At 53.6% G+C, this 57,671-nt stretch carries 51 protein-coding genes and 3 tRNA genes (1 of these 54 running past the window's edge); 33 read left to right on the top strand and 21 right to left on the bottom strand.

Annotation, left to right across the window (positions count from 1 at the left end):
- Nucleotides 1-494: part of a recombinase family protein coding region (locus JRI89_04200; GenBank protein MBW2070436.1), annotated on the top strand (this coding region is incomplete at its 5' end). The annotated region extends 862 nt beyond the left edge of the window; the window shows 494 of its 1,356 annotated nt.
- 2 nt (nucleotides 495-496) lie between these two features.
- Here the strand turns inward: JRI89_04200 and JRI89_04195 are convergent.
- The 12 genes from JRI89_04195 to pyrF all read right to left on the bottom strand — a co-directional run bounded on the left by JRI89_04195 (nucleotide 497) and on the right by pyrF (nucleotide 8,442).
- A tRNA-Asn gene (locus tag JRI89_04195) sits at nucleotides 497-572 on the bottom strand.
- Nucleotides 573-627: 55 nt separating this feature from the next.
- The gene (locus JRI89_04190) at nucleotides 628-1,608 is read right to left on the bottom strand and encodes a pyruvate synthase subunit beta (protein MBW2070435.1); all 981 of its coding nucleotides are present in this window, start codon (nucleotides 1,606-1,608) and stop codon (nucleotides 628-630) included.
- Nucleotides 1,608-2,783 carry a pyruvate ferredoxin oxidoreductase gene (gene porA, locus JRI89_04185; GenBank protein ID MBW2070434.1) on the bottom strand — a complete coding sequence of 392 codons (1,176 nt, stop codon included), beginning with the start codon at nucleotides 2,781-2,783 and terminating at the stop codon, nucleotides 1,608-1,610. The genes JRI89_04190 and porA overlap by 1 nt, the downstream gene beginning before the upstream one ends.
- Before the next feature lie 2 nt (nucleotides 2,784-2,785).
- The gene (locus JRI89_04180) at nucleotides 2,786-3,061 is read right to left on the bottom strand and encodes a 4Fe-4S binding protein (GenBank protein MBW2070433.1); all 276 of its coding nucleotides are present in this window, start codon (nucleotides 3,059-3,061) and stop codon (nucleotides 2,786-2,788) included.
- A gap of 21 nt (nucleotides 3,062-3,082) precedes the next feature.
- Nucleotides 3,083-3,631: a 2-oxoacid:acceptor oxidoreductase family protein gene (locus tag JRI89_04175; GenBank protein MBW2070432.1), complete on the bottom strand. Its 549-nt coding sequence runs from the start codon at nucleotides 3,629-3,631 to the stop codon at nucleotides 3,083-3,085.
- 155 nt (nucleotides 3,632-3,786) lie between these two features.
- A complete protein-coding gene (gene recR / locus JRI89_04170; protein ID MBW2070431.1) occupies nucleotides 3,787-4,389 on the bottom strand; it encodes a recombination protein RecR in 603 nt (200 codons plus the stop codon).
- A 99-nt stretch (nucleotides 4,390-4,488) separates the two neighbouring features.
- A complete protein-coding gene (locus JRI89_04165) occupies nucleotides 4,489-4,821 on the bottom strand; it encodes a YbaB/EbfC family nucleoid-associated protein (GenBank protein ID MBW2070430.1) in 333 nt (110 codons plus the stop codon).
- Nucleotides 4,822-4,940: 119 nt separating this feature from the next.
- Nucleotides 4,941-6,596 carry a DNA polymerase III subunit gamma/tau gene (gene dnaX / locus JRI89_04160; protein MBW2070429.1) on the bottom strand — a complete coding sequence of 552 codons (1,656 nt, stop codon included), beginning with the start codon at nucleotides 6,594-6,596 and terminating at the stop codon, nucleotides 4,941-4,943.
- Between the two features lie 200 nt (nucleotides 6,597-6,796).
- Nucleotides 6,797-6,890 (bottom strand) — tRNA-Ser (locus tag JRI89_04155).
- Nucleotides 6,891-7,014: 124 nt separating this feature from the next.
- A tRNA-Ser gene (locus JRI89_04150) sits at nucleotides 7,015-7,110 on the bottom strand.
- Between the two features lie 45 nt (nucleotides 7,111-7,155).
- Nucleotides 7,156-7,605 carry a nucleoside deaminase gene (locus tag JRI89_04145; protein MBW2070428.1) on the bottom strand — a complete coding sequence of 150 codons (450 nt, stop codon included), beginning with the start codon at nucleotides 7,603-7,605 and terminating at the stop codon, nucleotides 7,156-7,158.
- 108 nt (nucleotides 7,606-7,713) lie between these two features.
- On the bottom strand, nucleotides 7,714-8,442 hold the full coding sequence (gene pyrF / locus JRI89_04140; protein MBW2070427.1) for an orotidine-5'-phosphate decarboxylase: 729 nt from the start codon (nucleotides 8,440-8,442) through the stop codon (nucleotides 7,714-7,716).
- A 333-nt stretch (nucleotides 8,443-8,775) separates the two neighbouring features.
- Here pyrF and pyrE point away from each other — a divergent pair, with 333 nt between their 5' ends.
- A complete protein-coding gene (gene pyrE, locus JRI89_04135) occupies nucleotides 8,776-9,351 on the top strand; it encodes an orotate phosphoribosyltransferase (protein ID MBW2070426.1) in 576 nt (191 codons plus the stop codon).
- A gap of 169 nt (nucleotides 9,352-9,520) precedes the next feature.
- Here the strand turns inward: pyrE and JRI89_04130 are convergent, their stop codons facing one another.
- Nucleotides 9,521-10,681, bottom strand: a complete 1,161-nt coding sequence (locus tag JRI89_04130) for an MFS transporter (GenBank protein ID MBW2070425.1) — start codon at nucleotides 10,679-10,681, stop codon at nucleotides 9,521-9,523.
- 419 nt (nucleotides 10,682-11,100) lie between these two features.
- Between JRI89_04130 and JRI89_04125 the strand changes: the two genes are divergently transcribed.
- A complete protein-coding gene (locus JRI89_04125) occupies nucleotides 11,101-12,492 on the top strand; it encodes a dipeptidase (protein ID MBW2070424.1) in 1,392 nt (463 codons plus the stop codon).
- Between the two features lie 205 nt (nucleotides 12,493-12,697).
- On the opposite strand, the gene JRI89_04120 is transcribed toward JRI89_04125, so the two are convergent.
- Both JRI89_04120 and JRI89_04115 read right to left on the bottom strand, forming a co-directional pair.
- Nucleotides 12,698-14,851: an LUD domain-containing protein gene (locus JRI89_04120; protein MBW2070423.1), complete on the bottom strand. Its 2,154-nt coding sequence runs from the start codon at nucleotides 14,849-14,851 to the stop codon at nucleotides 12,698-12,700.
- A gap of 4 nt (nucleotides 14,852-14,855) precedes the next feature.
- Nucleotides 14,856-15,398 carry a lactate utilization protein gene (locus JRI89_04115; GenBank protein ID MBW2070422.1) on the bottom strand — a complete coding sequence of 181 codons (543 nt, stop codon included), beginning with the start codon at nucleotides 15,396-15,398 and terminating at the stop codon, nucleotides 14,856-14,858.
- A gap of 405 nt (nucleotides 15,399-15,803) precedes the next feature.
- Here JRI89_04115 and JRI89_04110 point away from each other — a divergent pair, with 405 nt between their 5' ends.
- Nucleotides 15,804-16,160, top strand: a complete 357-nt coding sequence (locus tag JRI89_04110) for a sulfite exporter TauE/SafE family protein (protein MBW2070421.1) — start codon at nucleotides 15,804-15,806, stop codon at nucleotides 16,158-16,160.
- 15 nt (nucleotides 16,161-16,175) lie between these two features.
- On the opposite strand, the gene priA is transcribed toward JRI89_04110, so the two are convergent.
- Nucleotides 16,176-18,620: a primosomal protein N' gene (priA, locus tag JRI89_04105; protein MBW2070420.1), complete on the bottom strand. Its 2,445-nt coding sequence runs from the start codon at nucleotides 18,618-18,620 to the stop codon at nucleotides 16,176-16,178.
- A gap of 179 nt (nucleotides 18,621-18,799) precedes the next feature.
- Nucleotides 18,800-19,645, bottom strand: coding sequence for a hypothetical protein (locus tag JRI89_04100; protein MBW2070419.1), 846 nt, complete (start codon nucleotides 19,643-19,645; stop codon nucleotides 18,800-18,802).
- A 224-nt stretch (nucleotides 19,646-19,869) separates the two neighbouring features.
- On the opposite strand from JRI89_04100, the gene JRI89_04095 reads away from it, so the two are divergent.
- From JRI89_04095 to JRI89_04070, 6 genes are all read left to right on the top strand, one after another.
- Nucleotides 19,870-20,457, top strand: a complete 588-nt coding sequence (locus JRI89_04095; GenBank protein MBW2070418.1) for a CoA pyrophosphatase — start codon at nucleotides 19,870-19,872, stop codon at nucleotides 20,455-20,457.
- Nucleotides 20,458-20,757: 300 nt separating this feature from the next.
- On the top strand, nucleotides 20,758-21,030 hold the full coding sequence (locus JRI89_04090) for an HU family DNA-binding protein (protein MBW2070417.1): 273 nt from the start codon (nucleotides 20,758-20,760) through the stop codon (nucleotides 21,028-21,030).
- Between the two features lie 218 nt (nucleotides 21,031-21,248).
- The gene (locus tag JRI89_04085) at nucleotides 21,249-21,932 is read left to right on the top strand and encodes a nucleoside phosphorylase (GenBank protein MBW2070416.1); all 684 of its coding nucleotides are present in this window, start codon (nucleotides 21,249-21,251) and stop codon (nucleotides 21,930-21,932) included.
- 275 nt (nucleotides 21,933-22,207) lie between these two features.
- Nucleotides 22,208-23,275: a DUF1786 domain-containing protein gene (locus JRI89_04080; GenBank protein MBW2070415.1), complete on the top strand. Its 1,068-nt coding sequence runs from the start codon at nucleotides 22,208-22,210 to the stop codon at nucleotides 23,273-23,275.
- 62 nt (nucleotides 23,276-23,337) lie between these two features.
- Nucleotides 23,338-25,368, top strand: coding sequence for an NAD-dependent DNA ligase LigA (ligA, locus tag JRI89_04075; protein MBW2070414.1), 2,031 nt, complete (start codon nucleotides 23,338-23,340; stop codon nucleotides 25,366-25,368).
- Nucleotides 25,369-25,463: 95 nt separating this feature from the next.
- On the top strand, nucleotides 25,464-25,745 hold the full coding sequence (locus tag JRI89_04070; protein ID MBW2070413.1) for an acylphosphatase: 282 nt from the start codon (nucleotides 25,464-25,466) through the stop codon (nucleotides 25,743-25,745).
- A 38-nt stretch (nucleotides 25,746-25,783) separates the two neighbouring features.
- On the opposite strand, the gene recN is transcribed toward JRI89_04070, so the two are convergent.
- Nucleotides 25,784-27,454, bottom strand: a complete 1,671-nt coding sequence (gene recN / locus JRI89_04065; GenBank protein ID MBW2070412.1) for a DNA repair protein RecN — start codon at nucleotides 27,452-27,454, stop codon at nucleotides 25,784-25,786.
- Nucleotides 27,455-27,776: 322 nt separating this feature from the next.
- Between recN and JRI89_04060 the strand changes: the two genes are divergently transcribed.
- The 6 genes from JRI89_04060 to JRI89_04035 all read left to right on the top strand — a co-directional run bounded on the left by JRI89_04060 (nucleotide 27,777) and on the right by JRI89_04035 (nucleotide 34,156).
- Nucleotides 27,777-28,361 carry a type II secretion system protein gene (locus JRI89_04060; protein ID MBW2070411.1) on the top strand — a complete coding sequence of 195 codons (585 nt, stop codon included), beginning with the start codon at nucleotides 27,777-27,779 and terminating at the stop codon, nucleotides 28,359-28,361.
- Nucleotides 28,362-28,844: 483 nt separating this feature from the next.
- A complete protein-coding gene (locus tag JRI89_04055; protein ID MBW2070410.1) occupies nucleotides 28,845-29,369 on the top strand; it encodes a GspH/FimT family pseudopilin in 525 nt (174 codons plus the stop codon).
- Nucleotides 29,370-29,407: 38 nt separating this feature from the next.
- The gene (locus tag JRI89_04050) at nucleotides 29,408-29,791 is read left to right on the top strand and encodes a prepilin-type N-terminal cleavage/methylation domain-containing protein (GenBank protein MBW2070409.1); all 384 of its coding nucleotides are present in this window, start codon (nucleotides 29,408-29,410) and stop codon (nucleotides 29,789-29,791) included.
- On the top strand, nucleotides 29,788-30,438 hold the full coding sequence (locus JRI89_04045) for a prepilin-type N-terminal cleavage/methylation domain-containing protein (protein ID MBW2070408.1): 651 nt from the start codon (nucleotides 29,788-29,790) through the stop codon (nucleotides 30,436-30,438). Before JRI89_04050 ends, JRI89_04045 begins: the two co-directional genes overlap by 4 nt.
- Nucleotides 30,435-30,965 (top strand): hypothetical protein, encoded by a 531-nt coding sequence (locus JRI89_04040; GenBank protein MBW2070407.1) that lies wholly within the window; start codon nucleotides 30,435-30,437, stop codon nucleotides 30,963-30,965. Before JRI89_04045 ends, JRI89_04040 begins: the two co-directional genes overlap by 4 nt.
- A 59-nt stretch (nucleotides 30,966-31,024) precedes the next feature.
- The gene (locus JRI89_04035; protein MBW2070406.1) at nucleotides 31,025-34,156 is read left to right on the top strand and encodes a hypothetical protein; all 3,132 of its coding nucleotides are present in this window, start codon (nucleotides 31,025-31,027) and stop codon (nucleotides 34,154-34,156) included.
- A 90-nt stretch (nucleotides 34,157-34,246) separates the two neighbouring features.
- On the opposite strand, the gene JRI89_04030 is transcribed toward JRI89_04035, so the two are convergent.
- A complete protein-coding gene (locus JRI89_04030; protein MBW2070405.1) occupies nucleotides 34,247-35,626 on the bottom strand; it encodes a sigma-54-dependent Fis family transcriptional regulator in 1,380 nt (459 codons plus the stop codon).
- 120 nt (nucleotides 35,627-35,746) lie between these two features.
- Nucleotides 35,747-37,459: a HAMP domain-containing protein gene (locus JRI89_04025; protein ID MBW2070404.1), complete on the bottom strand. Its 1,713-nt coding sequence runs from the start codon at nucleotides 37,457-37,459 to the stop codon at nucleotides 35,747-35,749.
- Between the two features lie 496 nt (nucleotides 37,460-37,955).
- On the opposite strand from JRI89_04025, the gene JRI89_04020 reads away from it, so the two are divergent.
- The 17 genes from JRI89_04020 (at nucleotide 37,956) to JRI89_03940 (ending at nucleotide 56,356) form a co-directional block, all read left to right on the top strand.
- On the top strand, nucleotides 37,956-39,308 hold the full coding sequence (locus JRI89_04020; GenBank protein ID MBW2070403.1) for an RnfABCDGE type electron transport complex subunit C: 1,353 nt from the start codon (nucleotides 37,956-37,958) through the stop codon (nucleotides 39,306-39,308).
- Nucleotides 39,301-40,278: an RnfABCDGE type electron transport complex subunit D gene (locus JRI89_04015; protein ID MBW2070402.1), complete on the top strand. Its 978-nt coding sequence runs from the start codon at nucleotides 39,301-39,303 to the stop codon at nucleotides 40,276-40,278. The genes JRI89_04020 and JRI89_04015 overlap by 8 nt, the downstream gene beginning before the upstream one ends.
- On the top strand, nucleotides 40,271-40,861 hold the full coding sequence (locus tag JRI89_04010) for an RnfABCDGE type electron transport complex subunit G (protein MBW2070401.1): 591 nt from the start codon (nucleotides 40,271-40,273) through the stop codon (nucleotides 40,859-40,861). Before JRI89_04015 ends, JRI89_04010 begins: the two co-directional genes overlap by 8 nt.
- Nucleotides 40,858-41,454, top strand: coding sequence for an electron transport complex subunit E (locus tag JRI89_04005; protein MBW2070400.1), 597 nt, complete (start codon nucleotides 40,858-40,860; stop codon nucleotides 41,452-41,454). The genes JRI89_04010 and JRI89_04005 overlap by 4 nt, the downstream gene beginning before the upstream one ends.
- 74 nt (nucleotides 41,455-41,528) lie before the next feature.
- Nucleotides 41,529-42,107, top strand: coding sequence for an electron transport complex subunit RsxA (gene rsxA, locus JRI89_04000; GenBank protein ID MBW2070399.1), 579 nt, complete (start codon nucleotides 41,529-41,531; stop codon nucleotides 42,105-42,107).
- A 26-nt stretch (nucleotides 42,108-42,133) separates the two neighbouring features.
- Nucleotides 42,134-44,188: an FAD-dependent oxidoreductase gene (locus tag JRI89_03995; protein MBW2070398.1), complete on the top strand. Its 2,055-nt coding sequence runs from the start codon at nucleotides 42,134-42,136 to the stop codon at nucleotides 44,186-44,188.
- Between the two features lie 132 nt (nucleotides 44,189-44,320).
- The gene (locus tag JRI89_03990) at nucleotides 44,321-44,779 is read left to right on the top strand and encodes a flavin reductase (GenBank protein MBW2070397.1); all 459 of its coding nucleotides are present in this window, start codon (nucleotides 44,321-44,323) and stop codon (nucleotides 44,777-44,779) included.
- A 12-nt stretch (nucleotides 44,780-44,791) separates the two neighbouring features.
- On the top strand, nucleotides 44,792-45,229 hold the full coding sequence (locus JRI89_03985; GenBank protein ID MBW2070396.1) for a SoxR reducing system RseC family protein: 438 nt from the start codon (nucleotides 44,792-44,794) through the stop codon (nucleotides 45,227-45,229).
- The gene (locus tag JRI89_03980; GenBank protein MBW2070395.1) at nucleotides 45,229-46,041 is read left to right on the top strand and encodes a 4Fe-4S binding protein; all 813 of its coding nucleotides are present in this window, start codon (nucleotides 45,229-45,231) and stop codon (nucleotides 46,039-46,041) included. Before JRI89_03985 ends, JRI89_03980 begins: the two co-directional genes overlap by 1 nt.
- Nucleotides 46,042-46,052: 11 nt before the next feature.
- Nucleotides 46,053-47,096: an FAD:protein FMN transferase gene (locus JRI89_03975; protein MBW2070394.1), complete on the top strand. Its 1,044-nt coding sequence runs from the start codon at nucleotides 46,053-46,055 to the stop codon at nucleotides 47,094-47,096.
- 12 nt (nucleotides 47,097-47,108) lie between these two features.
- Nucleotides 47,109-49,145, top strand: a complete 2,037-nt coding sequence (gene fdhF, locus JRI89_03970; protein ID MBW2070393.1) for a formate dehydrogenase subunit alpha — start codon at nucleotides 47,109-47,111, stop codon at nucleotides 49,143-49,145.
- 76 nt (nucleotides 49,146-49,221) lie between these two features.
- Nucleotides 49,222-49,419 (top strand): ferredoxin, encoded by a 198-nt coding sequence (locus JRI89_03965; GenBank protein ID MBW2070392.1) that lies wholly within the window; start codon nucleotides 49,222-49,224, stop codon nucleotides 49,417-49,419.
- Nucleotides 49,420-49,677: 258 nt separating this feature from the next.
- Nucleotides 49,678-52,374, top strand: a complete 2,697-nt coding sequence (locus JRI89_03960; protein MBW2070391.1) for a 1-acyl-sn-glycerol-3-phosphate acyltransferase — start codon at nucleotides 49,678-49,680, stop codon at nucleotides 52,372-52,374.
- Between the two features lie 197 nt (nucleotides 52,375-52,571).
- Nucleotides 52,572-53,765, top strand: coding sequence for a nickel pincer cofactor biosynthesis protein LarC (gene larC / locus JRI89_03955; protein ID MBW2070390.1), 1,194 nt, complete (start codon nucleotides 52,572-52,574; stop codon nucleotides 53,763-53,765).
- A gap of 128 nt (nucleotides 53,766-53,893) precedes the next feature.
- Nucleotides 53,894-54,376: a phosphatidylglycerophosphatase A gene (locus JRI89_03950; protein MBW2070389.1), complete on the top strand. Its 483-nt coding sequence runs from the start codon at nucleotides 53,894-53,896 to the stop codon at nucleotides 54,374-54,376.
- A gap of 26 nt (nucleotides 54,377-54,402) precedes the next feature.
- Nucleotides 54,403-55,674: a CinA family nicotinamide mononucleotide deamidase-related protein gene (locus tag JRI89_03945; protein MBW2070388.1), complete on the top strand. Its 1,272-nt coding sequence runs from the start codon at nucleotides 54,403-54,405 to the stop codon at nucleotides 55,672-55,674.
- The gene (locus JRI89_03940) at nucleotides 55,643-56,356 is read left to right on the top strand and encodes a nicotinate-nicotinamide nucleotide adenylyltransferase (GenBank protein MBW2070387.1); all 714 of its coding nucleotides are present in this window, start codon (nucleotides 55,643-55,645) and stop codon (nucleotides 56,354-56,356) included. The genes JRI89_03945 and JRI89_03940 overlap by 32 nt, the downstream gene beginning before the upstream one ends.
- Nucleotides 56,357-56,382: 26 nt before the next feature.
- Here the strand turns inward: JRI89_03940 and rfbB are convergent, their stop codons facing one another.
- Nucleotides 56,383-57,447 carry a dTDP-glucose 4,6-dehydratase gene (gene rfbB, locus JRI89_03935; protein ID MBW2070386.1) on the bottom strand — a complete coding sequence of 355 codons (1,065 nt, stop codon included), beginning with the start codon at nucleotides 57,445-57,447 and terminating at the stop codon, nucleotides 56,383-56,385.
- Nucleotides 57,448-57,671 lie beyond the last annotated feature (224 nt).

The following is a 57,671-nucleotide window of genomic DNA, read 5'->3' as shown; positions in this document are numbered from 1 at the left end:
GGCTCGAGGCCCAAGTGGTAGACAAGCTCAAAGAAATATCGGCCCAAGAGGACCTGTTTGCCAACATAGTCCAACAGGTCAACCTCAATCTAGCCCAAGCCACCCGTCCCTATGAAGAGGAAATCAAACAAATTGACAAAAGGATTAAGGCCATACAGAAAGAGATTGACAATTTTTTAGAAGCGGTCGGCCAAGGCGGCGGCAACGTGGTCACTCTCTTTAAGAAAAAGGTTGAGCAACTGCAAGCCGAGCAAGCAGAACTAACTAATAGAAAAGGCGAACTGGCTATGCTGATAGCCAACTCGCCCTCTCAAGTAAATGCCGAGATTGTCCTTGAAGCCCTCAAGGACTTCTCTCATTTATTTGAGACTTTTCTCCCCAAGGAAAGGGCCGAATACCTGCAACGCATTATCCGCGATATTATAGTCCAAGACAGTGGAATCACTATCAATATCTACGGCTTTGCGTGTAAACCACCCTCCCTTGGTTCGTAATTTGGCTCCCCGGGACGGACTCGAACCGCCGACTAAGTGGTTAACAGCCACCCGCTCTACCAACTGAGCTACCGGGGATCACATGTTTCATGTTGTTCAGACTGAGTCTGTTTATCGAAGTGGCTTGTTTATGTCAAGTGCCAATTTTGCCGGGTACTTCCTTTCCTTCCTGCAGGCCGCACCTGGCGAGCAATTCTTCATACTCCTTGTCCACCCTGGCCTGAATGAAGGCTATGTCCTTTTCCGTCAGGTGCCGGAAGCGCTGCTGCAGCTTCAGGTATTTGCTCACCGGCTTTGGCTTCGAGATTTTGCGCGACAGTTTCCAGCGGCCTTCAATCACCTCATAAAGTGGGAAAATTCGCGTCTGCACCACCAGGCGCGCCGTCTGAATGGAGTCGTGAGGGGCGCAGCGCCAGCCAGTGGGACAGGGAGAAAATATGTGCAGGTATGCGGGTCCCTCGATGAGGGACGCCTTCTTCACTTTGTTCATGAGATCTACATAGTATGCTGGTGAAGCTGTGGCCACGTACGGTATGTCATGGGCTGCGGCAATGGCAGCCATGTTCTTCTTCCAGGTGTGTTGGCCAATGCTTTTCTTGCCGGGCGGCGAGGTGGTGGTCATTGCCCCATATGGGGTAGAGCTGGAACGCTGGATACCGGTATTCATGTAAGCCTCGTTGTCAAGGCACACGTAGATGAAGTCATGGCCGCGCTCCAGCGCTCCGGATAGAGACTGGAGACCGATATCTGCAGTGCCGCCGTCTCCGGCTATGGCCAGAAAAGTAACCTTCTTTTTGGGAATCTTGCCCTTGCGCACCATTACTTTATAGGCCGACTCCACACCGCTGGCCACTGCTGCTGCATTTTCAAAGGCCACGTGCAGCCAGGGCACTCGCCAGGCGCTCTGTGGATAGGCAGAGGAAATGATCTCCATGCAACCTGTGGCACTCACCACGATCACTTCATTTCCCAGTGCTTTCATCACCTGGCGCAGGGCCAGAACCTCACCGCACCCCTGGCAGGCACGGTGTCCAGGCGCCAGTGGTTCCTCGAGGGGCAGCTTCTTGGGGCTGAACGTCTTGAATTTTTTCAGCTGTTCGGTTGCACTGCTCATCACTCCCTCACATTGATGATGGTATAGTCGGACTTTAGATTGTCTGCGGCAGCAGCCTCCACTCCATCAGCCATCTCAACGAAATTTTCCACTGTCACATCACGGCCCGCGAGTCCAGCCACATAGTTCCAGATATAGGGACGTTCTTCCTCGTCGTAAAGAGCTGCCTTTATTTCCGTGGCCAGAGGACCTCCCGCACCGTTGAGACCCAGGGCCCGGTCCACCACTGCCAGGTATTTCACTCCCTTGACCGCCTCCAGGAATTCCGTAAAAGGAAAGGGGCGCCACAGGCGCAAGCGCACCAGACCCACCTTTTTCCCCTGACTGCGCATGGCATCCACTGCACTCATGGCAGTCTCGCCGATGCTTCCCATGGTAATCAACAGTGTCTCAGCCCCTTCCGTGCAATAAGTTTCAACTGGCTTGTAGTAGCGGCCAAAATGCTTGCCGAATTCTTCCCAGGCTTCCAGTATCACCGGCCTGGCAGCCTTGAGTGCTTCGTCCTGAGCCTTTTTGGCCTCGGTGTAGACTTCCGGCACACCAACTGGTCCCATGGTCACCGGTTTGGCGGTATCCAGTCGCATCCTGGCGCTGTATGGGGGCAAGTAGCGGGCAACTTCTTCCTGGCTAAGGATCTCGATGGGTTCGATCACATGAGTCAGAGTAAAGCCGTCCATATTAACGATGACCGGCAACAAGACCCGATGATCTTCCGCAACCCGAAAGGCGTGCAGGATGAGATCAAAAGCCTCCTGACCGTTTTCAGCCACGGTTTGAATCCAGCCGGTGTCTCTACTGGCCATCAGATCACTGTGGTCATTCCAGATACTTATTGGTGCCGAGAGCGACCGGTTTGCCACTGCCATGACAATGGGCAGTCGCAGGGCCGGGGCGATGTAACAAATCTCCAGCATGAGCGCCAGCCCCTGGGAGCTGGTGGCCGTAAAGGTGCGGGCCCCGGCAGCCGCCGAACCGCAGCAGGTGCTCATGGCTGAGTGTTCGGATTCAACTGGTATGAACTCTGCGTCCAGCTCACCGTCAGCCACTAGCTCAGAGAGATGTTCGACAATATGAGTCTGGGGCGTAATGGGATAGGCGGCAATCACATCTACATCCGCCAGCTTCACCGCTTCACTGACTGCCAGCGACACCTCTATGCCGATTCGTTTTGCCATGGCTAGACTTTCTCCTCCACCATAGTTATAGCCTCAGCTGGACACTCCCTGGCACAAATCCCACATCCTTTGCAATAATAGTAGTCAGCTTGAAAAAATCCCATCTTATTTGGTTTGTACACCATATCAGGACAAAAAATATAGCACATGCCGCACTTTACACATTTCTCATAGTCAGTAACCGGCCGCTGCGACCGCCAATCTCCAGTCTTCAACTTGCTGGAGCTTCCTGGTTCCACAATCGTGCACCCGAGCTCCAGCTCTTTCCAGCTCACCATGCCAGTCTCTTTGGCCACCGCTCACTCCTCGACAACTGTTTCTTCGAATGCCCGCTGAAGGGCCACAAGATTTTTTGCCGCAATGCGGCCGAAGCGCTCCTTGAGCGGCCCTTCCAGGGCCTCCACAGGCATCAATCCCGTGGCCTTCAACATGGCGCCAAGCATGGTGGTATTGGTGATGGGAATTCCCATACTCTCCACCGCTATACGGGTAGCATCCACCAACGCCAGCCTTGCTGTTATCCCCGATGCTTCCCTGATTTCTGCGGCACTTTTTGTGGTGTTCAGCACCACTATGCCTTCTTGCTTCAGACCAGCGGCCACGTCTACGATGGTGAGCAGGCTAGGGTCCAGAACCACCACTATATCAGGTTCATAAATTTTCTCCCGACTGCGGATCGTCTCATCGCTGACCCGAACAAATGCCATTACTGGTGCGCCTCTACGTTCAGGACCGAAACTCGGAAAAGCCTGGGCATGCTTGCCATGCTCGATGGCTGCCAGAGCAGTCAGTTCAGCCGAGGTCACTGCGCCTTGTCCACCCCGTCCATGGAAACGTATCTCGATCATTTTTGTCATCCTGTTGGCACCTGCCCAGCAACCGTAGAATTCCACTGCTGTCGGCGGAAGGTGAGAGTGTGATCTGGAACAATTGCCAGAGCCGCTGGAATTACCATAGCATCTATATCTTTATAGAGCGCAGGAGTCAAGGGAGTTGCCGGTATCTAGTAGGTCTGCCGCCTCCCCTCCAGGGCCCTTTGTAAAGTGACGGCGTCGCTGTACTTGAGATCGCCGCCCATAGGGATGCCCTGAGCGATGCGGCTCACTCGTATACCTCTGTCTGCAAGAAGTTTGGCCAGATAGGCTGCGGTGGCCTCACCTTCGGTGCTGGGATTGAGCGCCAGAATTACCTCCTCGACCCTTTCCCTGCCCAGCCGTTCCAGAAGCTCCTTGATTCGCAAGTCTTCGGGCCCCACACCATCAAGAGGCGCCAACACCCCCTGAAGCACATGATAGCGGCCCTTGAATACACCCGCTGTTTCCAGTGCCAGAAGATCGCCCACCTCTTCTACCACACAGAGAATCCCGGTATCCCGGTTGGCGTCTCGGCAAATGAGGCAAGGATCCTCGTCTGCCAGGTTGAAGCAGCGGGAACAGAAGCCAATTTCTTTCTTCACCTCCACTATGCTTGCTGCCAGCTCCTGTGCCAGCTCTCCCGGCGCCCGAAACAAATAAAGGGCCAGGCGAGTGGCTGTTTTTTCACCTATTCCAGGCAGTTTTGCCAGATGAGTGATGAGGCGTCTCAGAGCTGGTGGGTAAGCTACCATAAGAAAATCCTTTGACTCGGTGTATGAATTTTATAAGCAGCTTCTATGCCAGGCTTGTCATTTGCCCCGGACAAGTATTTTTCATAAAGCTGCCGCAAGCTAGAACAACCCGGGAATCTTTAGACCACCGGGAATCTTCAAACCCCCGGTGAGTTTGCTCATTTCCTCGGCAACCATTTCCTGGGCCTTTTTCATTACATCATTCACCGCTGCCACAATGAGGTCCTGCAGCATATCGATGTCATCAGGGTCCACCACCTCAGGTTCCAGGGAGATGGATAGCAGTTCTTGACGGCCGTTTGCCCTGGCAATGACCATGCCGCCGCCCACAGAACTCTCGACAACCCTTTCTCCGAGCTCTTCCTGCATCTTGGCAATCTTGTCCTGCAGAAGCTTGGCCTGCCGCATCATATCTCCAAAACCTTTCGCCATGGAGATCCTCCTCTCTTGTTGTTGCTACCGCTCTTCAGACTTCACAGTCGGTGAACACCCTGCGCCCACACCCACTGGGCCCCACATCGTTCCACCTATTTCAACAAAACCCACCACACCTAGCCGGACTTCACTATATCAGCATCAGTGCGCACCTCGACAATCTCACCGCCAAACACCTCGAGGGCCTCCAGTACCAGTGGATGTTTGAGTGCTTGTCGATGCAGCTGGCGCTGCAAGTCTGTTTGAGCTCTGCCGCTCCTTCTCACCTCCTGGCTTTCCTCTTTGAGAGTGATTCTCACATTCCTGCCGTACAGATCCTGGACCAGACTGCGCAGTAAGGCAAGGTTTTCACTGTCACTCACCATTTCGTAGTCAAAATGATGGCCGCCAAAATCCAGCACCAGATTATTCGGCTCCGGCTCGCTCACTTGCACACGCTGAAGATGTGCCGCCAGGGAAGGTCTCTGCTGTCGAACATGTTCAAGAAAATGGTGCCAGTCGACTCGGGGTCCTTCCCCTTCATGCAGTGCATCGACTTTTGCGGGACGCTCTGTGCTGGATCCAGCCGGCGAATGGGGCGCTTGTTTCCGCTGCCCTTTCGTGCCGCTGGGCTCCCCGCCTTCCCTGGACAGTCGCTTTTCCAACAGCTCCATCCTGGTGATCAGTTTATTGATGTCCATGACTTGAGGCAGTTGCACCAGCCGGAGTAGAGCCATCTCCAGGACCAACCGGGGGTCTGCTGCTTTTCTGATATCTTCTTCGGTCCGCATGAGGAAATGGAGAAACTGCTGCAGGGTTACTATATTGACTTTCTCCGCCTGCTTCTGCACGACAGACATTTCGTCCGGGGTCAGGTCTACCAGTTTTTCAGGCTGCTGGCTCATTTTTGTCACCAGCATGTGGCGGAAGTAACCGGCGAGTTCCTGGCAGAACCGGCGTAGATCATGGCCGTACCGGTAGAGCTGGTCAATAATGCCCAGGCAGTGGGCAGCATCCCCGTGAATCAGGGCAGTGGCCGTATCTTCCAGGGCCTGTCGGTCAATAATGCCTAGTACTTCAAGCAGAGCAGAATCGCTTATCTCTTTTCCGGAAAAGGCAATCAACTGTTCCAGAAGGCTTTGCGCATCACGCAGACTGCCGTCCGCCTGCTGGGCAAGAATGCGCAGGCTGTTTTCACTGATCTCGACCTCTTCCTCTTTGAGGATATGGCGCAAGTGTGCCATCATGTCAGCCAAGGCAATGCGCCGAAAATCAAAGCGCTGACATCGACTTAGGATAGTTATTGGAATCCTGTGGGGCTCAGTGGTGGCAAAAATGAAAATCACGTGCGCGGGCGGTTCTTCCAGGGTCTTGAGAAGGGCATTGAACGCTGGCCCAGTAAGCATATGAACTTCATCAATAATATATATCTTGTAAGGGCTCCTTGCCGGCAAGAATTTGATATTTTCCCTCAACTCACGGATTTCCTCGATCCCCCTGTTGGAGGCACCGTCGATCTCGAGCACATCCAGGGATTCCCCCGCGGTGATCTCCTTGCAAACTTCACACTCGTTGCATGGGGTAGGCGAGGGACCTTTTCTGCAATTCAACGCTTTGGCAAGGATGCGGGCCACGGATGTTTTGCCTACCCCTCTAACGCCAGTGAACAGATAGGCGTGGGCGATCATGCGGCCCGCTATTGCATTCTGCAGAGTCTGCACCACATGCGGTTGACCGATGACCTCCTCGAAACGCTGCGGTCTCCACTTGCGAGCAAGCACAAGATAGCTCATAGGAAAATCGCCTCACTAGCAGTGGCCAGACAGCCTGTATTATTTCTGGCCACACCCCGCCTCACCGGAGAAGGTGGACACCAATGTTACCTGTGCCAGCCTCGTCTCAATGATGCGCTTCCAGGCAAGACCATTCCGCCACCAAGACTATTTAGCCCTCCTGGACTACAAGGAAGAATAACAAAAAAGAGGAAAAGAAATGGCGGAGAGAGTGGGATTCGAACCCACGGTTCCGCTTGTGGCGGAACACACGATTTCCAGTCGTGCCCCTTCGGCCAACTCGGGCATCTCTCCGCTGAAAGCTTACATCTGGTGCCTGGCAGAATTCAGCTCATTTCCCTCCACAAACTTCTCTATTGTTGACAGCGCCTGTTCTCCTCTTGCCTGTTTGCCGTGTATCGTCAAAGTTTTATGTGGCTGGCGGAGAGGGTGGGATTCGAACCCACGTGCCCGGCTCTTCACCGGACAAGTCGATTTCGAGTCGACCCCGTTACGACCACTTCGGTACCTCTCCACCGAAATTGTCCCAGATAGTCCACAGTGATTGTAGCAAAACTCTTTATAGTTCGAAACCTCCTTTTCGTCGGCAGCGGAAAAAATCCTGCAGCAGCGCCCGGCTCTCTTCTGCCATTACCCCAGAGATTATTTGCAAGCGGTGGTTGAGTAGACCGTCGCTGCCTATCTGGTACACCGACTCCAGTGCTCCACCTCTGGAGTCGGCTGCCCCATAGACTATGCAGGCCGACCTTGCCAGAATCAGGGCTCCAGCGCACATGACGCACGGCTCCAGGGTTACATAGAGCGTACAACCCGGCAGCCTGTAGTTTCCCAGCTGCTGTGAGGCCCTCCGCAGAACCAGAATCTCGGCATGAGCACTCGGGTCAAGCAGACCAATAGGTTGATTATGAGCTCGAGCCACCAGTCGGCCCTCCGCGCTGAGCACCACCGCTCCTACCGGCACTTCACCCGCCGCAAGGCCTTTTCTTGCTTCGGCAATGGCTTCTGCCATGTATTCTTCGTGTTTGTGCACCGCTCTTCGTCTCCCCCCATAGGCCGGGCAGATGACCCGGCAAGAGCAAACCCTACCACCATGGTTGATGCCCGGTCAAAGCGGAAATCATGGCACATCCGGGCTCAGACCCTGCTCGATCTCTCGCACCACTCGCGCTGCCGCTCTCACTGGATCTGCAGCCATGCGAATAGGGCGGCCCACCACTATATAATCAGCACCGTTCCTGATTGCCTGCAAGGCCGTTACCACCCGCTTCTGGTCATCATCTACTTTGCCGAGCCAGCTGGGACGGATTCCGGGGGTAATCACCAGCAAATCATCTGCAAAATTTCCTTTCACTGCAGCAGCCTCATGTCCTGCGCAGACCACGCCGGCGCAGCCAGCCTCTCTGGCCATAGCAGCCTTTTGCACCACCAGGCGCACTGGCTCTGCCGCCAAGTCCTGCCGTATGCCAAGGGCCAGCAGATCAGATGTGTCGAGACTGGTGAGAACGGTGACCGCCAGAATCTTTACCCGGGCAGAGGCCGCACTCACCGCCGCCTCCATGAGCTTGGGGACACAATGGACTGTAATAAAGTTTACGCCCTTCAGGCGGCATGCATGCTGGATGGCTCCCTGAACCGTTGCGGGGATATCATGAAGCTTGAGATCAAGAAAGATCCCGGCAGCAGTTGCCTCGGCGATCTGTTCCACGATCTTTGGCCCATTAGCCACAAAAAGCTCCAGGCCTATCTTGAAGACACCCACATGTTGATCCAGCAAGGAAACCAGCTGCAAAGCCTGGTCACTGGTCGAAACATCAAGAGGAAATATTAGTCGGTCCTTTGCTTCCATGAAAGCACTTCTCCTCAGAAAGTTGCAGCCGTTTATGGCTATGCCTATACCTGCTAGCAGGACGTGTGGTCAAGTGGGAAAACAATGGCCATCCCGAGAGCAGACCTGTCGGGGTACCATTTTCCATGTCCCTTCCCGAGGCTGCCACCAGAGAAACAGGGTTGCATCAGGCAGCAATCCTCTATACTATTTTGACACCACGGAGAAGCAGATAATCTCTGCAGAAACGAGCGCGCAAATGCGGTACAGTCCTGAAGTATGCACCCCGAAGGCAATTATCTGGAAAGCGCAGCAACAATGACACTATTCCCTCTTGAAAGGAATACTGGCAGGATGAAAAAAAGATTGCTGGAGATCATACTGGAGAAATCGTTCAAATATGCCCCAGAGCCAATTTTCAAACTGGTCTCAGGTGGTACGAGCAATTTTTACTTCAACTGCAAGCCCACCATGCTCCATCCAGAAGGAAAAGAACTCATCGGGCGTTTAATCTTCGCCAAAATCAAGCACCTGGACGTCTCCGCCATAGGAGGTTTGGAACTCGGAGCGGTGCCCATCTCCGGGGCGGTATCCCTCATCTCACAGCTGGAGGGCAAGCCCATCAGAGAACTCATCGTCCGCAAAGAGAAAAAGGATCATGGAATTCCTGCCACAGTGGAAGGAGAATTCACTGCAGCCGACAGGGTGGTGGTAGTGGACGATGTCATCACCACCGGCGGCTCCACTATAAAGGCAATCGAGGCCATGCAGCAGGTGTCGCTCCAGGTGGCAAAGGTCGTTGTCCTGGTAGACCGGGAGGAGATGAACGGTAGACAAAACATAGAAAGATACTGCCCTGATGTGGAAGCGCTGATAACACGTTCCGAGGTCATGGCCCTGCGGCAACAACAACAGAGGGGGGAAAGCTAACGTGTCTCGGAACAGTTTCGCGCAGCAAATCAACCGACCAGCTGCAAGGTCCAGGGAAGGGCCCGTCTCACAAGGAAATCAGCGTTGCGGTCCTCCCGATGCGAGGATCAGGACCAATAATTTTTTCAGCCCGATACTCACCACTTCCAGGAGAAGATCCAGCCGCATGTCAACGCCTTCTGCGGGCTGCCAACAGCAGCGCAATCGCTAGAACCTGCGCTGCCACGGAGATGACGGCCAGATAAGAGATATTCTGAGTAAGATCCCACAGGTAGGGGCCAACCATGGAGCCTGCCAATCTACCGACCACCATGAGGCTGTAGTTGTACGCCAGCCAGCTGCCGCGTCTAGAGGGCACCAGTTCGGACACATAAGGAAAAATTGACACAATAGTGAATTCAAAAAAATAGAAGAGCAGCACCAGGGCCGTCAGAGCCAACTTCACGGAGCCCTGGCAAAACGGCAGCAGGATGTAGCTGCAGCCCGTAAGAGCAAGGCCAATCAATATGGCTCTCTTCTTTCCTATGCGGTCCACAAAGAATACTACGGTGCACTCACCCGCCAGTTCAGCCAGGCCCACCAAAATGGAAAAGAACCCGAGTTTCTCCACCTCCATGTGAAAAGTTTGTTCCAGCCAGGCCCCATAAACAATCACCATATTCTCATTGGCAAAGACCATGAAAAGACTTACCCCTAGAACAACTAGGGCATAGACCTCTCGAACAGTGGAATTCTCCTCTTCCGCGCCCCCCTCAGGCTGCAAAGAACTGCTAGAGGACGTGCTGTTTGTCAGCTGTTGACTTTTTCTGGTGCCTGCCACAGCAAGCAAAGATGCTATACAAAGGAAGGCAAAGGGCCCATGCCAGCCCAGGTGGGCAATGAGAATACCGCACAGAGGAATGCCAAGAAACCAGCTGCCAGACCAGGCCGACTCCAGGATGCCAAGGGCTCGGGCCCTCCTGGAATAAGGGACTCTTTCACTGACGAAGGCCTGCACATTGGGATCGTAGGCTGTCTTGGCCAGGCCGAGCAGCAAAAAGCCGCCAAGCACGATAACGAAACTGTTGTTCCACCACACTATGGCACTGCCGACAACCAGCAACAGTAGACCTGTCTGCATGCCGGAGACATAGCCGCGCCGTTCTCCGAGCATGCCCCACAACACTGCTGTAAGCCCTGCCACATGACGGCCCGCAACCAGCAGTCCGGCTTGATGAAAAGGAATGTCCAGGCCGCGAGCGATTTCCGGCAAGAAGGGGTAGGTGACCCTGACCCCCAGGTTGAGGACCATCCGACTGAAAAGAATGACGACCCAGGTTAGTGCGGACATGGACAGCTTTCTTACTCGTATGGAGCCGACTCAGAGCGCCACTAGAACAGAGCCATTATTAGTGCAAGAGCACATACAGCACCGGCTTCCCTGTATAAGGGAGCACAAGAGTGCTCATCAGCAAAGCTGACTCAACAGTTGCCAGCACCCGGCTGCCTGAGCCTGCTGCTAACCTCATGCCGGCAGAGGCCCCAGTCTAGCTGCGCTTTGTCAAAGATGCCAGTCAGTAGAGTGTGTTCTGCTAACATCTCGAAATACTCCTGGTCAAGAAAAATCGTAGGCATCATCCTCATTTTGCCGTATGGTTATCCTGGGGCAGTCAAGCCAGGCGTACTGACGGCATGAACCTGTGCCTCGAAGATCGAAGAAACCTGCCACAGAGCAGGACGAACTTCTCTCAATGCCGAAGGAGTTATTCTATGGATTATCAAGACATTTTTGCCTTTGTCGAGGCCAGACATACTGCCTACCTCGACGAGCTTCTGGAGTTTTTACGCATTCCCAGCGTAAGCACTGATCCAGAGCATGCTGCTGATATCCACAGAGCTGCCAGGTGGCTCTCAGAACAGCTCGAGCACCTCGAACACGAGGTGCGCCTTATTGAAACTGCAGGACACCCTGTGGTCTACGGGGAACGTCTGGTGGACCCATCTCTGCCCACCCTGCTCATTTACGGCCACTACGATGTCCAGCCTGCTGATCCATTGGACGAGTGGATTACTGCACCTTTCGAGCCCAGTTTGCATCAGGGCTTCGTCTATGCTCGGGGCGCCACTGACAACAAGGGACAGCATTTCACCTATCTCAAGGCAGTGGATGCCATACTGCGCACCAGGGGCGAACTTCCCCTCAATACCAAGTTCCTGCTCGAAGGAGAAGAAGAGATCGGCAGCCCTCACCTGGCCAATGTTCTCTCTGATCACCGGCTGGAATTGACACCTGACGCCATTGCCATCTCTGACGGTTCTCAGTTTGCCCCTGGCATGCCGGCCATCACCTACGCCCTCAGGGGATTGTGCTATCTGCAGATAGACGTCCAGGGACCCCGTTTCGATCTTCACTCCGGCAGCTATGGCGGCGTGGTGGCAAACCCCATTCAGGTCCTCTGTCACCTCGTGGCGCAGCTCAAGAGACCAGACGGCAGCATAGCCATTCCTGGCTTTTATGACGAGGTCCTGCCATTGGCAGAATGGGAGCGTCAGGAAATGAGAGAGCTGCCCTTCGATGAAAAGGCTATGCTCGACTACCTGGGAGTGCACTGTTTCGCCGGCGAGGATGGCTATACTGTGGTAGAGCGCAAGGCAGGCCGGCCCACATTGGACGTGAACGGCATCTGGGGCGGCTTCAGCGGCGAAGGTGCCAAGACCATCATTCCTGCCAGGGCTGGGGCCAAAGTGAGCATGCGTCTGGTGCCGAATCAGCGTGCTGAAACCATAAATGCTCTCTTCAAGGACTTCGTGGCGTCACTTGCCCCAGCCGGGGTCGAGGTGAAAATAGAAGAACTTCACGGCTCCGACCCTGTGCTGGTCTCCCGCGATCGCCCGGCAGTGCAGGCCGCCAAAAGAGCCATTGAACAGGGTTTCTCCAGAGCCCCTCTTTTCATTCGGGAAGGGGGTTCAATTCCCATTGTGGGGCTCTTTCACAAGATACTGGCGTGTGAAGATATACTGCTTCTTGGCTGGGGACGTCCAGATGACGGCGCCCATTCACCCAACGAGCGCTTCTCTGTTGCAGACTTTCAGAGCGGCATCCGCTCAGCTGCCGCACTCTTTTTCGAACTCGCCGCTTCACTTGGCTCAGCTGATTCCTGAATAATGCCGCAGCCACACTGGCGGGCATCCGTGGCCCCTGCTGTCCGGCGGCAGGAGACACTATCCCAACACCTGGAAGCAGAACCGGCAGACGGCCTGCCTCGGCTCTGCAACCCTTGGAGGTATTTTTGGAAAATGCTCGGCATTCAAGTCCCGGGCAGCTGGCGCAGCACGCCTTCCGAGCCCAACTCTTTCTGCAGCCGTGCTAGATGAGTTCCTCAGCCACTGCCTCCACCATGTGGCGCACTTTCATATTGCTGTTTCTCACTTGCAGGCCACCGCGAAGCTGCAATACACATCCTGGACAGTCAGTCACCACCATTTCTGCTCCGCTGGCCTGCAAGTGAGTCAATTTCCTTTGCAGGATTTCTGCAGAAATCTCCGGAAAGTCAATTGAATAGGAACCAGCGAAGCCACAACACATATCCTCATCCTCTGAGGCAACGTATTGCAATCCCGCCTTGTGCAACAGTTGCCGGGGTTCCTGGACCACCCGCAGACCACGACAGAGATGACAGGGCGCATGATAGGCTACTTTACGCTTCCTGCCAGGAAACTTCTCCCTGTCGATCTCGAGCACCCGCACCATGAATGAACTGAAATCTATGACCTTAGCAGCACATGAGCGGGCCGCAGCGGCAACATCCCTGTCTTCACTGAGAAGGAGCGGCATCTGTCGTTTGAGATGTGAGCCACAAGAGGCACAAATGGTGAGGATATAATCGTAGGCGTCCGAGTTCAGAGCTGCAACATTCTGCCTGGCAACCTGACGGGCTGTGGCCTTCTCCCCCAGCATCATGGCAGGCAAACCGCAGCAGGTCTGGTCGGGAGGATAATCCAGCTGCACGTCATATGCTGCCAGCAGCCGCACCAGGGCCCTTCCTTGCTCTGGGTAGACAAAATCCACCAGGCAGCCGCCAAAAAGGGCCACTTTGAGCCGCGGTTCTGCTGGAGGTGTGGCAAGGCGCGACCAGCTGTCCCTCAGTGGAGTACTGGCCAGTGCGGGAAGACGCCTGAAGCGATGCTCTCTGCTGAAAAAGAGGGGAAGATGACGGAGGTAGCCGGCCTCGGTGAGAGGTTTTTGCAGGAGCGAGGCCTGCCGCAGCAAGAAATGAAACAGCTTGCGGTTGCCAAGCACAGTTGCCAGCAGCCTGTTTGCCACAGGTTTGCCTTGGTCTTCCAGGGTGAACCGCTTCGCTTCAGTAATCAACCGCGGCAGGTCGATGCCAGCGGCACATATCTCTTTGCAGGCCTGGCAGTTCAAACAGTTTCCCAGCAGCACTCTGGCATTGTCTCGCCCATGAAAGAAAAGAGTAAAGACGAGGCCGATGGCACCGATGTAGACATGACCATAATTGTGGCCCCCCACCAGCCGATAGATGGGACAGACATTGGCGCAGGCGCCGCAGCGCACGCAACGCAACGCTTCTGAAAACACTGGATCTCGGGCGAGGGACAGCCTGCCGTTGTCGAGAAAGACAATGTGGAAGTCTTTGCGCTCTGCCCCAGTACAGCCGTGGGCAACCGCGCCGCTAATCCAGGTGACATAGGAGGTGATCTTCTGGCCGGTGGCGTTGCGGGGCAAAACAGCAAGCAGGCGCAGTGCCGTGGACAGATCGGGTACCAGCTTGTCCAAACCTAGGAGGACCACGTGCGTCTTTGGCATGGTGGTCACCATGCGGCCGTTGCCTTCGTTGGTAATGATGCCAATGGCGCCGCTGTCAGCAATAGCAAAATTGGCGCCGCTGATGCCCATATCTGCCTGCAGAAACGCCCGGCGCAGGTGTTTGCGGGCCACCTGCACCAGGGCCTGAATATCATCAGGATCCTGCACCTCTCCACTGACCTCGGCAAAAAGTTCTGCCACCTGCTGCCGTGACAGATGGATGGCGGGCATCACCATGTGCGACGGACCCTCGCCGCGCAGCTGGATTATCCACTCACCCAGGTCCGTTTCAGTAACTTGGAAGCCTTCTTTTTCCAGGTGCTTGTTGAGGAAGGTCTCCTCGGCTGTCATGGATTTGGACTTGACAATTTTGCGGACTCCTCTGGAGCGGCCGATTTCAGCAATAATCTCATTTGCCTCCTCCGCTGTTGTTGCCAGGTGGACCACGGCTCCCACTGACTCGGCATTCTTCTTGAAGCTCTGATACAATTGCTCCAGCTGAGACATTGCCGCCGTTTTCCTGGCGGCAATGTCGTCGACCAGTTCCTGGAAATCGAGGCCTGCGAACGCTTGCCTCCTGCTTTCTGGATACGCTAGAGCAAAATTTTCCAGGCTCTGGCGCAAGAAGGAATCTTGCAGTGCTCTGCCCAGCCTGTATCTATACTCTTTCCGGTCATCCTTGCTGCCACTCATGCTGTTAGATCTCCTGCAGAAGCAAGACGTGCAGTTCTTTGGGCCCGTGCACACCTATGGTGAGCACTCTTTCGATATCTGCGGTGCGGCTGGCACCTGTGATGAAGGCCAGGTAGCGAGGTCCTTTTGCCAGCAGCTGGTTGACTTCCTCTTCGAGAGCCTGCGTATTGGCAAGCAACCGCCTGCTGGCAACCACCGCAACATGCGTTTCACAGAGCATGCTGGCGAGCCGCAAGTCCTCGCTGCTCGAATCCAGCACCACAGTGCCCGTCTCGGCAATACCCCAATCAGCCACAGTAAACCCTGTATGAAATCCTTCACCCTGCTGCCTGAGATCCCTGTCCAACATGGTGAGTTGCTGCTTCTCACAGAGCTTCCGCAATTGCTCTTTGTCTCCGGCAGGCAGTCCTGGCGCCGCCAGAGTACGGCCTCCCTGGGCAATGGTAAGATCCACGGCATAGTGCAGTGCTGCGGAGAATGTCTGCAACTCCTTGACAATTGCCTGAACAGCCCCTGCCGCTTCCGTGAAAAGAGTGCTGAGATTCACTGCTGCCCCCTTTAACATTCATACCCTGGATCAGCCCCTTTTACTCGAGGCCTTGAAGCCAACCTGGCCGCCCGGCTCGACAGGAAGTCTGCCAAGACGGCATTGGACTATAAGAGCGCTGCCTCCCGGGCAGACAAAATTGGCTGGCATCGTTGACCATTTCGATCCATGATAACTCCAAGAGCTTCTGCCTGTCTACTTTCAAAGAGTAGACCGTTGTCACCGATAAATTTCAAGGAGGCATGAAATCGCCGCTTGCAGCCGCCCGGTGAGGGGATAGCCTCCGACCCTATCTCTTCTGGTGAATATCATCAGCAATGTGCCGGTGACGCTAGATAATTTTCATGGTACGCTCGAGGTAAACCGGTTTTGCAGTAGAACGCAGCACAAGAGAGGAGTGGCTTTATGACGCACATGCTGTTGTTGACACTTTTCGGTGTACTGGTGGGCATAGGTGCTTCTTTTTCAGGTCTCGGCGGGGGCTTTCTCATGGTGCCGCTGCTACTCTTTATGGGATATTCAGCTCAAAAAACAGTAGGAACCTCTTTTGCTGCCATAATCATCATATCCGCTTCCGCTCTCATTGCTCACCAGAAGCTGGCAAATGTGGATTTCAAGGCAGGCCTCTGTCTGGGCATAGGCGGCGTTGTAGGAGCTCAGATCGGTCCTCGACTCCTGGAGTCGGTATCCACCCCTCATTTTCGCAAGATTTTCGCCGGTATACTCGTTGGCCTGGCACTTTATCTCTTCTTGCAAAAATGATTAGAGATGGCCTTCTTACACCACAGATTGCGGGTCCACGTCCACTTGCAACGACACGCCGCTTCTTCTCAAGGTCCTCTCACCGCAGGATACTACTTTGTGGGTGAACTGACTTAGAACTGAAACGCTCTTTGCCTTGATAAGAAGCTGATAGCGATATTTTCCTTTTACTCTTGCCACCGGAGCGGGAACCGGTCCCAAAATTTCCAACTCAGCAAATTTTTGCGGCGCCATCTCCTTTAATTCCCTGCAGTAAGCAGCAATACGTTCAGCCTGTTTCCTCGTCTTATCCTCCACATTCCCTCGGAAATGCAGCAGAACAAGTCGCCGGAAAGGTGGGTAGCCCAGTTGCCGACGGTACTCCAGTTCAGCCTCGAAAAAGCCCGCATAGTCGTGGCTCCGAGCAAAATAAATGCTGTAGTGTCCGGGATTGTAGGTCTGGACAAACACTCGTCCAGGGGTATCACCCCGGCCAGCCCGGCCAGCCACCTGGGTCATGAGTTGAAAAGTGGTCTCCGCAGCCCGAAAATCCGGCCATTTGAGAGCAATATCAGCAGCCACCACCCCGACCAACACAATATTGGGAAAATCGTGCCCCTTGGCAATCATCTGGGTCCCCACCATTATGTCAATATCTCCTCGGTAGAGATCGCCGAGCACCTGACTGTACGCCTTTCTGGAGCGAGTAGTGTCCCTGTCCATCCGGGCAACGCGTGCTTCTGGAAACAGCCTCTTGACCTCGGCTTCCAGTTGCTGCGTCCCGAACCCCAGCGGCTTGAGGCCTTTGAGGCTGCAAGAGGGGCAGCTGCCGGGTACTTCCATGTGGAGGCCACACAGGTGGCAGCGGACAAGGCCGTCTCTTTTGTGCCAGGTCAGGCTCACCTCACAGTTCCGACAGCCAAGCACGTGGCCACAGCCACGGCAAAGCAGAATAGGAGCATATCCCCTCCGGTTTACCAGAAGGAGGGCCTGTTTTCCCTGAGATAGAGTCTCACCGAGGGCCTCATAAAGCGGTCTGGCAAGCAACCGATTCCCATGCTGCTGTCGCATATCCAGTATGGTAATATGCGGCAGCGGCCGCTTATCGATGCGCTGGGGCAAGCGAAGCAATTGAAACTTTCCTTGCAGGGCATTGTAGTAGGAGGAAAGTGCCGGAGTTGCAGAGCCCATGACAATCACTGCATCCGCCATCTTGGCTCGCATCACTGCTGCATCGCGAGCATGGTACCGAAATCCCTTCTCTTGCTTGTAGGAGCCGTCATGCTCTTCGTCCACCACTATGAGCCCCAATTTCTGTAAAGGAGCAAAAACAGCTGAGCGCGCCCCCACAACTACCTCGGCCTCTCCTCGCAAAACTCGCAGCCATTCATCCCGCCTCTCACCGCTGCCCAGTCCACTGTGCAGAATGGCCACTTTCGACTGGAACCGACTGCGCAACAGGTTTTCCATCTGGCTGGTCAAAGCAATCTCTGGCACCAGTACCAAGGCTTGCCGTCCCATTTCGAGAGCTTGTCCTGCAGCCGTGAGATAAACTTCAGTCTTGCCGCTGCCAGTTACCCCATGGAGCAGAAATCTGGCAAACTTGCGGGATTGCATGGCCCTGGTAATCTCCGCCACAGCCCGCTGCTGGCAGGCAGTGAGCCTCGGAGGGCGAAAATCCTTCTTGAAAGCGGCTCCAGCTGGTACCCTGTAGACTTCTCTGTCCTCCACCGCCACCAGTCCCATTTTGCCAAGCCTTGCCACCCAGTAGTCAATGGTTTTCACCTGCCTCCTGAGCTCTTTGAGGAAGCAGGGTCCATGCTCAAGTAGAGATAGAACCTTTTTTCCCTGAGGGCTCAGCTCGGCTTTCAGCGCAGGAGTCGCCTCTCTCTGCAGTCGTACCACCTTGAGTGTTCTCTGCTTTATGGCAGGTGCTCGAAGTTGGTCGTCCCAGACCAGCAAACCTTTTTCTGCGAGTATTCTGCAGATGCTGGAGGTGGATTCCCCCGGCAGCCGTCTTTGTATTTGCTGAAGAGTAAGTCCGGGAGTTTGTTGCACCAGAGAAAGCACTCTTGCTTCTTTTTGGCTCCCCCTGCCGTTTGCCAACAGTGACAGACCAACTTCACTGATGTGGGCAGTGCGGCGGCTGCTGCTTACCAGTCCCCAGGGTAGCGCACTCTGGAGCACCTGTCCCAAGGGATGGAGGTAATAACTGCTGAGCCATTTGAGAAAGGCAATATGAGACAAGGAAAAATAGGAGTGATCCGAGCTCACCTGGATTACATCCCGGACTGCAGTCCCAGCGCCATCTGCAAACTCCTCAACCATGCCAACAATATAGCCAGTGAGACGGCGACGGCCGAAAGGCACCAGCACCTGCTTGCCCACAGCCACCAGGGCGCCAAGTTCGGGCGGCACCCGGTAATAGAATGTCTGTTGTACCGGTAATACTACGGCAACCTCGACAAATAGTTGTTCCACTAGCAACACCCTCAGGACACAGACAGAGCAAGTCCGAGGCTCAGGCGCAAAAATAATTCGGCCAATGTTTCACAGGCCGGCATGCCGTCAGAATTACCCTGCAGAATCATGGCATCCCATACCTGGACTGCGGGATTACAGTCGCCGGGACGGCGATGTTTTTGTCAAAGTACCACCCCTTACTCGTACTTCTTTTCAAGATAGCGCCGCATCTGATCAAGCCCCTGTCCGGACTGCTCCGGGGGCACTGATGGAGGTGGTAAAGGAGGGTATTTAGCTGCAAATGCTTCCAGATCAAAGGTCCTGGCAGGAAATTTGACATTGACCGCCGTAGCTGTAACTACGAGCTTCTTTGTGAGACGACCTTGGCGATAGATTTCAATAATGGACGGCATCCAGATCTCCGGATTGATCTGCCGGTAGGCAAGAAAACGCACGTCCACCAGATCGGTCGCCTGATCTCCATATCTTACACCCACTAGCCTGAGTGGCCAAAAAGACTCCTTGTCACACCAGAACTGCGGTATATCAGAGTTTCTGGGAGAGCCGCCTATCACATAGGCCACTCTGTTGCCCATTCTGGCCAAGTGCACCTGGCCCAAGTCTACTCCCTCGCTCTCGAGCAGACGTTGCAAGGTTTGCGGCGAATCAGCAAGCAGAATAGAAGATAGGATAAGCTCCTCATGGCGGGGCTGTTCTCGCAACAGGTAGCCGTCCACAGCAGACAATCTCAAGCCACTGTTCATCAAAGTGGTCACCGCTGTTTCGCCGCCAACTGTTTGTTCACGCAGGAATCCTGGTCTCGAGGCGTAGACAATCGCCTGCTTTTTTACCATTATGGGGGCCGACTCAGCAGCAGCACTTTCCACCACCACGTCCAGCCTGAAATTGCGAACCTTGGCAGTACGTTCCGAGACGAACTGGATAAGCTGTTCAGCAGGGAGGAGGTAGCCCCAACAGGGAGAAATCTTGCTCAGAGCAACAACGGCAAGAATGCCGCAGACGATTATCAATCGTTTCTTCATTGCTGCTGCTCCGGTCTGTCTACATTACGTGCCCGCGGGTAATTGCCATGAGCCGCCAGAGAGCATCTTTTATGCATCTGTTCTCCTCGAGCTCCAGCTTCAGACATTTGCGTCTATGTAGCATGCAGCCTCATGGGTGTCAACGACGAGGCCTCTTTCCCGTCTGAGCCGGTTGCCTGGAAATGCACCTTGGTTTACAATGCTTTGCCGTGGAGTCTACAAAAATGTTGGAGAAAATTCGCGCCAATCTTTTGGCTGCCAGCGACACCCATCTTGAGCAAGGTGCCCTGAGGCCCGCCGCAGTACTCTGTCCTCTGCTGTTCAAGGACAAGGAACTGCACTTTCTCCTTACCAAGAGAACTCGTAACGTCAAATCGCACAAAGGGCAGATTTCCTTTCCGGGCGGAGTGCGGGACCGCAGCGACAAGGACCTGCAGACTACTGCTCTTCGCGAAGCGCACGAAGAAATAGGGCTGCATCCTAGAGATGTGAAAATCCTCGGCGCCCTCGAACCAATATCCACCGTGACTTCAGGTTTCCTGGTCTACAGTTTTGTGGGGCACATCCCATACCCTTACCCTTTCCAACTCAACCAGCTCGAGGTTTCAGAAATCCTGCTGATACCTCTGGAGTTTCTCTCCGACAGCAGCCATTGGAGCCTCCGCACCTTTCAGGTGAACAACAGCTCCTTCGAAGCATACTTCGTAAACTACGGCGATTACCTAATCTGGGGAGCCACCGCCCGCATCCTCAAGATTTTCCTCGAGCGAAATGGCATTTCCATGAACATCAGGCCAAAGATGGAAATATAACCCCTGGTAATCCTCTGAGCCTGGACAATCTCCCGGGCTGATAAGAGATCTCAACTAATTTATATTATTACCTTTTAGATTAGCCAGCCTTGTGTGTCCTGCAGCGCTGTCTTTGCTCTCCAGTGATTCAGCACTCTTTTTTACAATATTTTCTTGCGATTGAAATCAACTTATGTATAATGCCACTATTCATGCACTATTAGAGGGGCACCCCGCGCCTTGCTGCGTGCAAAGCGGGTTTACAGATCTGGGAATTAGGGGTCGGTAACAATTTCATGATCTTAGGAGAAGGAGGAGTGTATGACAAAGGCAGATCTGGTTGCAAAAATGGCGGATAGTGCGGGGATCACCAAAGCTGCGGCAGAGAAGGCTCTAGCAGGCTTTCTCGAGGGCGTCAGCGGCGCTCTGCGCAAGGGAGACAAGGTAACCCTCGTCGGCTTTGGCACCTTCAGCGTGGCCAAGAGAGCCGCTAGAGAAGGAAGAAATCCCCAAACCGGCAAGAAAATCAAGATAAAGGCTACCAAGGTTGTAAAGTTCAAGGCAGGGAGCAAACTCAAGGAAGCAGTAAAATAAGTGTTTCGGCACAGTTGGTCAACTCTGGGCGAAAGCCTTGAATAGGGCGACTTCCCGGCGTTCACCTCTGGTGTGTGCGCCTGAGCGAAGAGAACCGGTCGTGGAGATGCGGTCCGTTGTCTTCGCTTTTGTGTTTCCGGGTCATGTTCATCGATGATAGAGCGATAATTAAAGTAGCACGAGGCAGCCAACAAAGAGCGACCGCACCGATTGCACTAATGGCAGCCAGCGAAGCGGACCTGAGCAGAATTTTACAACGGGGGCATGCAGTCAAAGGAAGCGGCCGCAAACTTGCAAATTCTCGCATCCTTGAAGTGACCTTTGATTCCAGGCTAATTACTGTGGCCGGACCTGTTCTGGGCGCACCGCAAGCGGCAATGGTCTTGGAAAATCTCATTGCCCTGGGCAGCAGGGCAATTGTTGTCCTGGGTTGGTGCGGTTCTCTACGGGAAAGTGTGCGGATCGGCGACTGGTTCCTGCCAACAGCTGCCCTGAGTGAAGAGGGCACCTCCCTGCATTATCCCTGTGCTGACCACAAGTTCGAGCCGGACCACTATCTGACCGCCAAGCTTCTCGACTTTTGCGCTCATAAGGGTAGTCGTCTCCACACCGGCCAAGTTTGGACCACAGACGCATTTTATAGAGAAACCGCCCGCAAGGTGACAACTTACGGTGCTGCTGGCGCAATTGCTGTTGAGATGGAAATGTCTGCTCTCATGAGGATTGCCCGCTACCGGGGAATAAGACTCACGGGTTTGCTGGTGGTCTCTGATGAACTCTTCACTTTGAAATGGCGTCCTGGGTTCGATCTGCCAAGCTTCAAGAGATCCTGTGGCCTCGCAGTCAAAACTGTTCTGGAATTCTCTGCCAATCTCTATGACCAACTGCACCTGACTGACTGACATGTCTCGCCCCAGCCTTCGCAGTGCGCTGACCACCTGGCCAACGGCCGCATCCCCATATCCCGACTCGGTTGCTCTCAGCTGCTTCCTGAGGCATAATGAGAATGTCCATCTGAGGCTCCTGTACACCATTTGGCAGGCATCATAAACTGGCTGCTGCCTCAAAATGCAGGCAAGATCCGACGGAAATATCATGATACCTCCTGGGGCCGCCGCCAGGAGAATTTGTACTACGCAATAGGGCTCAAACATTGACGGCAAAGGACCTCTGTGCCATGGGCGCCCCGCATCCCTTTGCAGATAGAGAAAAGCAAGACCTTGGCGTCCTAGCCATGGACATTGGCGGCGGGACGCAGGACATCTTGTTGTGGCGGCCGCATCAGCCTGTGGAAAACTGCTTCAAGCTGGTTCTTCCCTCGCCTACGGTTGTGGTATCTCGACGTATCGAGCGTTGTACTGCTCGAGGCCTGACGCTGTATCTCAGCGGCAATCTCATGGGAGGTGGAGCGTGTGTGCAAGCCATTCAGCAGCACCTTGCTGCCGGTTTGGAAGTATATGCCAATCCACGAGCCGCCCTCACCATTCACGACAATCTGCAATACGTGAAAGACCTTGGCATCACTCTCACAGAGGAACCGCCCGGGAAGAGCTGCACCGTCCACATGGGCGATGTAGACAGGGCCGCTCTCTCCAAGGCCCTGGCCCTTTTCGAGGAAAAGCTCCCTGAAAACATTGCCGTGGCGGTTCAGGACCACGGCTTCTCACCACAAGCAAGCAATCGCCTCTTTCGTTTCCGCCAGTGGCATGATTTTCTGCAAAGGGGCGGCTTGCTCGAGCATCTCGCCTACCAAGAACCGCCTGACTACCTGACACGTATGCGCGCTGTGCAGCAGGACGCTCCCGGAGCTTTGCTCATGGATACCGGGGCTGCTGCCATAATGGGAGCCTTATGTGATCCTCTTGCCGCAAGCTGGCAGGATGCAGGTGTGCTGGTGGTGAACCTGGGAAATCAGCATACCGTGGCAGCACTGGTGGCAAAAAACAGGGTGGTCGGCATCTATGAACACCACACCGGCCGTCTCAGTCGGGACAAATTGAGGGAGCACCTGGAAAAGTTTCGACAGGGACTGCTCGGCAACGAAGAAGTGTTTGCTGACCAGGGACACGGCTGTCTTTTCCTTCCGGAGGCAAAGGAGATGAGCACTTTTTCTCACGTAGTGGTAACTGGGCCCAGGCGCAGCCTGGCCCACGGCCTGGGCTATTACTTCGCCGCTCCCCACGGTGATATGATGCTCTCGGGCTGTTTCGGTCTCATCCGAGCAGCAACTGGGAGCTCAATCTGAACACCGCGACAACAGAAAAGTCTGCAACTCTGTGAACCTTTACCAAATTCTGGAGAAGAGTTGTGCCTGATACCACCGAAAGAGTTCCGGAGCATGTCCGCCAGCGAGTTGCCGAACTTCGCGAGCAGATCCACTATCACAACTACCGCTATTATCGCCTCAATGATCCTGAGATCTCGGATGCTGCCTATGATAAACTCTTCCAGGAACTGCAGCACCTCGAAGCAATCTACCCTCAACTGGTCACCCCGGACTCTCCCACACAAAGAGTTGGCGCGGAGCCCTCTGAGCCATTTGTGCCAGTGCGCCATTACCAAGCCATGCTCAGCCTGGAATCATCTCATGAAGTCCACATCCTCGAGGATTTTCTAAGGAGGGTATCTGAAACAGCCGCCGATCTTAATGCCGACTATCTGGTACAACCGAAGGTGGATGGGGTCTCGATTGAATTAGTCTACGAAAACCGCCGGCTGCAGCGAGCCGCCACCAGAGGTGATGGTTTTACCGGTGAAGATATTACCTTCAATATCAGAGCACTGCCCTCCATTCCAAATAGCCTGGGCAGCGGAGCTCCTGCTCTGGTGGTGGTAAGAGGTGAAGTCTTCATGCCAGTGGCAGGATTCCGCGCCCTCAACGAGCAGCTCATCATGGAAAACAAGAAACCCTTTGCCAACCCTCGAAACGCTGCCTCTGGTTCGCTGCGCCAGATCGATCCCAAGGTCACTGGCAGCCGTCCCCTGGAGCTGTTTCCTTTTGAGCTCATGAACGGTGCCGAACTCGGCTTCCAGAGAGAAAGTGACACGCTGTCGGCCCTGGCTGATTTTGGCCTGCCAGTGCGGCCGGAAGCCATGGAACGGTGTGACTCCCTGGAGGCCATACTGGCAGTGCATCAGCGTTACCTGGCCAGCCGAGATCGGATTCCTTACGAGATCGACGGCATTGTGGTGAAAGTGGATTCCTTGCCCCTGAGAGAAGTCATGGGGACCCGAGCCAGAACTCCCCGCTGGGCTGTAGCCTACAAATTTCCACCCCGCCGGGAGGTGACCCGTGTGGAGAAAATAACTTGCCAGGTAGGTCGAACAGGGAAGTTGACGCCAGTAGCCCTCCTTCTGCCAGTGGATGTGGGTGGTGTAACAGTCTCCCGTGCCTCGCTGCACAATTATGGTGAGGTGGCAAGATTGGACGTTCGTCCTGGCGATATGGTGCGGATCCAACGCGCCGGTGATGTCATTCCCCAGGTAGAATCAGTGGTTGACTTTGGCAGTCCCAGGAGTGAACCGGTCCGCCCCCCAGACAAATGTCCGGTGTGTGGCAGTCCAGTAGTCGAGGAAGGAGCCTACCACAAATGTCCCAATAGACTTGGTTGTCGAGCTCAAATTCTTGGCAGCATTAGACACTATGCCTCCCGGGCTGCGCTGGACATCGAAGGGTTGGGGGAAAAAACCATTGCTTTGCTTCTTGACAAGAATCTCATTACCGACCTGGCCTCCGTCTATGACCTGTCAACAGAGAAGATTGCCGTTCTCGAAGGCTTCGGTGAACTCTCGGCCAGCAATCTCATCAATGCCATAAACCAGAAGAGAGAACCGCCTCTAGCTCGCTTCCTCTACGGTCTCGGCATCCCCAATGTGGGGGAGAAGACGGCAGCCGATGTTGCCCGCGCCTTTGGCTCTCTGGATGACATCCGTCATGCATCCGTAGAAGAACTCACGAAGGTTGCCGGTGTGGGACCAGTGGTGGCAAAGTCGATTGTAGACTTCTTCTCGAATCGAGCCATACAGCAAGGCCTGGAGCGGCTCCTCACCAGAGTGCGGCCCAGAGAAGCCACAGCAGGATCCCCTGCTGCGGGCCCGCTAGCCCATAAGACTTTTGTATTCACTGGCACCCTCGAACGCTTCAAGAGAAGTGAGGCCAAACAGATCGTCGAGTCCCTGGGCGGCAGGACTAGCTCCTCAGTGTCCAAAAATACTGATTATGTGGTGTGCGGCCGCGATCCCGGCTCCAAGCTAGAAAAAGCTCGCTCTCTCGGAATACCACTGCTCAATGAAGCAGAATTTGCCAGGCTTGTCGGCCGGCAGCAAGGAGAAACCTGATCAGAATATCCCATGGAGGCGCCAATGAGTCTGTTGTGGTTGACGGAATCATCTTGCAGCCTTGTTGGCGATAGAGCAGTCCCGGGGAGGTTTCAATGGCAAGAGCCAGAGCACATGTTTTCATCTCAGGGCGAGTGCAGGGGGTGTTTTTCCGAGCCTACACCCAGCGGGCGGCCCAGGAAATAGGAATCCGTGGTTGGGTGCGAAATACCCCGGACGGCAGAGTCGAGGCGGTTTTTGAAGGGGAAAAAAGTGACGTGGAAGAGATGATTCGCTGGTGCCATCGGGGCTCGCCCATGTCGCAAGTCACTGCGGTGAAAGTTGACTGGCAGGAATACACTGGAGATTTCGACGACTTTGCCGTGAAGTATTTCTGAACAGTAGCAGAGGCAATCCGGTCCCATCATCCCCAGCCTCAAGTGTGGGCCCTGCGAGCCTGCTCCAGCATTTCGCGGGCATGGGCTCGAGTCTTCTCTGAAACCTTCACTCCTCCCAGCATCCTGGCTATCTCTGCCAGCCTTTCTTCATTGGTCACCCTGGCTATGGAGGTGGTAGTCCGTCCCTGGCGGGCTTCTTTGCGGACAACATAATGATGATCGCCGTAGGCGGCAATCTGGGGCAGGTGAGTGATGCATATTACTTGATAGCTCTTTGACAGCGCTTTGAGTCGTCTTCCCACCAGTTCAGCAGTTCGCCCCCCGATACCGGCATCTACCTCGTCGAATATCAAGGTTTCCTGAGATCCCTCCCTGGCCTGGAGCTCTTTGAGTGCCAGCACCACTCGTGACAGTTCACCCCCGGAAGCAACTCTGGCCAGCGGCCTCAACTCTTCCCCAGGATTGGCAGAAAACAAGAAGGCCACTCTGTCGATGCCGCTGCTGTCGAGCAGATAAGCGTCCACCTTGATGCCCTGCCCGGCAAGCTCTCTGTCCTGATCGAAGGCCACACGAACAGTGCAGCCCGGCAGATCAAGACAGGCAAGACTTTCTGCTACAGCCTGCTCCAGTTTGTGGCTCACTTGCCGGCGTGCTCGGGAGAGATCGACTGCCTCGGACAGGGCGCGCTTCTTGGCCAGCTCGAGTTGCTTTTCCTTGGCATCGATCTCGGCTTCGTCGCTCGCCACAGTCTCCAGTTCTTCTCTCAGTCTTTCTGCTGTAGCCAGCAGCGCCCGGCTGTCACCACCATATTTGCGCAACAGCCCTTTTATGGTGTGCAGCCGTTCCTCAACCCACTGGAGCCGCTCTGGATCGGCGGACACTCTTTCTGCATAATCTCTCATGCTGAAGGCCACCTCCTCCAGCTGGAACCGGCTATCCTCCACCATTTTGGCCAGAGACTGCATATTGCTGTCGAGACGGCTCAACTCTGTCAGCAGTTTATCACAGAGACTGAGCTGTCCTACCACTGCCGCATGGTCTGCGTAGAGGATGCGGTGGATCTCGGCAGCTCCCTGGCGAAGCTCTTCAGCGTGGCGGAGCAGCTTGCGTTCCTCTTCTAGCTTCACTTCTTCATCCACCTTCACCTGGGCTTTTTCAATTTCATCCAGCTGAAAGCGGTGAAGTTCTTGTTTTTCTTGACGTTCTCTGGCGCGCCTGCGCAGCCGTTTGATTTCACTGTTCAGCTCTTGCACTGCAGCAAAACTGCCACTGTATTTTTCCCTCTGAGCTGTCAGCTCGCCGTAGTGATCAAGGATTTGCAGCTGCACCGCAGGATCAAGAAAGAGCTGGTGTTCGTGCTGCCCGGAAATGCTCACCAGGCCGCGGCAAAGCTGCGCCATTATCTGAACCGTGGCTGGTTCGCCATTAATGTAGACACGATTCCGGCCGCTGCTAGCGAGCGTCCTCTTGACCAGCAGCTCTGCAGATCCCTGAGGATCTCGACTGAACAGGGCAGCAACTGTGGCCTCCTGGCTGCCGCTGCGGATCAACTCTGCAGAGCCACGGCTGCCAAGCACCAGGTTGATGGCGTTCACCAAAATGGATTTTCCGGCTCCTGTCTCCCCGGTAATTACCGTAAGCCCGGGATCGAAGGAGGCGGTAAGTTCATCAATAATGGCAAAGTTGCGAATATGCAGTTCGGCAAGCACAGTAGTCCTTCCTCGGAGCGGCCGCTTTCCAAGGCGGGCCTGGCCTGAGTGATCTTGTTTTTACATGACATATTAAAAGGCACATTTCAAGCTTGGCAATCGTACTATTTTTCAGGTAGAATTAACGGTAGCTTTGGTAGGGCGCCCAACAGTTCCATATTTCCCCCAGAAATCCATATCTTGCTGCCACCTATGCGGTTGCAGCCGAGAGCCGACAGGCGCACGCCGGTTCGGCATTGTCATCCAAGGGGCAGAGGCAGGCTGGCAAGCCTGCTTCCCTGAACTCTCTCAAGCCAACAATCATCTGCAAAAGGGGCACCTGATGAAATTTGGCTGCAGAGGCATGACCCTGATCCAGTTGCTGGTGGCGGCCTCTTTGTTGGGCATACTGACCTGCATCGCCGTCCCCTGGGCACAGCGCATCTTGCCCAATTACTATCTCAGCGCCGCGGCCAGATGTGTGGTCCGCAGTATTCATAGAGCGCGCATGCAAACCATTCGGACCTGCTCGATCCATTATCTCGACTTTGCAGCAGCCAAGGGGGAGGAGCCTGAATCGTCTGTCTGTATACTGTGGCAGGACCGAAACGGCAATGGTCACAAAGATGAGACAGAGTCTGAGGATTTTGTCTTTTCACTCGAGTCATATCCCGGATGTCATTACAGGGCTTTCCCAACTGCTGAAGGAGGCCCCAGTTGTGATTTCAACAACAATTCAGTTGATGCCGGCGAAGGGGATGGTGTGACATTCAACAAAAACCGGATCAAGTTCAACCCCAACGGCACCTGCAGCAGCGGCACCATCTATCTGCACAATCGCTGCCAGCGCACCTTCGCCATACGCCTCCTTTCAACAGGCACAGTGCGGCTGTGGCTACACGAAAATGGCCAATGGCTCCACAAATAGACAGATCTCATAATAGCTCTTCTTTGACGTGATCTGCTAATTATAATACCGCTGTTCTGAGCCTCTCCATGGAAGGAGCAAGCGGCTAGCCACGGTGGACAACTTGACTGTCCTGGACCGATCTTCACTGATAAGCTGTTGAGAAATGGAGTAATTTCTAGAGTGAGACTTGCATTGCTCGGCTGAATAGTGTTATTTTTATCCGAGGCAACTTTTTGGGGCTTTTCATGGGTTACCGTAGTATTTTGTTGCAGTCTTGCGTGGCAAGGCGATTCTGCATACACCCTGCTTTTATAGCTCTATTTTTTCAGCAACGTGAGGTCAATGTGTTCGGCAAGAGCATCATCATATGATTTGTGGATTTCTTACATATGAACTTGGTGACAGATCCTCCTCAAGAGAGTGTAACTAGGTGTAGTTGCATAAATTTTTCTGAAGGAGCAGGATTGCTGCCAGTGAAATACTACATCGAGTCAACAGAGAATGGACGACCCTACAACCTGGATGGATCACAGTCGACAAGGATTCAGTGTGGTGGAACTGCTCACTGTTCTCACCATTTTTGTGGTGCTGGCGACCTTGGCGCTGTCTGCTTTCGTAAAATGGTTGCCAGACCTGGAACTGGGTAAAGCAGTAAGGGGTATCAAGGCCGATATGCAATTGACAAAGTCGCTCGCCATCAGAAAGGCTACCCCTTTAGCCCTGGAGTTTTCCGTCCTGGCAAACAATTACACCATTTTTACGGACAACGGGGTGGGTGGCGGTACCCCAGGGAATTGCCTGCAGGATGGCTCTGAACCCACCCTCAAGGTCGTCAGCCTGCCTGCACAGGTGACAATTGCTGCGGTGAATTTCGACGGGACTGACAGATTTGGCTTTGGCAGCCGCGGCCTTCCCTATGACAGCAGTGGTGGCCCTCTGGATTCAGGTAGGATAGAATTGAGAAATACCCTCAACCACAGCAAAACCATACAGGTGGATGTGGTTGGGCGCATCACTATCCCTTGAACAGACAACCGTTGGACTCCAGTCACGAGGTTCTGCCAGTGTCTGCAAAGAGTGGTTTTACTCTCCTGGAAGTATTGACGGCAGTCAGCATTCTTGCCGTTGGCATCCTGGCAGTGGCTTCTATGCAAGTCTCTGCCATCCAGGAAAACAGCTTCAGCAATGAGACTACCGTTTGTACCTACCTGGCGCAGGCAAAGCTGGAAGAACTGAAAAGTGTGGCAGATGTGGCCGACCTTACAGACGGCAGTGAAAGCGGCCTGGACGCAACCGGGGCTGCTGGCGGCAGTTTCGACCGCTTCTGGACTGTGAGGCCGGGGCCCACAGCAAGCACACGCTTGTTGGAAGTAAATGTCAGTTGGACGGCAGCAGGTCGAACCCATAGTGTGGTTCTGCGTGCCCTCACCCGCGGAAATGGAGAATGATCCGGAAAAGAGCCTCTTTGCCATATTCAGCCCTGTGGGCAGATGCAAGCGCTCCTCCTGGCGACAAGGGCTTCACCGTCCTGGAAATCCTGCTTGCTCTTGCCATCATGGCCCTGGTGGTGTCGTCTGTCTATGGTGTGTTTATTTCTGCTGACCGCTCCTATCGCACCCAGGATAGAATTGCCGACGCCCAGCAGGCGGCCCGCATTGGCCTGCATTTCATGGTACAGGAGATCCGCATGGCAGGACTGGACCCATTGGGCACCGCATCTGCTGGTGTACTCCAGGCTGCGGACACCACTGTGACGTTCACTGCAGATTTCAACATAAATGGTACCATTGACGAAACGGACAGTGAAAAAATCACCTACCATTTGAATGGCAATACCTTGCAGCGCATTCTTTATCAGGGGACGGCAAGTGAAGCCACTCAAAATTTGCTGGACAAGGTGAGCAGCCTCAACTTCAGTTACCTCGACATTCAGGGCAATAGCCTTGCTACCCCGGTGGCAAGTGACGATCTGCAACTCATCAAAGCCGTCGAAATCGCTGTGACTGTGCAGGATAAGGACGCCAAGGGGAAGTTGTTCGACAGGACCTTCACTACGAGGGTGCTCTGCCGCAACTTGTCAGGACAGGCAGCATGATCGTGTTTTCCAAAACAAGTTGTCTCTGGCGAGAACAAAAGGGCATGGTGCTGGTGCTCGCTCTGCTGATGCTGGCGGCAATTTCTATCATTGGCATCGCAGCTCTCAATACATCCGATACAGAAATGAAGATCGCTCAAAATGAAAAACAGCTTGCCAGACAGTTTTACGACGCCGAGTCAGTGCTCGTTGCTACCCTCGAGGACAGGACTGCCTGGTTGACGGAATCTTTTCTCGCAGCGGGCGAAACCGGAGCATATTACACCAGCGCAGTGGATTTTGACGGAGACGGCAGTAATGATGGTACTGTGGAACTGAGATGCATTGAAAGTTCGAACACTCCCATAGGTTCTCTGAGCAATGCGGCCAACGACCTGCCTTCGCAGCCACACATTTCTTCTTCTCCACCGGGATCGGGCTTCAGTTTGAAACATTTCGAGGCCCGACGCTATGGCATCACAGCGACTTCATCCACGGGAAACACCAGGATTCAGGCAGGACTATACAAGGTATTCAACAAGTACTGACAAGGTGCCAGCCCCACTTGCTTGCTCTACTCCGGGGAAGCGGTCGAGGAGTAACTGCCATGAAACGCCTGCTAATCATACTCTCCCTTTTTCTATACAGTATTCCCACGCTGACTCTGGCAGACGATACCATCATGTACACCAGCATGCCCGCCCCACCAAATCCTAATGTGCTTATCATTTTTGACAACTCCACCAGCATGAGCACGGTTGACGTACCATCCGCCTCGTATGATCCAAGTGTACTGTATCCCAACGCGGGATATAATACCAATGCAGTATATCAACGAATATCCTGGGACACCTGGCAACTTGTTGCCAGCAGCACCAATGACATTTCCTGCCCCGAAATCAAAGATCAACTCATCAACGCCGGTGAGGCCTGGGGCTCCCTCATGGACGCTGCTGCTAACTTTGCCTGCAGCAGCAACAATTCTGACACCAAGTTCCTTCGTACTGGAAATTATCTCAACTTTGCAGCGTATGAAGCCGGTCCCTTTCAGTCCCGGTTGGACGCTGCCAAGCAGGCCTTCGCAGACCTCATCAACAACACGCCTGAGGTGAACTTTGGGCTCATGGCCTTCAATTACAGCCAGGGGGGATATCTGGTGGGGGGCTGTGGCACAGACAAGAGCACCCTGATCGCCAACATGAACGCCTTGACCGCTTCCACCTGGACTCCGCTGGCAGAAACCGCTGCCGAGGCTGGCCTCTACTTTGCCGGCATGGCGAGCTGGTTCAACAGTGGCACCACCTATACTAGTCCCATTCAGCACCGCTGTCAGCAAAACCACATCATCATCCTAGCTGACAGTGAATCTACCTATGACCTCGACACCAAACTCACCACCGGTGCCTACATCAATGGAGACACCATAGGAGACTATGACGCCGATGGCAACGACCCCGGCAGCTACCCTGACTACGGTTCCGATTATCTCGACGACGTAGCCAAGTATCTCCACGAAAATGATTGCAACTCCAGCCTCGGGACTGTGGGCGACTTCGAAAAGCAGACCATAACAGTCCACACCATAGGATTTCGCCATGATAGTCAGCTTCTGAAAGATGCCGCAGCCAATGGTGGAGGCGACTATTTTAGCGCCACCAATTCAGCCACACTGAACATGGCCTTGCGCCACCTGCTCTCTGAGATCAAAGCTGCCAATGAACTCTCTTTTGCACGGGGAAACAATGCTGTCTTTCTTGCCCCTGCAGTCCCAGCCGCACATGGAGTGGGAGCCTTTGCCGGCAATAGAGTCTACCTGGGATTCTTCAAGACGGCAGCTGGTGGCAACTGGCTCGGAAACATAAAGAAATACACCATTTCTTCTGCCGGCCAAGTCCTCGACCAGAACAATCAATCTCTCCTGGATGCAGACGGCCAGATAATGTACGGCACTCAGTCTTTCTGGTCCTCTTCTTACGACGGTCCTGAAGTGGCCATGGGGGGGGCCGGCGAGGTTCTCAAGTCCCTGGGGGCTGCCAACCGCACCCTCATTACCTACATAGAAAACCCGCCTGCTCCGGCCTTGCCCAACACCAATCTCACTGCCCCCCAGAACGCTCTGTCCAGCACAAACCCCATGATCACCAGCGAACTTCTCGGCTACCCCACCGCTGGAGTTCAGGCAGTACTGGACGAGGTCTACGGTGTGGGTAAAGAATGGCTCCTGGGAGACTTCATCCACTCTCAGCCTGCAATTGTGGACTACTGGAATGACCTGAATGGCGACGGCCTGGCCCAGCCAGCCGAAGTTAACTCCTACATCTTTGCTGGCGGCAACGACGGCATGCTGCACTGCTTCGATGATGCCAACGGTTCAGAAGCCTGGGGTTTTGTACCTCCAAATCAACTGAGCAGACTGCAAATGCTCCTGGACGCTAACCACGACTATTTTGTGGATGCCTCACCTGTAGTTTATCAAGACGCTGGACAGAAAATTATAATTTTTGGAGAGCGAAGAGGCGGAAACCACTACTATGCCCTGGATATCACTGATCCGCTAACGCCAACATGGCTCTACAAGATCGGTCCAAGCTACCTCGAAGCACTTGATGGCAACAATGACGGCAGTGCTGACGGTCCAGCAGCAAGACTCGGGCAGTCATGGAGCAAACCGGAGATCCACGACATAAAAACCGGCAATGCAGGAAATCCAGTAGACACGGTATTTCTTCTGGCAGGGGGATATGACCCCGGCGAGGATGCAGAACCTCCTCCCTCCTCAGACTCGGTGGGCAAAGCTGTATTTGCCGTCAGAGTTACGGATGGCCAGGTGAGCATTATCAACATAAATGGCGGCAACTGGACAGACGCAGGCGGCACCCCGGTGATGACCCATGCTATTGTGGATTTGACTGGGGTGGACAGCAATGGCGACGGTTTCATGAACCGGATTTATGCCGCAGACCTTGGCGGTCACCTTTTTGCTTTTCGCGATGACGACTACGACGGCAACTGGGAAAAGAGAAAGCTCTTCGAACTGCCCGACTCCCTGGTGGTCGGCGCTCAGACATTTACACTGGGAAAGAAGTTTTTCCATGCCCCGGATGCCACAGAAGAAGTTTTCGGCGAGTACATCTTCATCGGTACCGGCGACAGGGCCCACCCTATGGACACCTCATACACCAATGGATTCTATGTGATAAAAAACTATTGGGAACCTATCGGGACCTTTAGCACCATCACCCTGTCCCAGCTCCTCGATGTGACCCAGGACCTTATCCAGGTGGGCACTGCAGCTCAGAAGGAAAGCATCAGGGCCACACTCAGCGACCCCAACAATAAAGGTTGGTACATCCGCCTGGAACACCTGGGCGAAAAGATGGTCTCAACTCCGGTTGTTTATGACGGCGGAGTCTATTTCACCACCTACACGCCTCCCGACCCCACACTGTTTCCACCTTCTGACCCCTGTGCGGAGCCCAACAAGGGAACGGCTCGTCTCTATGCTCTAGACTACAGGACCGGAGCAGCTGTAATCAATTTTGACGAGTCCAACTCTGACCTCACCAAAGAGGATCGCTCTGTTGTCATCGGAGAGTCTATGCCATCCTCTGCAACAATAGCTGTGCTCCAGGATACGCCAACAGTTCTGGTGGGACTGCAGGGTGGGAGCAAGACATTGCCAGCCAGCGTCACCAATGATGTCCACATCTACTACTGGCGGCAACTCTTTTCACCGTGACACTTATCTTGCCCGTTCTCTTGATGGCAAAATTTTGTCATTGCGCCGATCTCCTGCCAGCCAGCTGCCCCATCTAGAAGTGGCAGCGATTCATCCCCTTTGGGAATCACCGAGACCATAGGCCTTCATCTTGTAAAGAAGGGCCGGGTGGCTGATCTCCAGAAGTCTCGCCGCCTGAGTCCGATTGCCTCCCGTTTTCTCCAGCGCCCGTTGAATGAGGTTTTTTTCGAGCAATCGGCTGGCAGCCTTGATCGACAGGTCGGCCTCCTCTTGCGGCTGAAATTCAGTGCCCTTGGAATTCACTATTTCCGGTGGCAAATCATCCACTTCTATTCTTTTCCCTTGCGCCATAATCATGGCCCGTTCAATGACGTTCTCCAGTTCACGCACATTGCCGGGCCATGGGTATTGCTGCAGGGTCCGCATGACCTGCGGACTCAGCTCTCTTGCCTCACATCCCAGCCGTTCTCTTGTCTTATCAATAAAGTGGTTCGCTAGCAGAGGAATGTCCAGGCGCCGGTCCCGCAGAGGCGGTACACAAATTTGCAGCACATTGATCCTGTAGTAGAGATCATCACGAAAACGGCCCTCACTCACCTCTAAGGCCAGGTTCTTGGTGGTGGCTGCGATAACTCTGGTATCCACCTTCATGGTCCTGGTATCACCGAGTCTTTTGAACTCTCCTTCCTGCAACACTCTCAGAAGTTTTACCTGCAGGGCCAGAGGCAGTTCACCAATTTCGTCGAGAAAGATAGAGCCGCCATCTGCTTCAGCGAACAGCCCCAATTTATTGCTGGCAGCATCTGTAAATGCCCCTTTACAATGACCAAAGAGTTCACTCTCCAGTAGCGTTTCAGGAATGGCACCACAATTCACCGTCACCAGTGGCTGTCGTGCTCGCGGCGAGTTGTAGTGAATGGCCCTGGCAATCAATTCTTTGCCGGTGCCACTTTCGCCAGTGATGAGGACCGTGCTTTTGTAGGCGGCAATTCGTTCAATTGTTGCAAAGATCTCTTGCATGGCAGCACTGCGGCCAATCATACAAGCAAAACTGTAGCGCTCCTTTACACTCTTTTGCAGCCGTTGATTTTCGCGACGCAGCCGCTCCCGTTCTTCTGCTTTCTTGAGGGTGAGAAGCACCTCATCTGTCTTGAACGGCTTGGACACGTAATCGTAGGCTCCCAGCTTCATCGCCTCCAGAGCCATGTCAAGAGTACCATAGGCGGACATCATGATGACGGTCGAATCAATGCCAGTTTGTTGAAATTCTTTAAGAAAACTCATGCCATCGAGAACAGGCATTTTCAGGTCGCAGAGAATAACATCAAAAGCAGTAGTCTCAGCTTTTGCCAGGCCATCCTTGCCGTTGGCCGCACTGGTAACAGCATACCCTTCCTTTTCGAGGAGCACGGTCAGCATGTGACGCATATTCTCCTCATCGTCTATTATGAGAATTCTTTTCTGCCTCAATTTTCATACCTCGACTGCTAGCCAAAGCTTAGCCATGATCATTCAGGATTTTCTCAGGCATATACAGCAGCCCAGATCCTGCAACAGGGGTGTTCCAGCAATGCCCCAATACCTCGCTTCTCAGCAATTCTTACTCCGCTCAATCTGCACGCCATCTTTCAAACCATGGACCGCAATACCGCAATGCAGTGTATCCCCTTTCCTCTCACTGCCGCCTAGAGGCAGTCTGACTATTACGGTAGTACCATTCTGAAATGTACTTTGCATCTGCAGCCGTCCGCCTATGGCTTCCACGATTTGCATACTCACTGACAGTCCCAAACCCGTTCCTTTGCCAGGTTCTTTTGTGCTGAAAAAGGGATCGAATACCTTTTGTAGATCCTCCTGGACAATGCCGACACCAGTATCGCAAATCCTCACTTCGATCCAGTCGGTGGCCCTGGTGCGGTGCAGCTGCCGCAACTGTCGGTAGTCCGCTGAAGGAGGATCGGTGTGACGCCGCAGCGGCTTGCTGTCACTGGCAGATCGCAAGCTGTTCTCTCCTGTGACGTCCAGGGTCTCGAGCCGCAGTTGATGACCACCTTTTCTTGCTGCTGTTTCCGCCATGGCGTCTGCAGCATTTACCAGCAGGTTGAGAAAGACCTGTTTGAGTTGATCTGCATTGGCCAACACCATGTCCTTGGAAGCCCGCAAGTCTACAACTGTCTCTATGCCCTGGGTATTGAATTGCGGCTTCACAATGGACAGAGTTTCCAGAAGAATTCCATGTACTGAAATAGAGCCCATCTCGGTCGAACCTGGTCTACAAAAGTCCAGAAGTCTCCTGATGATCTGATGGATGCGTTGAATTTCTTTTGCCATCCGCTCCAGCAGCTCTAATCGTTCTTCTTCATCTGTATCCTCTCTGCGCAACAGCTCCAGGTAACCGAGTATTATGCCGATCGGGTTGCCGATCTCATGGGCAATGCCTGCAGCCAGACGACCGACCGAAGCCATCTTCTCACTCATGAGAATCTCTTTCTGGGCTCTCTGCAACTCCAGATTAGCCTGTTCCAGAGAAGTAATGTGAGTGCGCAACTGCTCCTGATTCTCGCCCAAACGATCCAGCAGGCGGTTCAGGGCCCGCGAAAGCTTGCCCAGTTCGCTGCGCGTTGCTGCGGGCGGCTCGGGCAGTTTGTCCCCTTCTTGAAAAACTTCAGCAGTTTTCACCAGTTCTTTTATCGGCCGCACCACCATCCTGGAAAAAATGAAGCTGCCAAAACTTATAAAAACCAGGCCGTCCAGGAAAATAAAAAGAAGCATCAACTTTTGGGAACGCCAGAGAGTGGCACGGACATGCTGCAAATTATTTTCCAAATGGACCGCGCCAATACTCCTGCCATTCTGGAACAGCGGCAGATCCACCACCAGTTTTGCCGGGAAGAATAGCGGCAGAATCGATTGAGCGGGGGGAAAGAGAATGCGCTCCTCCCCCAGCCGCATGGTAAGATTCAACCTGGAGATTAGAGCAGGTGAGTCGCCTTTCATGTCCCCTGCATAGTGGATGATCTTGCCACTGCTATCAATGACTGTTATCTGCCAGCAGGAGTGTTGCCAGCACTGGGGAGCAGCAGGCAATCCGGGATAGTTCCGCCGCATAGAGGAAGCCCTTACTTGCTGCCTCTTTTGCTCCGCAAGCATGTCCCCCAGAAAATATCCAATGAGCCGTGCTTCTGACACCTTGGCCTGTAGCAGATCTCGTTGATTCATCTTTATCATTACCGCCCCGATGAGCAGCATGGCTGCAGCCATCAAAAAAGTGAGACTCACCACAACCTGGGTCGCCAGCCGCATATGAATGTTGTGCAGCCGTGGCAAGTGGAAAGCACACCTATGCCTCGAATGTGGAGACTGTTTCACCCCTTTTGTCCTCACCGACATACAAAAACCCAACGGCATCGCAAAGACTCTCTCTTAGATGGCAAAGTGGACGCAAATTGTGTGCCAGCAGAAGGTGTTTTCAATTTGCTGGCTGCAGCCCTTTTATGCTGTCAGCCGCTGCCGAGCTGCTCGTGAAAAAATGTTCTTGACTCTGCAATGAGGGTGTGATTTATATATGCTACGTAAAAAGATTGAGAATGTATTCACACGATCAGCTTTAGGATTTTTGTTGGAATTTAAATACATTTGCCTTCATTGACTAAACAATCTTCCCTGTAAAGCCACTGCAATGGTGCTGATTTCCTTTTCCTCTGAGCCAAGACTTCATTTAGGTCGTTTACAGTACTATGCTCCGGACAGTGTGACTCCCGGATAATAGCTCGAATCCCTGTAAAGGTAGGCTATGGGTATGAAAACATCTTTTCGCGGCGTGTTCCTTCCTGCAACGAATCTAGCAAGCCCCGGCATAGAGGAAGCCCCACCTCCCCAAAAGGTCATACTTCCCATGGGGTCTGATGCCAGCAGCCTTTGCGAACCAGTAGTGGCTGTCGGCGACCAGGTAGCTGTTGGTCAGCTGGTGGGCCGGAGCACAGCCTTTACGGTTGCGCCAGTGCACGCCTCCATATCCGGCAAGGTGACGGCCATCCGCCCATGGCCCAATGAGAAAGGTGATGAAATCCTTTCAGTAATTATCGAGTCGGATGGCAAAGATGGTTGGCAGGAAAAGAGACCTTATCCTGAGCTTTCTCAGGAGACTGACCGCTCTGCAATACTGGATGCCATTAAAGAGATGGGTGTGATGGACAGCGGACCACCTGCTGTTGCCCTCCATACCAAATTTGCCGCGCCGAGCCCGACAAAAGAATATACTTTCCTGGTAGGCATTCCCCCAGCCAAAGAAGTGGACACCCTCATAGTCAACGCCATTGATGCGGAGCCTGGCATGGCCTTGCGGAGGGCTGTACTCAATTTGCGCAGCAACGAACTGCTCGCCGGTTTGCAGCTCCTGAAGAAGGTGGTGGGCGATGCCAGAATCATCCTGGCAATTACCGGCAATGGTCCTCTGGAGCCCACGCTGGCTACCAGGTTGACTGAACTCGGAGTAGAACTTTTCCACGGCAAGGACAAGTACCCTCTAGGTCTCCCCCCCATATTGATCAAACAACTTACTGGTAGAGAAATCCCTCTGCCGGATGGTGAAGAACGAGATGTGGGCGCCGCAGTCGTCAACGCGGTCACTCTGGTAAATTTGGCAGAAGCAGCCAAAGGCAAACCCCCGATAAAGAAAATGGTGAGCATCTCCGGTGGGGGCTTGTCTCATATAACAAATGTTTCTGTAAGAGTGGGTACACCTATCAAAGAGCTGCTCGACTACCTGCCGGGTATTACCGCAGAACCTGCGAAGGTGATCGCGGGCGGTGCCATGACCGGCTTTGCTCTTTCCAGTCTGGATATCCCGCTGACAAAAGAAATCGACACGCTGATACTGCAGACAGCCGGGGAAGTCAGCCGCTTCTCTACCGACTCCTGCATCAACTGCGGCGTCTGTCATAGGTATTGCCCTGTGCGGCTGCTACCCAATGAACTGGCAAGATACTGTGAATATGGCATGTTCGATGATGCAGCAGAAAAATACCTGTTTCATTGCATTGAATGTGCAATCTGTGCTTACGTCTGCCCGGCCAAGAGACCTTTGCTGCAGCTGCTGCGGCTGGGGAAACGAGAACTAGCTCTGAGGGAGGGAGGACAGGCAAATGGATAAGCCAATGCTGCGGGTTTCCGTTGCCCCTCATATTCAACATCCTAGGACCACCGCCAGTATCATGTACCACACCCTGCTGGCTCTTATACCTGTTGCTCTTGCCGGCGTCTTTTACTTTGGCTTTGCAGCAGTAAAGCTCATTGTCATCTGTGTGGCCACAGCGGTTGTCTGTGAGGCCGGCGCTGAGCGAATCATGGGAAGAAAAATTACCTTGACCAACGGCAGCAGTGTGCTCCTGGGATTGCTTTTCGCCCTTCTCTGCTCACCGGAACTGCCCTGGTGGACTGCCGTGGTTGGAACTGCTGTTGCGGTCCTCCTCGGCCGGCAGATTTTCGGTGGATTGGGCAACAACCCCTTCAATGCGGTCCTAGTGGGATGGGCCATTGTCAGAATTTCGTGGGCCGCTCAAATGACCACCTGGGCCATGCCCGAACCCCGCTTCTGGTTGGAGGCCGGAGGCTACATTGAATATCCGCCTCTAGAGGTGATGCGGATCGACGGGGTGGATGCTCTGCTGGACCTCCCCTGGAGAGATCTCTTTCTTGGTAATGTGCCGGGAACTATAGGTACGGTGTGCATAGTGGCTGCTCTCATTGGCGGTGTCTACCTTTTGTGGCGCGGCATTATAACCTGGCATATACCTGTAAGCTTTCTTGCCTCCGCCTGGATTTTCGGCCTGATTTTCTGGCTGATAGACCCTGAGCAATATGCCAATCCCACCATTCATCTTCTCAGTGGCTGGCTGGTGTTCGGGGCCTTTTTCCTTGCCACAGACAAAGGCACCATACCTGTTACTGCTCCAGGCATGATTGTCTTTGGCATAGGGTGCGGCTTGGTCACCATGATTATCCGCTTTTGGGGTGGATACGTTGATGGTGTGGCCTTTGCCATACTTTTCATGAATGCTGCCGTGCCGCTGTTAGACCGGCTACGGCCGCGAGTCTACGGGAGGGTGAGAGAAGTTGCGTGATCTGGTAAGAATGGTTGTGGTTCTGACGGTAATCTGCACCACCTCCGGAGTGGTGTTGTCTTATGTAAACAAGGCCACGGTTGCTCCCAGAGAGTACCAGCTCCTCAAGTATGTCCAGGAACCTTCTATAAAAGCGGTCTTGGGTAGCTTCAACTACGACAACGATCCAATTCAGGACCGCTTGGAGGTAATAGTGGGCAAAGACGAGGAAGGCCATCCTCTGAAGGTAACCGTTTTCCCGGCTAAAAAAGGCGGCAAGGTCCTGGGAGTGGCTTACGCCTCCAAAGCCAAAGGATACCACGACATGATCGAGGTTATGGTAGGGGTTGGCCCCAACGCCAAACTCAGCGGCATCAGCATAATGAGTCACTCCGAGACTCCCGGCCTGGGAGCCCGCATCACCGAGCCCCAATTCACGGAACAGTTCGCTGGACTGGATCTGCAAACAGCAAAGCTCACAGCAGACGGCGGCCAGGTGGATGCGGTGAGCGGTGCCAGCTATTCTAGCAGGGGTGTGGTCACAGCCGTAGACAAAGCACTGCAGGAATTTGCTGCAATCAAGAAGGAGGCCTTCAAACCATGAGCCTAGTCCATGAATTCACCAAAGGATTGTGGCGAGACATCCCACCCTTTCGATTGGTGCTCGGTCTGTGCCCTACTCTGGCGGTAACCACTGCAGCCAAGAATGGTGTGGGCATGGGGCTTGCCACCACCTTCGTGCTGGTGTTTTCCAATTTGCTCATTTCCCTGCTGCGTAAAGCTATTCCCAGCAAGGTAAGGATTGCCGCTTACATTGTAGTGATAGCGTCGTTTGTGGTCATGGTAGAACTTCTGATGCAGGCCTATTTCTATCCCCTTTACAAGATACTCGGCATATTTATCCCGCTGATTGTCGTCAACTGCATCATCCTCGGCCGGGCAGAAGCATTCGCCTCCAAAAACCCTGTCGCCCACTCTATTGCCGACGGTCTCGGCATCGGTCTGGGCTTCACCATTTCTCTTACGGTGCTGGGAAGTATTCGTGAAATTCTGGGAAATGGCACCATTTTTGGCGCCCACATCATGTGGGCCAGCTTCGAACCCTTTGCCTTCATGGTAAAGGCTCCTGGCGCTTTTGTCTGTCTGGGAGCTTTGCTGGGTTTGATGAATCTGGTCAGTCGCAAGAAACACGCGTGAGCCTGGAAGCATCTTCCGCATGCTACAGTTGTTCATGAATAGACGCCAACATTCGAACAGGAGAGTGGCCCGTCATGTCTGATTATTTACTGCTGATTGTAAGTGCCATCCTGGTAAACAACATTATTCTGGCGAGGTATCTCGGCAACTGCCCCTTTCTCGGTGTATCACAACGAATGGACACTGCCACCGGCATGGGTATGGCTGTGGTGTTTGTCATAACCCTTGCAGGAGTGATCACCTGGATAGTGCAATACGCTATCCTGGATCCTTTGAACCTGGAGTACCTGCAAACCATTGCCTTTATTCTCATAATTGCTGCCCTGGTCCAGCTGGTGGAGATGTTTCTGCAAAAGTCCGTACCGGCTCTCTACAAGGCTCTCGGTATCTATCTGCCGCTGATTACTACTAACTGTGCCGTGTTGGGTATTGCCATCATCAACATCCAGTCGGAATTCAGCTTTATGAAGACTGTGGTTTTCTCCTTTGCCTCATCTGTGGGTTACAGTTTGGCCTTGATCCTGCTCACCAGCGTGCGGGAGCGGTATCCCATGGCCAGAATACCCCGGCCATTCGTCGGCATGCCCATTGCCATGATTACTGTGGGCCTTCTTTCCCTGGCTTTTCTCGGCTTTACAGGCCTGGTAAAATAACAATTATCAACTGAGGAGTTGCAAGGATGATTACCGCAGGTTTAGCAATAGGAGGGCTCGGCTTGCTGGCGGGTGTGGGTTTAGCCATAGCCTCCAAAGTTTTCTACGTCTACATCGATCCCAAAGTGGAAGAATTGGAAGAAGCCCTGCCTGGTGCAAATTGTGGCGGCTGCGGCATGCCGGGCTGCAGTGCGGCAGCCCAGGCCATCGTCTTAGGAAAGCTGGCCCCTAATTGTTGCGTTGGAGGCGGTCCTGAAGTGCATGCCAGGGTGGCAGAGATCCTTGGCGTGGAAGTGGAAGAACGGGAGCCGCAGATTGCCCATATCGGCTGCCGCTACAGTGTGCAAGAGGCAGACCTCAAGTACATCTACGACGGGGTAGACGATTGTCGGGCTGCCGTACTGCTGGCGGGCGGTCCCAAGGAGTGCCCCATAGGCTGTATCGGTCTGGGCTCATGCGTCAAGGCCTGCCCCTTTGAAGCGCTGTCCATGGGAGATGATGGTCTTCCTGTGGTGGACGAGCACCTCTGCACCGGCTGTGGCACTTGTGTGCGGACCTGTCCGAAAGGAATCATCGCCCTGACCTCAGTTACCGATCGCATCCTCGGCGAGTACACCACTGATGAGTGCACTGCACCCTGTCAACGAACCTGTCCGGCAGGAATCAACATACCTGAACAGATCCGCCAGACAGCTCTCGGCAACTACAGAGAAGCGCTCAGAATCATCAAGGAACGTAATCCACTTCCTATGGTGTGCGGTCGGATCTGCCCTCATCCTTGCGAATTCGAGTGTCGTCGAAATCTTCATGATGAACCAGTTGCCATCAACTACTTGAAGCGATTCGTGGCGGATCATGAGAGACAGAGCGGCGAAAGGATCGAGTTGTTCAAAGCACCAGACACTGGCAAGCGGCTGGCAGTGGTGGGAGGGGGAGCAGAGGGATTGAGCACGGCCTGCTTCCTGGCTCGTCTGGGGCACTCACCCACTATCTTTGAGGCCATGCCGGAACTGGGAGGACTACTGCGCAAGGCTATAGCAGAGTCTCGTCTGCCGCGGGACGTCATAGACTGGGATATAAATGGCATTCTCGAACTTGGCGTGGAAGCCCGAACTGGCCAGGTTCTCGGTCGTGATTTTACTATTGCTGGGCTGCTCGAGCAGGATTACCAGGCGGTAATACTTGCCACTGGAGGCTGGGACGCCATTCTTATGCGCAACTCAGGCCTGGAGCAGCCTGTACCTGGCCTCTATCTGCTGCTACCCCTGTCTCTCGCACTGGCTCAGGGTACCCAGGTTCAGCTCGGCAAGCGGGTGGTCATCGTGGGTGGTGGTGAAATGGCCCTGGACCTGGCACGCAAATGCAGAGGAATTGGTGCCGAATCGGTGGATATCATCTTCGAACGACCACAGGCCCAATTGGGACTTTCTGACAGCGATCTTGCCAAAATGGCGGAAGAGTCCGTGTCCCTTCATTTCCAGACCACGCTTACCAGGCTCCTGGGCGAGGAGAATCGGCTCACACACCTCGCCCTGACAACGGTTCCATCTGGAAACGGCACGGCAAGACCTGTACGCTCAAAAGAGAGCCTCATAGCAGCAGACACCATCATCGCTGCCATTGGTCGCCTGCCAGAGATGATATTTGTCCGAGTGCCAACTGGCGAAGATGAGGGCTCGCCTATACGCTGGCGTACCATTTCTCCGTATCATCATGTACCGAGGCCTGTCCGCCAGGAAGTCTTCACAAGTGTAGACACTGTGACCGATTACCGTTCGGTGGTGGAAGCAATTGGCGCTGGCCGGCGGGCAGCCGCCTCCACGCATCTGTTTCTCACCGGCAAAGAGGTTTTGCCACCACCACACATGATCACGCCGGATACAGACGTGCTGGACGTCAGCCGTCTGGTAGCATTGCAGCCAGCTGCACCTCGCCAAAAAATGCCCGAACGTCCGGCTGAAGAACTTGTCGATCCTTCTCTGGAAATAGAGTTGGGACTCACAGAAGAGATGGCACTAACAGAGGCGGCAAGATGTCTGAACTGCGGACTCATCTGCTACCTGCGCAGCAGGTACCACTGAAGACTCTGAGGCGGGCTTCGGCAGGCGCCTGATTGGAGTTGGCGGCGACTCTCTACTCACACAGGAAGCAGCGGAGGAGGAGGGGAAAGTAACTGGAGGCGCAAATCCCCTGAGTACTGAGCAGGAGCGAAGATGCGAAATATCGTAATGAAGTGTCTTACCAATGGGGTATACATCGTCACCACTGCTGACAATGGGCAGATCAATGGGGTGACCAGATCGTGGCTCACGCAACTTTCTTATGAACCAACCCTTATTGGTGTCGCCATTGCCCCTTTGAGAAAATGCCACGGCATGATTGTCCGCAGCGGTCAGTTTGCCGTTAACGTACTGGGGCAAGATCAGGTGGACCTGGCAGCCCGTTTCGGCTTTACCACCGGGCGGCAGGTAGATAAATTCCAGGGAATAGATATCGAGCACACTGCAGCAGGCCTCCCTTTGTTGCCCCAAGCTCTGGCATACATAGACTGTAACGTGGTTGAGACCATAGACATAGGTGACCATACCCTGTTTGTCGGCCAGGTTACTGAAGCAGAAATTTTAGACCAGGAAGCAGCTCCCCTGGTATTCAACCCTGCCGACTATTTTTAGGTTGCTAATATCGTGTTGAACGAAGAAGGTACAGTCAAGAGAACCAGGGGCAATAGAGCCTGGGTGGTCACCAAGAGAAGTACCATGTGTGAATCATGCAGTTCGCACGGCGCCTGCAAAGTCCTCGGCGGCGGCAAAGAGATGGAAGTTGAAGCCATCAATATAATCAATGCCAAGGTAGGAGATCAGGTACTGTTGACTCTGCAAGAGCAGTCTCTGGTGAAACTGTCTTTTCTGGTGTACATGTTTCCCATCCTGGCCCTCATAACTGGCGCCGCCTTAGGCCAACAACTAGCCCCAAAACTAAACATGGATTCGGAACTGTCCTCTTTCATGGGCGGAGCCCTTTTTTTCGGGCTCGCCTTTCTTCTAGTGAAAAGAAAAGACCGAAGACTCGGGCACACTGGAGAAACCATTCCCAAGATTACCAGATTAATCAAGGAAAGCTGATGAAAGACACCATCAAAGAGTATGTAGCAAATCTGTTTGCCGAGGGGAAAATCAAGGGCTTTCTTGCCTTGAGAGAACACGACTCGCACGTAGGCCCCCATCTTTTCACCAAGGCTGAAGAACTTGATAGTTTGTCTCTAGCCGACTACCGGGAGCAAGGAGACAGTCGCTATCCCCTGGATAAGATCTTGACGAAGCTTGCACATAAATACCCCACCGACACCTTTGCCGTGCTGGTCAGAGGATGCGACGAGAGGGGGTTGCAGCAACTCTTTGCAGTCAGCAAACTGCACCGGGACCGAGTAATCCCGGTGGGTTTCTGCTGTCCGTCTGAACTTGCCCAAAAACACGGTTGTTGGAAGCCGTATCCGGACGCTGCCGTGGCTGGAGAACCTGCACTCCCTTTTGGAGGAGACAAAGCAGCTGCCACAACCGGGGTGGACATCCTGGCAGAACTGCAAGAATGGTTCGACACCTTCGACCGCTGCGTCAAGTGCTACGGCTGCCGCAACATCTGTCCTGTGTGCTACTGCGACGAATGTACTCTCGAGGAAGCCTCCCTCATCCCGCGTGGCGAAATCCCGCCAGCCAATCCTAATTTTCTAATGACCAGAGCCATTCACATGGTAGGACGTTCCTTGTGCATTTACTGCGGTCTCTGTGAGGAAGTCTGTCCGGCTGACATCCCGCTCAAGAGTCTCTACAAGTTGGTGGCAAAAGTGATGGGTCAGGAGGCTGAAACACCTGAGGCCAAAGCGGCAACACATGCTCTGGCCACTGAGCAGACCAACAAAGCAATTGCAAACGAATGAGGTGGCAGGCAATGAAAGAATCTTTTTCAGAGAGCAGACACCACATCAGCCGCAGACACTTCCTCGCCCTCAGCGGCACTCTGGGACTCACCGCCCTCAGCATGAACTTTCCTCTACCCTCGGAAGCAGTGAAATTTGACCGTTCCCTCCACAAAGTCAGCAAGAGCCGGCTGGCCATGGGAACGGTGGTAAACATGATCGTCTTCCATCCATCTCCAGCACAGGCAGAAGAGGCCCTCGAAGAAAGCTTCGCCGAAATCAATCGCCTCACTGCCTTTATGAACAGATTCCAGAACAACTCCTATATCGGACGTCTGAACGACAGCGGGGTTGTCAGCGGCGTTCCTCCTGAAGTGATGACCGTATTCGCTGCCTCGCTTCTTTATTACCAATTGAGTGGTGGTGCCTTTGACATCACTGTGAAACCGCTTGTGGATCTCTATCGAGAGAGTTTCCGAACTCGCCAAACACCTCCCACTGCCGAGGCGCTCCTGGAGGTAAAGACCAGGATCGGCAGTGCGCATCTCAGGATGCAGAAACAGGCAATCTCTTTTGAAAGAGCCGGCATGGGAGTCACTCTAGACGGCATTGCCAAAGGATATATTATTGACCAGGCCATGCAGGTCCTGCAGAAAAATCGCATCCAGCATGCTCTCATCAACGCCGGGGGAGACATTGTGGTGCACGGCGGCAAAGGCAAAAAGAACCCCTGGAAGATCGCCATTCAAAATCCCTGGCATCGCAACAAATGCCTGGATGAAATCCGGCTCGACTCCGGTGCTGTGGCCACTTCCGGAAACTATGAAGTTTTCTTCGATCGCGAGAAAATGTTTCACCACCTCATCTCTCCTACTTCAGGTGCTCCAGTGCACAATGTTGCCAGTGTCACTGTGAAAGCCTCTTCAGGCATGGCAGCTGATGCTCTGGCCACTGCTGCCTTTGTCATGGGAGCAAGGAGGGGAGCTTCTTTTCTCTCCCGCGTCTCGGGAGCAGAAGGCCTCATTATTGACAAGCATCACCACAAAATACTATCATCAGGGTGGAAACAAATTTAAGGAGTCGCCACCATGGACTATCACACTGTACTCACCACCTGTGCTTATTGCGGCTGCGGCTGCGGTCTGTACCTGGAAGTGTTGGATGGCCAGATTATAGGCACCATTCCTTCCAAGACCAGTCCCGTGAATCAGGGAAAACTCTGCGTCAAGGGCTGGAACATTCACCAGTTCATCCAGCATCCCACCAGACTTAAAAAACCGCTGATACGCAAGAACGGGGAGCTTGTTGAAACCGACTGGGATGAAGCTCTCGAATACACCTCCTCCAGACTGCAGGCAATCAAAGAATCTCACGGCAGTGACAGCATCGCCTTTCTCGCTTCGGCCAAACTGACCAACGAAGAGAACTATCTTATTCAGAAATTCGCTCGTGCCGCAGTGGGAACCAACAATGTGGACCACTGCGCCCGTCTCTGACACTCCTCTACGGTGGCAGGGCTTGCCGCCTCTTTCGGCAGTGGAGCAATGACCAACTCCGTCGGCGAACTGGAGGACGCCGACTGCATTTTTGTCATCGGCTCCAACACCACCTCTTCACATCCACTGGTGGCAACACGCATTTATCGTGCCAAGGCCAAAGGAGCCAAGCTGGTGGTGGCTGACCCGCGCAAGATCCAGCTGGCATTGAAAGCAGATCTTTACGCCCGGCACAACCTGGGAACTGATGTGGCTCTGATCAACGGCATTATGCATGTCATTGTCCAGAAAGGCTGGCACGATCAGGAGTTTATCGCCGAGCGCACTGAAAACTTCGCAGAGTTTGAAAAAGTCCTCCAGGGTTATCCCCCGGAAAAAGTGGCTAAAATTACCGGGGTGTCTGCAGAAGATATTGAAAAAATCGCTGAATTTTACGCCAAGGCCGAGCGGGCATCCATTGTCTACTGCATGGGCATCACTCAGCACACCACCGGGGTAGACAATGTGAAGTCTCTCGCTAATCTGGCGATGCTCACTGGCAATGTGGGCAAGGAGTCCACCGGGGTCAACCCCTTGCGAGGGCAAAACAATGTTCAGGGCGCCTGCGATATGGGTGGCCTGCCAAATGTCTATCCAGGCTACCAGGCAGTAAACGTCATCGACAATCAAGTCAAATTTGAAAAGGCCTGGAATGCCAAGCTCTCTGACCAGATAGGACTCACCATCCCCGGCATACTTGCCGGCCTTGCGGATGGCTCGGTCAAAGCGCTCTATGCCATAGGTGAAAACCCCATGGTGAGCGACCCTGATGCCAGTCATGTGGAAAAGGCCCTGAAGAATGCTGAACTCCTTGTGGTGCAGGACATTTTTCTCACCGAGACGGCACAGTTGGCTCACGTGGTGCTTCCCGGAACTTCCTTTGCTGAAAAGGATGGCACCTTCACCAACACAGAAAGAAGGGTCCAGCTTGTGCGCAAGGCTATAGAACCACTCGGAGATTCCAAACCTGACTGGGAAATCATCCAGGAGCTGTCCACGCGTTTTGGCTATCCCATGAGCTATGACAATGCAGAGGCAATCATGGCGGAGATCGCCAGCCTCACACCCTCTTATGGTGGTATTACCTACGAGCGCTTGCAGGGAGAAGGGCTGTCCTGGCCATGCCCGAACACGGAGCATCCAGGCACCAAGTTCTTGCATCAAGGCAAGTTCGCTCGCGGCCTCGGCCTTTTTCACGCTATTGAGTACCAGCCGCCGGCCGAAGAAATCGACGGAGAATATCCTTTCTGGCTCAGCACTGGTCGGGTTCATGTCCATTTTCATACGGGCACCATGACCCGAATTTCACCTTCGCTGCATGCGGAAATACCAGAAGCAAGACTGGAGATGCATCCGGCTGACGCCCGGCAACTGGGTGTGCTGGAAGGCGAACCAGTGAGAGTTGCCTCACGGCGAGGTCAGCTGGAGGCGAAGGTAACCCTCACTGAACGGGTGGAAAAAGGGGTGGTATTCCTGCCATTCCACTTTGCTGAGACCTGCGCCAATATCCTCACCAATCCTGCTCATGATCCCATTGCCAAGATACCTGAATACAAGGTGTGTGCAGTCAAAGTGGAAAAGGCCGCCTGACTATCCTTGGAAAATCTTGTCAGCAGGATAATGGACAATACAAAGGTGGCAGTTGTAGGGTGCTACAGGAGGATCTATGAGGGCCATGGTTGACCCCAGACGATGTGACGTGGCAGGGATATGTGTCAAGGTGTGTCCAGAAATATTCCGCTTCCATGAAGGAAGCAAGAAAGCATACGTGATCAAGAGTGAAATTCCCCGTAATCTCGAACAGAAATGCCTGGAAGCAGCTAATAAATGTCCTAACAAAGCCATCATCATTATGCAGGACTGATCCAGGCTGTTGGCCGTGCCATCCGGCGGTGTCCACAGATAAATGAGATACTCTTCCGCCCTCCAAGGACGTCATTTGCTCTTTCTCGAACAAAATGATATCCAGTTGCCAAGTTTTCTTGCAAAGAAATAATCTTTTCCTCCTTCTAGCGTTCTCCTGAAGCCATGTCTTTGGCAAGCGGGCTCTCTCCTCAAAAACCGTTTGGTTTTCCTCGATAAATCTGCTAAGGTTACTTCAAGCAAACTGAGAGCAAATCGCTTGATATATAAAGCTTACTGTATGACCTTTCCCAACAACACACAAGGACGCCCACCCAGCCCCCCAGGAGCCCAGGCAAAGCCACAGAAAGACATTGGCTACACGCTCAAGCCGAGCATCCCATCGCTATTTGGCTTCTTTCTCAACAAAATTTTTCGCAGGGCATCTTTTCTGGAAAGCGAACAACGATTGCTTGCCGACCTAGAACAGCAAGGGGTTCTGGTCTACGCCATCAAACACCGCAGTCAACTGGATTTCCTTTTCCTCAACAGCAGGCTTGCTCAGGCTGGCTTGCGTCCGCCACGAACAGTTTTTGATATGCGCCTGCTCCTGTGGCTGCCAGTGTGGGATTCTTTGCGGCTACTCGCTTCATACCTGCGGCACTACCTCAAGGAGCACCATCTTCCAGACCCTTACAAGACCGGCCTTTACCGCGACAAACTGAGGCAGCGCGAACCATTGGTCCTTTTTCTGGTGGGCAAGGTAGGATACTACAGACGGTTTGCCTTTCAGAGGGAAGATCCCCTGCGGTTGCTGATAGCTGAGCAGCGCCAGCTCGACTTCCCCATCATTGTGGTGCCAAGCGTCGTATTCCACGGCAAGGCCCCAGAGAGAAGAGAGAAAAATCTCATCGACATCTTCTTCGGTGACAAGGAAAGGCCTGGCCGTTTACGCAAGGTTGTCGGTTTTATTCGCAACTATAAACGCAACGTCCTGGAGGTAGCAGAACCTCTGAGTTTGCAGGAGTGGCTTGCCAACGAACAGGAACAAAACCAGGGAGACGAGGATCTTGCCTTTCGCCTCAGACGGGAACTGATCGATCGGCTCGACAGACATCGCCGCGTGGTGACGGGACCGGTGATGAAGAGCCGCCTGGAAATGAAAGACATCATCCTGCACAACAAACAGTTGCAGAAGTTTATGGAGCGGCGGGCCCGTTCCAGTAAAAAGAGCATTGAAGCAGTCCGGCGGCAGGCTGACGGCTATTTGCAGGAGATTGCCACCGATTACAATCTGACCTATGTGCAGCTCTGGGATCGCTTTCTCACCTGGATGTGGAATACCATCTTTGATGGAATCGATCTAGACGTGGAATCTCTGCGGCGCATCAAACATGCAGCCCAACGGGCTCCTCTCGTTTACATACCATGCCACAAGAGCCATATCGACTATCTCATCCTCTCTTATCTGCTCTACCGCCACAATCTGTCCATACCCTTTGTTGCTGCCGGCAAGAACCTGGCTTTCTGGCCCCTCGGGCCAATATTTCGCAAGTCGGGTGCTTTTTTTATCAGACGGAGCTTCCGCGGTGAGAAGTTCTATGCTGAAGTCTTCTCCACTTACATAAAGACCCTGGTGCAGGAGGGTTACAATATTGAATTCTTTATCGAAGGCGGCAGGAGTAGAACGGGCAAACTGGTTCTGCCCAAACTAGGCCTGCTAGCCATCCTCATCCAGGCGGTAGAAGAGGGCTATTGTGATGATCTCATATTTGTCCCCACTGCAATCAGCTATGATAGGGTGCTGGAAGAGGGAACTTATCTGAAAGAGATCAAAGGAAGCAGCAAGGAAAAAGAAAATCTTGGCCAGCTGGTGCGGGCTCACCGTTTTCTGAAAAAACGCTATGGCAAGGTCTACGTGAAATTTGCGCCGCCAATTTCTTTGAAAAGTTACATGGAGCACTTTCAACTGGATTTTGCCACCATGAAGCCCAAGGAACGCCACGCCATGTACAGGGACGTGGGATGGCGGATTATTCACAGCATTAACGAGGCCTCCATTGTAACCCCCTTTGCTCTGGTGGCTGCAGCCTTTCTCACCACCCCCAAGAAAGGAATTTCTGTTGCCGAGGCAAAGCTCATCATTCGTCTCTACTACGACTTCTTGCGATATCGCGGCGTTGAAATGGCAGATACCTTGCAGGATCTGGACAAAACGGTACAAGACACCTTTGCTCTCATGGAAAAAAGCAAGTGGATAGAACTGCTGGCAGACGAGGATGAAACTGACGACGAGGAGCGCATCTACACCATGGATGACTCCAGCCGTCTGAGCCTCGAATACTACAAGAACAACATCATGCACTTCCTCCTGCCTGCAGCTTATGTTGCCACTGCCATTCTGGCGAGAGAGAGCTTTGAATTCGACGTAAAAGGTCTTGAGGAGGATTTTATCTTCTTCAGAGACTTCTTCAAATTTGAGTTCGTCTTCAACGCTGATGAGGATTTGTCGGCAACTATCGGCAATTTGCTGTCCTACTTCGTATCGCAGGGATTCATAGTCGCAGTGGACGACCTCGAGCAAAGGTATCGCATCTCCCATCGGGGCTTGAAGGCATTGTCCTCCTTTGCCAGTCTGCTGCGCAGCTACTTCGAAGCCTACTGGATCGTCTTGAAGAGCACCAAGTACCTCAGCAAGAAGTCATATTCAGAAAAGGAATTTCAGAAAAAAATCAATTCCCTGGCTGCCAGACTCTATAAACAAGAAATTGTTGAACGCTTCGAGAGCATCTCTCGCATTACCTTTGAAAACGCGCTCAAGTTCTTTTGCGAAAAAGGTGCTATTGTCAGAAGGGAAGAGGTCAATGACGGCAAGAGGCAAGTGTATTACAAAGAGGCAGATGATCGTGAAGTATCATCATACTACAGCCGCATGATTGATCGTTATTTGCGCACCTCCCACTTCACCTTCCAGTAAGAGTTGAATTTCATCAATGCGGCGGACATCTGCTTCATTTCCTCCGGCAGTTTGCCAGCCAAATCGGAGAACGAATACACCATTATCTCTGCCGGCCATTGTAAACTTGTGAAAGGCCCCCTTGCACCGCTTGCGAGCCAGACAACAGGCAAAGCCACCTCGGACTGATCTGTGAGGGAAGGTAACCCGGAGACCCCATGCCGCAAATAGCCTACTTTGACTGTTTCTCCGGCATAAGTGGCGACATGATCCTCGGCGCCTTGATAGACGTTGGTCTAGACCTGGATGTCCTCCGGCGAGAGCTGGCTCGCTTGCCGCTGGAACCATATCATCTGGAAAGCAAACGTGAAAAGAGGGGACAGATCACTGGCACCAGAGTCAGGGTGATAACGCAAGAGGCACCGGCTCAGCAACGCTCCTGGTCTGAAATCAAGCAACTCATCGCCGCCAGCACCCTGTCACCTTGGGTAAAAGAAACCAGCATTGAGGTGCTGCGCCGCATCGCCAGAGCAGAGGCCAAATTGCACGGCATGGAATTGGCCGAAGTCCATTTTCACGAAATTGGCGCGGTGGATTCCCTCGTGGACGTGGTGGGCACCTGCATTGGCATGGAGCTCTTGAATATTCAGCGCAGCTATTCATCGCCTTTACCCCTAGGCCATGGCTGCATCCAGAGCACCCACGGTCTACTGCCGCTGCCAGCGCCTGCCACTCTCGAATTGTTGAAAAATGTGCCGGTCTATGATGGCAGCCAGGCCAGGGAGCTGGTCACCCCTACCGGCGCAGCCATCCTTACTACCCTGTGCTGCCGCTTTGGTGGGTTTCCCAAAATGGCTGTCGATTGTATAGGCTATGGCGTGGGAAAACATCCAGCAGACCATCCTCCCAACATGCTCAGACTGGTGACGGGCCATGAGTTATCCTCGCTTGTCAGCGAAACACTCCTTCTCCTGGAGACAAATGTGGATGATATGAACCCGGAAATCTACAGTTACTTGATGTCGCGTCTCCTGGAGGCAGGTGCGCTCGACGTCTGTATGGTGCCTACCTTTATGAAGAAGAATCGTCCGGGTCAACTCCTCCAGATCCTGTCGCCGGCAGGAGTGCAGCATGCTCTCGTGGACATCCTGCTCAATGAAACCAGCAGTCTAGGGGTGCGCCTCTCCCGGGTAGAGCGATTGAGTCTGCCGAGACGCATCATACGGGTAGCCACATCCTATGGGCGTATTGCGGTAAAAGTTGCCGAGAATCCTGCAGGCTACACCAAAGTGGCGCCTGAATATGAAGACTGTCGCCGAGCAGCTGCTCGCCACCAGGTTCCACTGCTACAGGTTTACGACGAGGCCGTGTGTCGCGCTAGAGCTCGACTGGCAAAAGAAGAGCCTCACTGAGCAACCGTCGCCTTGATGCCTTGGCCGAGCAGGTAATCGCCGGAGAGAGAGTCTTCTGCAGAGGGCTGCCCTTTATCTCTGGGCACCTGGTCGAAGTCGAAACTCCAGACCGGAAAGGCAGACTGCCAGTGTCCCACCTTCGTTCCCGCAAAAATGATCTGATAATTTTTCTGGCCTCTGGTTTTTTTGCCGGTTTTCTGCCGTACATGCCCGGCACTTGGGGAACCTTGTTCTCTACCCCTCTGGTGCTGCTGGCCCACAAGACAGGGGACGGTGTCCAGTTTGTCCTATTGCTGCTGTTCTTTCCCCTGGCGGTCTTTTGTGCTGGCAGAGCTGAAATTCTTTTTGAACGCACTGATGCAAGGGCGATTGTAATAGATGAAATCTATGGTTTTCTGGTGACATTGCTCTTTGTGCCATTAGACTTCTTTTCTCTGGCACTCGGTTTTATCTTCTTTCGATTCTTTGATATCATCAAACCACCACCAATCCGCCTTCTGGAAAAACGTTTCACCGGCGGACTGGCTGTGGTTCTGGATGATGTGCTTGCAGGCATTTTTGCCAACCTGGCTCTCAGAGGTGTGCTTGCTCTTGTTTCTGGAGCACAATAGAGCAGAGCGAACACTGCACAGCAAGAATGAGACATATGCAAGGAGAATTGATTACCATTGGCAATGAGCTTGTTTCTGGCCTGGTTACCAATACCAACGCCGCCTATATAGGCAGGGTACTGCTGGCGGCACATTTCCCTCTGCGCTGGGTGACAGTTGTAGGAGACGACCAAGAGGATATTGTAGCCGCCATCAGGCAAGCATTGACCAGGGCCTCCTTCGTGATAATAACCGGCGGACTCGGCCCTACAGACGACGACCTCACTGTCCCTGCCGCGGCCAAGGCATTGCAGCTGAATCTTCGTCGGGATCCATGTTCATGGGAAGTCCTGTCGCAGCATTTAAAAGAAAAAAATCTGCAAATGACCTCGAGGATTGCTAAAATGGCGGACCTTCCCGAAGGAGCTCAAAGGATCGACCTGCAGCGGCCAAGGGCCGGCTTCTATCTCCGCCACCTGGCAAAGCCGCTTTTTTTCCTGCCGGGCGTTCCAGAGGAAATGATCGACATGATGAAAGAATTTGTTCTGCCCAAGTTGCGCAGCACATTCCCCTTGCGGCAGGTATACAGGTGGCGGCACCTGCGGATATTTGGTCTGAGAGAATCCCAAGTAAATGACCTCCTTGCTGATTTTTCCAGCCGCTATCCAGCCATGCAGTTGGGATTGCTCCCTGTCTTCCCTGAAGTCCTTCTGCAACTTACCATCCAGGCAGCCAGCGACAACGAAGCAGAAGCAATTCTGCAAAGAGCCGTGGCCAGAGTACGGCAGCAATTGGGGCTGCACCTTTATGGAGAAGATGACGAAACCATGGAAAAGGTGGTAGGTCGGCTGCTACGTGAACGACGAGAAACCGTGGCCCTTGCCGAGTCCTGTACGGGCGGTCTCATCAGCCATCTTCTCACCAATGTGCCGGGAAGTTCTGCCTATTTCGAGGAAAGTCTGGTCACCTACAGCGACAGCGCCAAGATAACCAGTCTGCAGGTGCCAGCAGAAACCATCTGCCGCTGCAGTGCAGTAAGTGCCCAGACAGCGGAAGCAATGCTAAACGGTCTGCGGCAAAAGAGCCACGCAACTATTATGCTGGCTGTGACAGGCTACGCCGGACCTGAGGCAGGCGGCTCCCGGGTACCTGTGGGTACCACTTTTATTGCTCTGAGCTACAAGAACAAATTTAGACTGCAGCGATTCCGTTTTAGTGGTAGCCGATCAGAAAACAAGACCCTCGCTGCCTATACGGGCCTCGACTGGATGCGGAGAGCTATGATAGATGACGAATTCTTCAACTGTGAACCCGCCTGACAAGAGCAGAACAAGCCCCATCCTTGACTTCACTGTCCGGGCTGTCCATGGTATATCACCCGGGACAAGAGCAGGGCGCCTCGGGATAATCGGCGGCAGCTATAACCCGATCACCAGAGCCCACCTGGTATTGTCAGAATCAGCACGGGACCAGGCCAAACTGCACGAAGTGCTCCTGGTATTATCAAAGACACCGCCCCACAAGGTCATCTTCGGGGCGAGCCTGCCGCAGCGGCTGGAAATGATGCGTCTCGCTGTGGAAGAATACCCTTTCATTTCGATTGGCCTCTGTAGCCATGGCCTTTTTCTGGATATTTGCAGCGCGCTTAAACAAGTTTATCCAGCCGGGACAGAGTTTTTCTTTATTACCGGTCGCGATGCGGCAGAAAGAATTCTTTCGTGGCCGTACCATGACCCGGCAGCTGCTCTAGAGCAGATGTTCTCATCATTTCAGCTGCTTGTCTTTCCTCGCCAGGGGCCCCTGGTCCTGCCTCAAGAGCAGCTCCTGCAGAGGTGCGCCGAGAGAATCCATCAACTGAGAACACCGGCGGCAATCAGCCACATTTCCTCTTCTCTTGTGCGGCAGTATGTCAGAGAAGGGAAACCTTTTCGTCATCTAGTTCCCGAGAAGGTGCATGACTATATTATTGCACACCAGCTCTACCGTAACGCCAACGAGTAAGAGAGCCTTTACCGCTGCCAACCAGGTCAACGCCCCTGGTAATTGAGCTGCACCCATTGGCGATACTCTCCTGTGCGCACCGAGTTGACCCAATCAAGGTGAGCAAGATACCAGTCTACAGTGCTAGCTATGGCCTCATCAAAAGAGTGTCGCGGCAGCCAGTTGAGCTCCTTCTTGATCTTGCTGGCATCGATGGCGTAGCGCCGGTCGTGGCCAGGGCGGTCCGAGACAAACCGAATCAAATTCCTGGTCGACTTGGCGCCCGATCTTGACAATCTCGCATCAAGCAGATCGCAGAGATGATAAACAATTTCAATGTTCTGCCGCTCAACTCTACCCCCTATGTTATAGGTCTCTCCCGGCCTTCCCTCTTCCAGCACTTTCAGCAGGGCCTCGGCATGATCGAGCACGTAGAGCCAGTCGCGCACATTTCTGCCGTCGCCATAAATAGGCAGAGGCTTCTCCTCGACCATATTGAGAATCATGAGAGGAATGAGTTTTTCCGGAAACTGATAGGGGCCATAGTTATTGGAGCAGTTGGTGATAAGGGTAGGCAGACCATAGGTGCGGAAATAGGCCCTGACAAAATGGTCGGAAGCTGCTTTTGATGCTGAATAGGGGCTCGATGGGTCATAGGGAGTTGTTTCAGTAAAGTAGCCCTTCGGGCCCAGACTACCATAGACTTCATCAGTGGAAATATGCAAGAAACGAAAATCTCCAGGCCTTCCTTTGCCTTGCCAATACTTGCAACTTTCTTCCAACAGACAAAACGTGCCAAAAACATTTGTCTGTACAAAGGCTTCGGGACCGATGATAGAGCGGTCAACATGAGATTCGGCGGCAAAGTGAACCACTGCCTCGGGATTCTCCTCAGTAAACACATGTTGGACAAGAGATCTGTCCTGAATATTGCCATGGACAAAGCTGTGTCTGGCAGCCTGTTCTGGACCCAGGTCAGAAAAATTACCAAGATTTCCTGCATAGGTGAGGGCATCCAGGTTGACGATCCGCCAGTTTGGCCTCTGTTCAAGAACGTAACGGATAAAATTTGTGCCGATGAATCCGGCGCCTCCAGTAACCAGCAATTTCATTTTACGCCACCATTGTCGCAATACTTCTTCCTGTATTGTTCCTTGATAGGGGTAGGGATGGCGCATTGGTTTGCGCCACCCCTCCCTCCGAACCGGACGTGCGGATCTCTCGCATCCGGCTCTCCAGTCGGCGGTTAACCTCGTGAGGACTGGAGTAGATCCCTATGGGCATCAACAAGGCAGAAGAGCCCAAGGTCTCGAAAGTACTGGTTTGGCCAGCGCTG

It is taken from the genome of Deltaproteobacteria bacterium, assembly GCA_019309045.1.
Lineage (GTDB): Bacteria > Desulfobacterota > Syntrophobacteria > BM002 > BM002 > JAFDGZ01.
This window is presented reverse-complemented; position numbering and strand designations above follow the sequence as displayed.

What these genes read in the sequence shown, in the direction of transcription:
- JRI89_04190 (MBW2070435.1), bottom strand. Translation starts at nt 1,608, where the DNA reads ATGAGCAGTGCAACCGAACAGCTGAAAAAATTCAAGACGTTCAGCCCC.
- porA (MBW2070434.1), bottom strand. Translation starts at nt 2,783, where the DNA reads ATGGCAAAACGAATCGGCATAGAGGTGTCGCTGGCAGTCAGTGAAGCG.
- JRI89_04180 (MBW2070433.1), bottom strand. Translation starts at nt 3,061, where the DNA reads ATGGTGAGCTGGAAAGAGCTGGAGCTCGGGTGCACGATTGTGGAACCA.
- JRI89_04175 (MBW2070432.1), bottom strand. Translation starts at nt 3,631, where the DNA reads ATGATCGAGATACGTTTCCATGGACGGGGTGGACAAGGCGCAGTGACC.
- recR (MBW2070431.1), bottom strand. Translation starts at nt 4,389, where the DNA reads ATGGTAGCTTACCCACCAGCTCTGAGACGCCTCATCACTCATCTGGCA.
- JRI89_04165 (MBW2070430.1), bottom strand. Translation starts at nt 4,821, where the DNA reads ATGGCGAAAGGTTTTGGAGATATGATGCGGCAGGCCAAGCTTCTGCAG.
- dnaX (MBW2070429.1), bottom strand. Translation starts at nt 6,596, where the DNA reads ATGAGCTATCTTGTGCTTGCTCGCAAGTGGAGACCGCAGCGTTTCGAG.
- JRI89_04145 (MBW2070428.1), bottom strand. Translation starts at nt 7,605, where the DNA reads ATGGCAGAAGCCATTGCCGAAGCAAGAAAAGGCCTTGCGGCGGGTGAA.
- pyrF (MBW2070427.1), bottom strand. Translation starts at nt 8,442, where the DNA reads ATGGAAGCAAAGGACCGACTAATATTTCCTCTTGATGTTTCGACCAGT.
- pyrE (MBW2070426.1), top strand. Translation starts at nt 8,776, where the DNA reads ATGAAAAAAAGATTGCTGGAGATCATACTGGAGAAATCGTTCAAATAT.
- JRI89_04130 (MBW2070425.1), bottom strand. Translation starts at nt 10,681, where the DNA reads ATGTCCGCACTAACCTGGGTCGTCATTCTTTTCAGTCGGATGGTCCTC.
- JRI89_04125 (MBW2070424.1), top strand. Translation starts at nt 11,101, where the DNA reads ATGGATTATCAAGACATTTTTGCCTTTGTCGAGGCCAGACATACTGCC.
- JRI89_04120 (MBW2070423.1), bottom strand. Translation starts at nt 14,851, where the DNA reads ATGAGTGGCAGCAAGGATGACCGGAAAGAGTATAGATACAGGCTGGGC.
- JRI89_04110 (MBW2070421.1), top strand. Translation starts at nt 15,804, where the DNA reads ATGACGCACATGCTGTTGTTGACACTTTTCGGTGTACTGGTGGGCATA.
- JRI89_04100 (MBW2070419.1), bottom strand. Translation starts at nt 19,645, where the DNA reads ATGAAGAAACGATTGATAATCGTCTGCGGCATTCTTGCCGTTGTTGCT.
- JRI89_04095 (MBW2070418.1), top strand. Translation starts at nt 19,870, where the DNA reads ATGTTGGAGAAAATTCGCGCCAATCTTTTGGCTGCCAGCGACACCCAT.
- JRI89_04090 (MBW2070417.1), top strand. Translation starts at nt 20,758, where the DNA reads ATGACAAAGGCAGATCTGGTTGCAAAAATGGCGGATAGTGCGGGGATC.
- JRI89_04085 (MBW2070416.1), top strand. Translation starts at nt 21,249, where the DNA reads ATGGCAGCCAGCGAAGCGGACCTGAGCAGAATTTTACAACGGGGGCAT.
- JRI89_04080 (MBW2070415.1), top strand. Translation starts at nt 22,208, where the DNA reads ATGGGCGCCCCGCATCCCTTTGCAGATAGAGAAAAGCAAGACCTTGGC.
- JRI89_04070 (MBW2070413.1), top strand. Translation starts at nt 25,464, where the DNA reads ATGGCAAGAGCCAGAGCACATGTTTTCATCTCAGGGCGAGTGCAGGGG.
- JRI89_04060 (MBW2070411.1), top strand. Translation starts at nt 27,777, where the DNA reads ATGAAATTTGGCTGCAGAGGCATGACCCTGATCCAGTTGCTGGTGGCG.
- JRI89_04055 (MBW2070410.1), top strand. Translation starts at nt 28,845, where the DNA reads ATGGACGACCCTACAACCTGGATGGATCACAGTCGACAAGGATTCAGT.
- JRI89_04045 (MBW2070408.1), top strand. Translation starts at nt 29,788, where the DNA reads ATGATCCGGAAAAGAGCCTCTTTGCCATATTCAGCCCTGTGGGCAGAT.
- JRI89_04040 (MBW2070407.1), top strand. Translation starts at nt 30,435, where the DNA reads ATGATCGTGTTTTCCAAAACAAGTTGTCTCTGGCGAGAACAAAAGGGC.
- JRI89_04035 (MBW2070406.1), top strand. Translation starts at nt 31,025, where the DNA reads ATGAAACGCCTGCTAATCATACTCTCCCTTTTTCTATACAGTATTCCC.
- JRI89_04025 (MBW2070404.1), bottom strand. Translation starts at nt 37,459, where the DNA reads ATGCGGCTGGCGACCCAGGTTGTGGTGAGTCTCACTTTTTTGATGGCT.
- JRI89_04020 (MBW2070403.1), top strand. Translation starts at nt 37,956, where the DNA reads ATGAAAACATCTTTTCGCGGCGTGTTCCTTCCTGCAACGAATCTAGCA.
- JRI89_04015 (MBW2070402.1), top strand. Translation starts at nt 39,301, where the DNA reads ATGGATAAGCCAATGCTGCGGGTTTCCGTTGCCCCTCATATTCAACAT.
- JRI89_04005 (MBW2070400.1), top strand. Translation starts at nt 40,858, where the DNA reads ATGAGCCTAGTCCATGAATTCACCAAAGGATTGTGGCGAGACATCCCA.
- rsxA (MBW2070399.1), top strand. Translation starts at nt 41,529, where the DNA reads ATGTCTGATTATTTACTGCTGATTGTAAGTGCCATCCTGGTAAACAAC.
- JRI89_03995 (MBW2070398.1), top strand. Translation starts at nt 42,134, where the DNA reads ATGATTACCGCAGGTTTAGCAATAGGAGGGCTCGGCTTGCTGGCGGGT.
- JRI89_03990 (MBW2070397.1), top strand. Translation starts at nt 44,321, where the DNA reads ATGCGAAATATCGTAATGAAGTGTCTTACCAATGGGGTATACATCGTC.
- JRI89_03980 (MBW2070395.1), top strand. Translation starts at nt 45,229, where the DNA reads ATGAAAGACACCATCAAAGAGTATGTAGCAAATCTGTTTGCCGAGGGG.
- JRI89_03975 (MBW2070394.1), top strand. Translation starts at nt 46,053, where the DNA reads ATGAAAGAATCTTTTTCAGAGAGCAGACACCACATCAGCCGCAGACAC.
- JRI89_03965 (MBW2070392.1), top strand. Translation starts at nt 49,222, where the DNA reads ATGAGGGCCATGGTTGACCCCAGACGATGTGACGTGGCAGGGATATGT.
- larC (MBW2070390.1), top strand. Translation starts at nt 52,572, where the DNA reads ATGCCGCAAATAGCCTACTTTGACTGTTTCTCCGGCATAAGTGGCGAC.
- JRI89_03945 (MBW2070388.1), top strand. Translation starts at nt 54,403, where the DNA reads ATGAGACATATGCAAGGAGAATTGATTACCATTGGCAATGAGCTTGTT.
- JRI89_03940 (MBW2070387.1), top strand. Translation starts at nt 55,643, where the DNA reads ATGACGAATTCTTCAACTGTGAACCCGCCTGACAAGAGCAGAACAAGC.
- rfbB (MBW2070386.1), bottom strand. Translation starts at nt 57,447, where the DNA reads ATGAAATTGCTGGTTACTGGAGGCGCCGGATTCATCGGCACAAATTTT.